Below are 57671 nucleotides of genomic sequence, written 5' to 3' on the forward strand. Positions count from 1 at the left end.
AGACGGTGCAGCGTGGGCGGTGGATGCGCTGCCCGATGTACTCGTAGGTGTAACCCTCTTCCCACAGAGTCTGGATCTGGACCCGCTCATCCCGACACAGTCGTCTACCTGGCACAACTACCCCCTGAATCAGGTTCGTTGCAACAGATGCTAGAAACCACCCGCCGAAGTTGCCCCTGGTAGCAAGATCACCGCGAAAGAGGGGACCCGAATCCGCCCGGGGCGAGCGGCTTCACCGCATGCCACTGCTGAACCCGTACGCCCACGTAACCGGATGTGTGCCGGAGAACCGGAGGAGGTCCGGCACGGGTGCGTGCTCAGGACCACAGGGGCCAGAAGCTACTCACGGATCGTGTGTGCTGTGCCGGGCCTTCGGGAGAACCGGGCCATGCGGTGCAGCTGGCGAAGATGACTCAGACACCCTGCCAAGGGCCGAGGTTAGACTGCGGCCATGCCTGCAGAGCCACTGTCCGCCCTGGCCCTCACCGCACTGTTCGTCGCTGTGTGGATGTACCTGAAATACCACGTCACGCGGAACGCTGTGCTGTCGGCTCTCCGAGAGCACTCCCGTGAGCAGGAGGGTTCGAGAACTCAGCAGGATGAGCAGCCGCCCCCTTCCCCCTGACCACGGGCGCTCGTCCGGCCGGTTCGTCTGCCCGGACGCCGGACGCACCCGCTGAACGCAACCACCGCCACTGTCCGTGACCTGACCATCCTCCTGCCAGCCCGGGACTCAACCGCTCCCCGCGCCGGGCGGCGTGGGCATCACCTCGCACAGCGCCTGCGCGTAGGCCGGATCACTCGTGTAGTACGAGTGCCCCAGGACCTCCGGACGCCGCGCCTCCCCAGGCGGCGCGTCGTAACAGCGCGGGTCGGGCAGCGGCTCCGCCTGCTCCACCACCGCCTCACCACGGCCCTCCGGACCCATACGTCGCACCGGGCCCGCGATCGCGTCCGTCACCCGCCACAGGTTCCGCCAGGCCGACACCCTCCCCGTCAGGTCACTGAACGACGCCGGGCCGAAGTACGCCGGGAAGTACCTCGCGTACAACCGGTCCAACGGCGACCCGTGGGTCACCAGCGAGATCCGGCCCCGGCAGTCCCTCGGCAACTGCCACACCGTCGCCGCAGCCAGCACCGAACCCTGGGAGTGGCCGGACAACACCACGGCGGTCCCCTTCCGGGCCATCCACGCCACCCGGGCCGCCAACTGGGGCACCGCCCGCTCCGCGTAGGACGGCGGCGCCAGGGGGTGCGCCACCCGGGGCCAGAAGGTCCCCACGTCCCAGACCGCACCCACGGCCTGCCTGGTCGGCCGGTCCCGGTAGGCACTCCGCCCGATCCAGACCAGCGCCACCAGACACGCCCCGCCCAGGATCGAACCCACACCCACCAGCAGGTCCAGCGCGCTCTGGGCGACCCCCCGGAACTCCCCGGCCACCACCGTCGGAGCGTCCACCGGAGCGGCGACCAGGTTCCCGGTGAGCGTCGAGTACAGCGCCAACCCCATCAGCGGCACCACCGGCAACAGCAACGCCCCCAGCACCTTGGGCAGCACCTCGGTCATCTGCCCGGCCGCTCTGGCCCGGGCGATCTCCCAGGTCCGCCGGTCCCGCACGCTCCGCGAGTACAACGAGGTCACCTCGGGCAGCTCCGCCCGCACCGCACCGCGCAGCCGCAGCGCCAGCACCGCCACCACGACCAGCACGATCACCGCCTCGAAGGCGAACGCCAACTGCAGCCACGAGTACGCCGTCGGCGGCGACAGCGCCAGACAGTCCGTCTCCGGTGCGCTCACCGAACCGCAGCCGCTCAGCCACAACGCCCCCTGGTACACCAGGGCCGCCGAGAACCCGCCGCCCAGCAGCGCCCCCAGCGCCGCCGTCGACGGTCCCGCCAGTCCCCGCATCGCGGTTCGCGCGTGCGGCCGGTCCACCGAGAACAGCACCAGCGCCGCCACCAGCAGCACCAGCACCAGCGCGCCCTGCGCCGCGAAGAGCGAGTTCAGCACGGTGCCGCTGCCCGGCAGCCGCCCCGACGCCTCCCAACCCGGCCGCGGCCACACCGTGTACACCGCCACCACCGCCACCAGGACGAGCATGGCGTCCCGCAGGATCCGGCAGAACCGGTCCGCCCGGGCGTTCCACCGCGGATCGGCGCCGGGCACCAGCACACTCGCGGTGCTCGTCGCCGCCACCGCCCCCAACAGGACCGCCAGCACCAACCCGAACCACCACGCCCCGGGGTCGGTCAGCGCGTCCCCGCCCCGCGCGGACAGGTCGTACCGCAGCGGCGGGACCAGCAGCAGCACCGCGACCGTGCCGACCGCGACCGCGATGTGCGCCGACCGCAGCCGGGCCATGATCTCGCTGTTGCGCCAGAAGTCCGGATGGCTGAGCGGGGCGTCCTCGGTGTGCTCGGGCGGCACCGGACCGGTCACCACCTCGTAGTCGGCGGCGGTCCGTCTGGACAGCCGCCACAGCACCGCGACCACCGCCGCGGGCAGCACCGCCCCGACCACCAGCCCCCAGCCGGGCACGGACAGCGGGGAGGAGGCCGACGCCAGGAACGCCAACCAGGGGCGCGCCTGGACGCACTCCTGCCCCTGCCCGGCGCACTGCCAGCCCACCAGGTCCATCCCGACACCGGCCGCGGCCAGGGTGATGAGCGCGGTCAGGGACAGCGCCAGCAGGCGGACCCCGGCCCCGTAGACGGTGCTGGCGGCCCTGCGGACCCCGGTCTGGTCCCGGTCCATCCGGCCGGGCCGCATCCAGTACGCCACGTTGACCATCATGAACGGCAGCAGCAGGAGCCAGAACGCCCGCGAGGAGCTGCCGGAGGTCAGGTTGCCCCAGGCGAAGATCTCCCGCCGCACCCCGGGGACGGTCTCGGTGTCCCGCTCGCGGCGCCAGCGGAAGAAGCCCGCGAGCCGGTCGCCGCCCACGCGCATGGCGGGCTCCACGTCCAGCAGTTCCTCGGCCTGGCCGCCGCTGACCCCGTGCACGCGCAGTTCCACCCGGTCGGGGCCGGGTGCGGCTGGGGGCGCCGCGGCGGGTTCGGCGCAGGGGGTCCGGGGGGCGGGGGTTCGGCTGACCGGCTCGTGCGAGCCGGGGGGTTCGGGGGAATCCGGCATGTCAGCATCCTGCCACGCAAAGTGGTGACGGGGCACTGGTCATCGTGAGGTTGTGGACGAACCCGGGGCGGGGCCCGCCCCGGGGAGGGCGCGCTAGCCGACCAGGTCCTCGTCGTCCACGTCCCAGGTGTTGCAGGCCCCCGGGGACTGCTCGTCCCAGCCGGTCCGCGTCCACCGCACACTGTTGTCCGAGGAGCCGTGCGTGCGCTCCTCCTCCGGCCCGTCCTCGCGGTCCGCGGTGGCCGAGGCGTCGTCCAGCAGCGCGGACAGGTCCTGCTCACCCAACGGGTAGCTCACCCGCACCGACCCCAGGAACGCACCCGCCAGGCAGTTCGCCTGGAGTTCGCTGCGGCGCGTCCACGAGTTGCGGCCCGCGTCGTCCTCCTCCAGCTGGCGCTGCTCGTGGTAGTACTCCAGCAGCCCCGACTCGCCCTGCACGTGGTGGGCGTACTCGTGGGCCAGCAGCGACGCGTAGACCACGCTCTCCTCCGAGCCGTTCCACTTCTCCACCACGTCCGAGGTGCCGATGTAGACGGCGCCGCTCGCACTGCAGTAGAACGCCCCCGCGGCCGAGGGGTAGGCGCGGCACGGGCTCACCCCCGGCTCGTCCCAGAACACCCGCTCCGGCGGGGTGAACGGGATGCCGGCCCGCTCGAACTGGGTCCGCCACACGTCGTCCAGGCAGTCGGCGACCCGGTGCAGGAACCCGTCCATGGACTCGGCGCTCTCCACATCCAGCTCGGGGACCGGGCACGGCAGCGGGCTCAGCCTCCCGGTGTCGTACAGCGGGTTCGAGACCAGGGCGGTGCGCCCGACGGGCCGGTCGGGCACGGTGGTGCCGGGCAGCCCCCGCTGGCCGCTGGGCGTGTCCTCGACGAGGCCGCCCTGGCCGGGTTTGTCGTCCCCCTCGTCGCCCGCCTGCCCGGCCACCGTGCCCGTGTCGGGACCGCTGTCGCCGACGGTGGTCCAGGAGAGCAACGACAGCGCCAGCAGGGCCACCAGGAGGCCGCACACCGCACCGAACACCCGCCGGTTGGTCCGGTGGGCCCTGCGGGAGTGGGCGAGGCGGGCGGGGACGTCCGAACCCCCGGGGCCGACCCCGTCGAATCCGGTCCCGTCGAACCCGGAACCCCCGGAACCGGGGCCGCCGGGGCCGCCGCGGCCCAGGTCACCGCTCACCGCACCAGCTCCTCGTGGGCTTCCCAGGTGTTGCAGGACGCCGGGTCCACACGGTCCAGACCGTGCGCGGTCCACAGCCGCCCGTTCTCCACCGACCCGTGCGTGCTCGTGCCCGACCGGTCGGAGCGCCGCCCGACGTCGTCGAGGATGTTCGCCCGCTCGGACGCTCCGTAACCCAGCGACTCCTCGGAGGCGCCGACGAACACCCCGCCCAGACAGTTGGCCTGGAGCTCCTTGCGCCGGGTCAGCTCCTGGGCGGTCTCATCGCCGGAGTCGGCCCGCAGGGTGCGGAACTCGGCCAGTATCCGCGACTGCCCCTGCACGTGGTGGCCGTACTCGTGGCTGAGCAGGAACGTGTACGCCTCGGGGGCGTCGTTGCCGGCCGACGCCGCCACGATGTCCTCCACCCCCAGGTAGAGGCCCTGGTTGGCCTGGCAGTAGAAGGCCGCGGTGCCCTCGCTGGGGAAGGGCCCGCACGGGCTGTGCCCCTCCGCGTGCCAGTACACGCGGTTGGGGGAGGAGAACGGGACGCCGGCCTCCTCGAAGTACTCCCCCCACGCCTGGTCCAGGCAGTCGGCGATGGCGTGCACGAACGCCTCCATCGACTCCGGGTCCTCGGTGTCCATGGCCGGCGGGGTACAGGTCACCTCGCCCAGCTCGCCGGGTACGTACAGCGGGTTCCGTCCGAGCGGGTCATCGACCGACACCCGCTCCGCCTCGGAGGGGGCGTCGCCGTCGTCCCCGGCCAGCAGCTGGCCGGGGGCCGGGCCGAGCGGGTTCCCCCAGGCGGGCTGGGCCGACGGCAGCAGCGCCGAGAACGCCAGGAACCCGGTGAACCCGACCGCGGCCAGGCCCGTGCCCAGGGACAGGGAGGCGCCCACCCCCATCCGCTGGAGGAAGCCGGGGCGCTCCGCCCACGGGTCCGCGTCAGGGCCGGGCCGCCGGGCCCTCACCACGGAACCGGACCCGCGCGCAGGGGGAGGCGCGGTGCGCCCGGGGAGCTGTCTGGTACGCCCGGGGGACAGGCGGGCGCATTCGTGGAACACCGGCACGCGACGCCACTGTGGGCGCCCTGTGGGCACGGTCCGTGTGCGGACCGGATAGGCTCTCGCGACATGTGGTGGGTCGGCTCCTGGCGCCAGGCCGTCGTGTTGGCGACGGCCCTACTCGTGTTCTCCTCGCTGGTCCCGGTGGTCGCCGTGGCGTGGCCGGGAGGAGAGGCGCACGCGGCGACGGCGGCCGCACCGGAGACCACAGTACCGGGGCGCGAACCGGCGGTCACAGCCCACCGTTCCACCACAGACCAGATCATCACCAACGACATCCGCCTCGAACTGGACCAGTCGGGCGTGCTGCGCGGTGAGGAGTCCATCCGTTTCGACGGTCCGGCCCCCGAGGAGTTCACCCGGGCCCTCACAGCCACCATGCTCTATGACACCGACCACGACCGCAGGTTCGAGATCGGCGGGATCTCGGCGGTCGACTCCGACGGCGCCGCCCTCCAGATCGAGACCGAGGAGACCGACGGCGCCCTGCTCGTGCACATCCCCACCGGGGGTACCCGCGGGGTGGAGCTCGGCTACCGGGTCGAGGGCACCGTCAGCGAGGTCGCCCAGGGCGTCCAACTGGAGTGGCGGGCCGTGGGCGCCTACAGCCACACCGTTCGGTCCACGGACGTCACCGTCACCGCGCCCATGCCGCCCGAGGCCCTGTCCTGCCTCGCCGGGGAGCCCCGCAGCGCCATGTACTGCACCGCCTCCGACATGGGCGGGGACGCGGTCGTCGCGCACTTCCTCCAGGCCGACATGACCCCCAGCGACCGGCTGGACATCGTCGTCAACTACCCGCCCGGGACCGCCGAGGGCGAACCCATCCTCACCCGCCGCTGGTCGCTGGCCTCGGCCTTCCAGGTCACCCCGGCCACCGGGAGCGCGTTCGGGCTCCTGCTGCTGGTCCTGGTGGGCGGCCTGGTGGCGCTCATCCGCGTCCGCGGCCGCGACGAACGCGCGCTGCGCAGGGAGGCCGCGGGGGGCGACCACGCCCCGGTGGCCTCCGGTGAGCACGGGCGCGTGCGCTTCGCCCCGCCCGACGGCGTCCACCCCGGCCAGATCGGGACCCTCGTGAACGAGACGGTCGACATCACCGACCTGACCGGCGCGGTCCTGGACCTGGCCGTGCGCGGGTACATCCGGCTGGAGGAACTCCCGCAGGAACACTTCACCTCGGTGGACTGGCGGATGGTCCGCCTCGACGGGCCGCCCGGCCGGAGCCTGCTCTCGCACGAGTGGCTGCTGCTGGACGCCCTCTTCGGCGACCAGCGCACGGTACGCCTGTCCGAGGTGGGCTCACCCGGCCGGTCCGTGGACTTCCCGGAACGGATCGACCGGGCCCGCGAGGAGCTGTACCGGGACATGGTGCGGCTCAAGTGGTTCTCCCGCCCGCCCGACCGGGTCCGGGGCGTGTGGACGCTCACCGGGATGCTGCTCACCACCGCGGGGGTGGTGCTGACCGGGTTCCTCGCCATGTTCACCAGCGCGGCCTTCTCCGGGCTGGCCGTGATCATCGCGGGCGCCGCGGTCACCGCGGGCGCCCAGTACATGCCCGCCAAGACCAGGCTCGGCAGCTCCGTCTACGCGCACACCGTGGGCTTCCGCGAGTACCTGCTCAGCCCCCGGTCCCAGAACGCCCCGCCCGGGCAGCGCGTGGAACTGTACTCGCGCTACCTCCCCTACGCGGTGATCTTCGACGACGTCGACCGCTGGGCCAACATCCTCGCCGCCGCCGCGATCGCCGACCTCAGCCCCGAGGAGCTCACCGGGGACGGCCTGGCCTGGTACACGGGCCCGAGCGAGTGGCGGATCGAGGACTTCGCGGACTCCATCCACACCTTCGTGGTGACCCTGACCGGCGTCATCGCCGGCACGCGCCGCGCACGGCTGCTCAACCAGCTCCAACGGACGAAGTAGACGGCGCACGGGGCCGGCACGGCCGGTGGCGGGCACAGGAACGAACAACAGAGGGGGAACCCATGCGCGCGGTCGTGCAGCGGGTGTCGCACGCTTCGGTGACGGTGGACGGCGAGGTGGTCGGAGAGATCACCCGGCCCGGCCTGATGGCCCTGGTGGGCGTCACCCACACCGACACCGGGGAGGAGGCCCGCAAGGTCGCCCGGAAGCTGTGGACGCTGCGGATCCTGGCGGACGAGAAGTCCTGCTCCGACGTCAACGCCCCGCTCCTGGTGGTCAGCCAGTTCACCCTCTACGGCGACGCGCGAAAGGGCCGCCGCCCCACCTGGCAGGCGGCCGCCCCCGGCCCGGTCGCCGAACCCCTGGTGGACGCGGTCGTCAGGGAGCTGCGCGACCAGGGCGCGGAGGTGGCCACGGGGGTGTTCGGCGCGCAGATGTCCGTGGGCCTGACCAACGAGGGGCCGTTCACGGTCATCGTCGAGGCCTGAGGCGGCCGGGGGCGGTCCTCGCTCAGCGGCCGGTGACCCGGGCCAGGACGTGCTCGGGGGCGGGCAGGTCGTGCGCCAGGCCGGGATCGGTGACCGGCGGGTCGAACACCGTCCGGACCGGCTGCACACCCGCCCAGATCGGGGTGGCGTGGTCCTGGGGGTCGTCGTTCGGCGGCCCCGTGCGCACCTTCACCGAGGCCTCCTCCAGGGACAGCGCGAGCACCCGGGTGGCCGCCATCTCCTTGGCGTCGGGCCGTCGGACCACGTCCCACTGGCCCGGTGCGAGCTGCTCGGTGATCGCCCGCAGCCCGGCGGTGCGCTCCTCCTCGTCGGTGACCAGGCGCGGGGTCCCGAAGACCATGGCGCAGCGGTGGTTCACCGAGTGGTGCATGCCGGACCGGGCCAGCACGATCCCGTCCACCAGGGACACCGTCACGCACACCTCGCCCTCCGGCCGCAGGGACCGGGCGCCGGTCGAACCGTGCAGGTACAGGGTGTCGCCGATCCGCCCGTAGCCGGTGGGCAGCACCCGGGGGGAGCCGTCCACGACCACGCCCAGGTGGCAGACCAGCCCCTCGTCGAGGAGGTCGTACAGTTCACCGCGGTCGGTCCGGGCCTTGTGCTTGGCGCGCTTGAGTCGTGTGCGTTCGGTGGTGGAGAGCATGCGACTACCGTAGACAGAAGTGGATATCCGAACCATGGCCACTTCTTGCAGGAAGCGAAAGACCACTTTGCCCCGACACGTCACCGAGCCCCCGGTCCGCCTCGACCGTTCCGCAACCGTCCCGCTCACCGCCCAGCTCTCCGGCGAACTCCGCGAGGCCATGTCCTCCGGAGCGCTCCGCGCCGGTGAACGGCTGCCCTCCAGCCGGGCCCTCGCCACCCAGCTCGGGGTGAGCCGCACCGTCGTCACCGACGCCTACCAGCAGCTCTACGCGGAGGGCTGGCTCGACGGCCGCCACGGCTCGGGCACCTTCGTCGCCGAACACGAGCCCCTCCCGGACCGGCGCGAAGGGCTCCCCGCCGCACCGGAACGGCGGGCGGGGCCCCAACGGGAGGCGGAGACCGTGCGCGGCCACCCCTCCCGCGAGCAGCTGCGCCGGGACGCCGTGGTCAACCTCCTGCCGGGCGCACCCTGGGTCCACGGCCACGACCGGGCGGCCCTGCGCAGGGCCTGGCGGCACGCGGCCGAACAACCCCCCTCGGACGCCCCCGACCCCCGGGGCCGACCCGAGCTGCGCGCACTCCTGGCCGAACACCTGCGCCGTACCCGCGGCGTCCGGGTGGGCCCGGAGAACATCCTGGTCACCCGGGGCACCGGCAACGGCCTCGACCTGGTCGGCGCCGTGCTCGGACCGGGGATCCGCGCCGGCGTGGAGGACCCCGGCTACGGCAGGGCCCGCAGCATCCTGGCCGCCCGGGGCGCGGAGATCGTGCCCTGCCCCGTCGACCACGACGGCATCCGGACCGAGGACCTGCCGGACGACCTCTCCGTCGTCTACACCACGCCCGCCCACCAGTACCCGCTGGGCGGACGCCTTCCCCTGCCCCGTCGCGAACGGCTCCTGGCCTGGGCCCGCCGGACCGGAGCCCTGGTGGTGGAGGACGACTACGACGCCGAGTTCCGCTACGACGTGGCGCCCCTGCCAGCCCTGTACGGCCTCGACCCCGAGCGGGTCGTCCTGCTCGGCACCCTCTCCAAGACCCTCGACCCCGACCTCGGCATCGGCTGGATCGTCGCCGAACCAGCCCTGCTCCAGCGCCTCGTCCGGGCCCGGACCGAGCTGTCCGACCGCACCAGCGGCCCGCCCCAGGCGGCCACGGCCCTCCTGCTCGAACGCGGGGACCTGGACCGGCACCTGCGCCGGATGCGCCTGGAGTACGCCCGACGGCGCTCCCTGCTCGTCGAACACCTCGGCCCCCGGCTGACCGGGGACACGGCCGGGCTGCACGTACTGCTGCGCCTGCCCGAGGCGGCGGTGGCCCCCGTGATCAGGGCGGCAGCGGAGGAGGGGGTCCTGGTGGAGGACACCAGCCGGACCAGCCACGGAGCACCGACCGTGCACGGGCTGGTCATCGGCTACGGGTCCGCGGACCGCGGGGAACTACGGCGCGCCTGCCGGGTGCTGGCCCGCGCAGTGGAGAGGTACGCCCGGGCCTGACGGGGCCCGGGCATGGCGGGTCCCGTTGACCCGCAGGCCCGTCAACGGGCCCGGGGAGCCGGAGCGCGGTGTCCGAGCGGCCAACTCTGACGAAGCCGCCAGGCCGACAGGTCGGCCACGGGGCGAACTCCGACGCCCCGGGGTCCACCTCCAGGCGTGGAATGAGCCGCGGTGCTCCGCCGGGTTGCCTGCCACAGCGGTGGCCGGGACGCAAGGGGCTGGGGTCCTCGGTGCGTGATCACTGCTCGTTATATCGCCATGGGTAGTAATCTCATTGCTGATTGTGTCCGAAGGCGGCCCCGTTCGATTGTCTCGTCGCCGCGTCGGCAAGGGGATCGGAGTGATCGACTTGCCGAACAAGCTCACCACCCCCACCCGCGACATCAACTGCGAGCACTGAGGGAACCTGAAGGAGGCACCGGGTATGGGTGAGGACACGATGCTGGCGGCACTCCACGGAGAACTCGCGGTGCATCCCTGGCACGACCCAGAGACCGACGCCTCCGATGCCTACAGCCTGTTCTTCGCCCGGTCCTCGGCGATGGCCTGGCTCACCGATGCCGCGCCCGACGCCCACGGCGGCCTGTGGGGCATGAACGACGCCGGCCAGGACGACGAGGCGGACTCCCCAGGTCCTATGACACGCAAGCTCTGGTTCCAGGTGTCGCTGACCGGGTCGGCGGCGGCCGAGCGGCCGCTGCCGACCCAGCCGTTCCTGTCCTGCGCCGGCGACGTCGCGGCACGGATCGGCGTCTTGAACCTGCGGGCGCTGCAGATCCTCGTGCCCGTGCCGATCCGTGCCGAGGCGGGGGGCACAGTTACACCGACCGTGCTGAGTCTGCTCCAGGAAGCCGGTTGGCTCGCCGACACCGACTCGCGCCTGGCCCGGCGGGTCCAGGTCATCCTGGACGGCGGGCAGGTGCCCTCCATCGTCGATGCGGCCCCCGGGATGCTGGCGTGGATGCGCACCTTCGAACAGGGCGTCTTCTCGTGCGACCCCACACCTGCGAGAGGGGACGCCGACGAGGCCGCGGGACTGGTCCCCGGCATCGCCGACCACTTGTGGAACGGCCCCGGCCACCACTGCGTGACCGTTCACGGAACCCTTGCCGAGTGGTCCCTGGACGCTCTGGGATGGCTGATCGCGTTTCTGGCTGAGGCCGGCGCGCAGCACGGTGTCCGAGATCCACTGGTGCTCACGGTCCGTACCCTGTGACGCAGCCGCGGCAGGACCGGGCCTTCAGATGGAGCAGGCACTACAGCCGGTCCGAGAAGGGGGCGGGCAGGACGGCCCAGTTCTCCCGAAGCTACGGCGAGGGGCGAATTAACCGGTGAGTAGCTGCAGCGGGCACGCTGGGCCGCCGGAGCAGCGACGGGACCCGGCCCTTCTCCGGGCATGGCGGAGAACGGGCCGTGCCGACGGCCCGCGGGGTCCGGAGAAGTCGGGGAACAGGGGTCCCGGGGGTGGAGCGGCCACCGCCCGGGACACGGGAGTCGGAACTCGAAGGAGGACCGGAACGGGGAATCCGGAGGGGGATCTCCCGTGCCCGGGCTATTCGACCTCGACGGTGACCGGCTCGAACTTGTAGCCCAGGCCGCGCACCGTGACGATGTACCTCGGGTTGCCCGGGTCCTCCTCGATCTTCGCGCGCAGCCGCTTGACGTGCACGTCGAGGGTCTTGGTGTCACCGACGTAGTCGGCGCCCCACACCCGGTCGATGAGCTGCATCCGGGTGAGCACCCGCCCGGCGTTGCGCAGGAGCACCTCCAGCAGCTCGAACTCCTTCAGCGGAAGCTGCACGCTGTCGCCGCGCACCGTCACCACGTGCCGCTCCACGTCCATCCGGACGGGACCGGCCTCCAGCGCGGCGGGCAGCACGACCTCGTCCTCGCCCCGGCGGCGCAGCACCGCGCGGATCCGCGCCACGAGCTCGCGTGAGGAGAACGGCTTGGTCACGTAGTCGTCGGCGCCCAGCTCCAGACCGACGACCTTGTCGATCTCGGAGTCCTTGGCGGTCAGCATGATGACGGGGACGTTGGACTTCTGCCGCAGGGTCCGGCACACCTCGGTGCCCGACAGCCCCGGCAGCATCAGGTCCAGCAGCACCAGGTCGGCGCCGGTCCGGTCGAAGGTCTCCAGAGCGACGGTGCCGGTGGGGGCCACCGCGACCTCGAAGCCCTCCTTGCGCAGCATGTAAGACAGGGCGTCGCTGTAGGACTCTTCGTCCTCTACTACGAGTACGCGCGTCACTGTGCCGTCTCCTGGTGGTTGTCGTTCCGGGACGCGTCGAGCTCCCGGCTCTCGGGTCTGGGCAGACGCAGTGTGAACGTCGACCCCGACCCCTCCTTGCTCCACACGGTCACTTCTCCACGGTGGTGGGTCATGATGTGCTTGACGATGGCCAGGCCGAGACCGGTACCACCGGTGGCCCGGCTCCGAGCGGCGTCCACACGGTAGAACCGCTCGAAGATCCTCTCCAGGTCCTGCTGCGGAATGCCGATTCCCTGGTCCGCGACACTGATGTCCACGGTGGACCGGGAGACCTCCACGGACACCGCGACCCGCGTTTTCTTCGGACTGTAGGCCACGGCGTTGGCGATGAGGTTGCGCAGGGCGGTGCCGAGCATCGCCTCGTCGCCCAGTACCGTCACCCCCTCGGCGCCGCTGCCGACCAGCTCGATCCCCTTCGCGTCGGCGGGCATGCGCACCGTGTCGATCGCCTCCTCGACGACCGAGCCGAGTTCCACGGGAGCGGGTTCGGCGATGGGTTCGGCGCCCTGGATGCGGGAGAGCGTGATGAGGTCCTGGATGACGGCGGTGAGCCGGGAGGCCTCGGTCTGCATGCGCTCGGTGAACCGGCGCACGGCTTCGGGGTCGTCACTGGCGTCCTGTACGGTCTCCGCCAACAGGGACAGCGCCCCCACCGGGGTCTTGAGTTCGTGGGAGATGTTGGCCACGAAGTCCCGGCGGACCGCTTCCACCCGGCGGTGTTCGGTCTGGTCCTCGGCCAGCACCAGCACCAGGCCGGTGCCGCCCAGCGGGGCGACCCGCACGGCGAAGGAGGTGGCGTCGGGCCCGAACTTGCGTACGGCCACCTCGATGTCGGTCTCCCGGATCACCCCGTCCCGCCGGACCTTGCGGGCCAGGGTGAGGAGTTCGCCGATGACGAGTTCCTCGCCCCGTACGATGCCGAAGGCCCGGGCGGCCGAGGAGGCGCGCAGCACCCTGTCACCGGAGTCCAGGACCACGGCGGAGGAGGGAAGCGCGGACAGGACCTCGGCGATCCCGGGCGGGAGCGTGCTGCCGTCGTGTCGCTGTGACGGCGGCTCCTCACGCGCGGTCCGGGTACGGAAGAGAGGGCTGGCGGCGACGACGCCGATGGCGACGCCCGCGACGAGCCCGATGATGCCGACGACAGCGGCGAGAAGTTCCCCTTGCACGATTCGATCGTAAACGTGCGGACTGGGGCTTTACCCGGTCAGGGCATGCGACACAACCGAGGTTCTTCCATCGTTCACCGAACCTTGGCCGATTCTTCAAACACAGACTGGGAGCATTGACGACATGCGCGATACCTACCATGAGGACCTTGACAGCCTGAGCGAACGCCTCGTCGAGATGACCAGGCTCGCCAGGCACGCCGTCGCGCGTGCCACCACGGCCCTGCTGGACAGCGACCTGAACGCGGCACAGGAGGTGATCTCGGGCGACGAGGCGATCAACCAGCTCGACCAGGAGATCGAGGACACCGCCTTCAGCCTGATGGCTCGGCAGCAGCCCGTCGCCTCCGACCTGCGGACCATCATCACCTCGCTGTACATGCGCGGCGACCTGGAGAGGATGGGCGACCACGCCGTCCACCTGGCCAAGATCGCCAGGCGCCGCCACCCGGACTCGGCGATCCCCAAGCCGGTCCGCTCGATCGTCCTGGAGATGGGCCACCAGGCGGAGCTGCTGGTCACCAAGGCGGGTGAGGTCATCACCGAGCGGGACGCCGACACCGCCCTGGAACTGGACAAGGACGACGACAGGATGGACCGGCTGCGGCGCAAGCTGCTCCAGCGCATCCTCGCCCCGGGGTGGGAGTACGGGGTGGAGGCCACCATGGACGTCACCCTGGTCGGCCGGTTCTACGAGCGTTTCGGCGACCACGCGGTGCACGTCGCGGACAACCTGGTCTACATGGTCACCGGGGAGAAGAGCGAGGACTACGAGCCCGAGGCCTGACCGGAAACGGCGGCCCGGGCGGCCTCGGGGTGCGGGCGGGTCACGGCCGGGTCAACCCGATCCGAAATTGTGACCTATATCGCTCCGAGCCCTCGCGGAGGGTGTTCGGGCGGGTGCGAACCCTACCCCCGAAACGCCCTCCGGGGGAACGCGCTTCGGCTGGCCAGCGGGGGTGGAGGCCTCCTCCGGCCCACTCCGGCCAGTTGTCCGAGACTCCTCGGGTACACTTTGTCAAGCCCTAAAAAGTGTGGTCTGACCTGCGTGTTCGCAAACCTAATAGGTACGTTAAGTCATGGATTCATGGTATCCTTGTGGTAGCGGAAGGGGTACCTGTCACATGGCTTTCAAGGTCGGCGACACTGTTGTCTACCCCCATCATGGGGCTGCTCGTATTGAAGCGATCGAGACTCGCACCATTAAGGGCGAGGACAGAACCTACCTCGTTCTGAGGGTTGACAAGGGCGATCTGACGGTACGCGTGCCGGCTGCGAACGCCGAGGATGTCGGCGTTCGTGACGTGGTGGGGCAGGAAGGCCTGGACAAGGTCTTCGAGGTGCTGCGCGCACCTCACACCGAAGAGCCCACCAACTGGTCCAGGCGCTACAAGGCGAACCTGGAGAAGTTGGCCTCCGGCGACGTGAACAAGGTCGCCGAGGTGGTCCGGGACCTGTGGCGTCGGGACAAGGAACGCGGCCTGTCCGCGGGCGAGAAGAGGATGCTGGCCAAGGCCCGGCAGATTCTCGTCAGCGAACTCGCACTCGCGGAAAAGACCAACGAGGACAAGGCGGAAGCCCTCCTCGACGAGGTTCTGACGAACTGATAGTCGCGGAATCACGTAATTCATGACGAAAATGCCTCGGGTGGGCGTCGGAACCGACGTCCACCCGTTTTCTCCTGGACGAACACTTTTTCTCGCCGGTTTGGAATGGCCGGGAGAAGATGGTGTGAGCGGCCATTCCGACGGTGACGTCGCCGCCCACGCGGCGTGCGACGCTTTGCTGTCCGCCTGCGGGCTCGGCGACCTCGGATCCAACTTCGGCACCTCCGACCCGCGGTGGAAGGGCGCCTCGGGCGCCGCACTCCTCGCCGAGACCGTCGCGCGGGTGCGCGGGGCCGGTTTCGAGATCGGCAACGTGGCCGTCCAGATCATCAGCAACCGGCCCAAGTTCGCACCCAGGCGCGACGAGGCGGAGAAGACCCTCTCCGCGGTCGTGGGTGCGCCGGTGAGCATCTCGGCGACCACCACCGACGGTCTGGGCCTCACCGGCCGCGGTGAGGGCATCGCGGCCGTGGCCACGGCCCTGTGCGCGCCACGGGGCTGACACGCGTACACCCGGGCGGCCGGGCACCGGAGGATCGGTGCCCGGCCGCCCGCGTGCGTCCTGGGGCGTGTACCCGCCCCGCCCACGGGACGTCCGCGGGCTCAGGGGCGGGCCCGGTGGCCCCGGGCCGCGCGCACGGCGTCGGTTCCGGCGACTCCGTCGGGCCGGTGCCCGACCGGGATCAGCGCTCGTCCGGCGGCAGGGGCTCGCTGCGCACCCGGCGGGAGGGCGGGCCGGAGGCGAAGTCCGACAGGGGCGGGCGCTTCGGTTTGAGGACCATCGGGCGCTTCTCCACCGGCTGCCTCGGCTCGGGCCGGGCCCGTGCGGTCGGCTCCGCCACCGGTTCGTGCTCCGGCTCCGGGAACGCCTCACGCCCCGCCGCCCGCTCCGGTTCCGGGACGGGTTCGGGTTCGAGGTCCTGGGCGGGCAGTTGTTCGGGTTCGGGCAGCGGCTCCGGCTCGGGGGCCGCAGCACCGGGCGGCACCGCGTCGAAGCGGAAGGCGGCGCGCACGTCGGGCCCGGTGTCGTGGTCCAGGGCCGGGGTTCCCTCCGCTGAGGTCTCGGACACCCTCTCGGCCGGGGAAGCGGGCTCGACGGGGCCGTCGTCCTCGGGCGGGGTCCACACCGGTGGCACGTAGTCGGCCAGGGCTGAGGGAACGCCGTCGTCGGACGGGGGTTCCCACAGAGGTTCGGCCTCCGGTTCGTCCGGCGTGACCCGGTTCCCGGACCCCGGGTCGGCTCCCGGTGCAGGATCCGCCTCGGGTTCGTCCTCGGCGCTGGTTTCGGGCCAGGTCCGCCACGAGACAGCCTCCTCCGAAACAGTTTCCCCGGGATCTGTCGGCTCCGCCCCGGCGACGGGTGCGGGCGCCGGTTCGGGGACGCCGGGGGGTTCTGCGGCAGGAGGTGCGGGCACCGGCGCCTCGGCCTCGTCCGTGCTGGGGTCGGCGACCGGTGAATCGTGCTCGAAGCCCTCGTCGGCCAGGTGCTCGGGGACCACGGCGAACCGTTCGGTCCGCGGGTCCGGAGCGGAACCGGTCCCGATCCCGGGTTCGGGGGTGAAGGCCTCTTCCGGGGCGGGGGCCGCCGCGCCGGGTACCACCGGAGGCTCCTCGGCCGCGCGCTTGATCGGGTTGCCGCCGTCACGGGACCGGCGGGGGAGCGGGAGGGCGGGCACCGAGGGTTCGTCCGGGCCCTCCGGGTCCCCGGTCCGCTCGACGCGGTCCACGGACCCGGCCTCGGCGGAGGTCCGTTCACGCTCGGCCCGCTCTGCCTGCTCTGCCCGTTCGCGCTCCTCCGCGGCCTCGCGCTCCTCGCGCTCCCGCTCGGCCTGTTCGAGGTCCTCGCGTTCGCGGCGTTCCCCCTCCTCCTGCTCGGCGCGGTCCCGGCGCAGCGTGGAGGTACGGGCGGGCAGCGGCGGGGCCGTCTGTCCTTCGGCGCGCTCCTCGTTCTCCTCCGACTCCTCCGGCCGACCGGGGCCGGTCCGGTCGTCGTCATCGGAGCCCAACCGCAGCAGGCGGGACTTGAGCGTTTCCGGGTCGCGGTCGTCCCGGGCCGCCTCCTCCGGGTCCGGCCCCTCCGTTCGGGCGCCGGTGCGGTCGCGCAGCACGGTGGTGCGGTCGTCGGAGGGCTGCGGGCGGGGGCGCGCGGTGGTGTTGCGCCTGCGGATGTGCGCCCGTACGGCCATCCACAGCAGGAAGGCCACCAACAGCGCGGCCAGCGGAGCGACCGCCACCACGACCTCGACGATCCCCCGGTGGTCGGCCGCGATGCCGTCCACCAGGCCCCTGCTGTACAGCACCATCGGTACGGCCGCGGCGAGGACGAGCAGGGGGATGAGGACGAGGTCCACCCAGAGGCGGTCGCCGGGTGGGGCCGACCGCAGTACGTAGCTCACCCAGAAGGCCATCAGGACCAGCAGGGTGAAGGTCACCGGGAAGACGTGCGCGAGGAGGGAGTCCCCGCCGTGCACGACCCGGGCGAACTGGTAGATGCCGTGGTAGGCGAGGACGAGAGCGCACAGGGCGATGACACTGACGAACACGGCGCCACCGACGAGAGCACCGGCTCCCGCGCCGCGACCCGCGGTCCGACCGTTACGCGTCCCTGTCTCGGGGGCTTTGTTGAAAGGGGCCATCGTCATCGCAGCGTAGTCGAGGCGGTGCCGCTAACACGAGATTCCGGCCGATTCCGGCTGCTTCCCGACGCCGACAGATCAGGGCGTTATGTAGTGACCTGTCGGAATTGACAGAGGGTGTCGGCTGGTCCCCCGCCGAAGCCGCCCCGTAATTCCGGGTCATCTCACTTGCGTGAGCACCCAATACGGCTCACCCCATATGAGTTCTCTGTACTGTCCTCAGAGCCCCCGGACACGGCGGGGGCGCGGCGGGGGATAACGGTGTTGACGGTGCCTGCTGGTTTGTGATGTTCCGGTGAGGGGAAAGCGGATAGTCTTGACAACGTGAGTCTGCGCTTCTATGACACCAGTGCCCGACAGGTCCGCGACTTCACCCCGCTGCGTGAGGGGTGCGCGTCCCTGTACCTGTGTGGTGCCACCGTGCAGGCACCACCCCACATCGGCCACATCAGGTCCGGGGTCAACTTCGACATCCTGCGCCGCTGGCTGACCCACCTCGGCTACGAGGTCACCTTCTGCCGCAACGTCACCGACATCGACGACAAGATCATCAGGGTCGCCGCCGACGAGGACGTCCCGTGGTGGCAGGTGAGCGAGCGCAACCAGCGCGCCTTCAGCTGGGCCTACGACGTCCTGGGCTGCCTGCCGCCCACCGTCGAGCCGCGCGCCACCGGCCACGTGCCGGAGATGGTCGAACTGATGCGGCGACTGATCGACGCCGGACACGCCTACGCGGCCGACGACGGCTCCGGTGACGTCTACTTCGACGTGCGCTCGCACCCCGCCTACGGCGAACTCTCCAACCAGCGCCTGGACCAGGTCGTGGAGTCCGCCGACTCCGACCCGGACCGGGACAAGCGCGACCCCCGGGACTTCGCCCTGTGGAAGGGAGCCAAACCGGGTGAGCCCAGCTGGGACACCCCCTGGGGCCGCGGCCGCCCCGGCTGGCACCTGGAGTGCTCCGCCATGGCCACCAAGTACCTGGGCCCGAGCTTCGACATCCACGGCGGCGGGCTCGACCTGGTCTTCCCGCACCACGAGAACGAGCAGGCGCAGTCGCGCGCCGCGGGCGACGGCTTCGCCCAGTACTGGCTGCACAACGGCATGCTGAAGGTCGGCGGCGAGAAGATGGCCAAGTCGCTCGGCAACTCGATGCGGATCCCGGAGATGGTCCGGAAGGTCCGCCCGGTGGAACTGCGCTACTACCTCGGCCAGGCCCACTACCGCTCCACCATCGACTACTCCGAGGCCGCCCTCCAGGAGGCCGCGACCGCCTACCAGCGCATCGAGGGCTTCCTCACCCGGGCCGTCGAGGTGCTGGGCGCCGTCACCCCGGCCGCCGACGTCCCCGCCGAGTTCACCGAGGCGCTCAACGACGACCTCGGGGTCTCCCAGGGGCTCGCCGTGGTCCACGGCCACGTCCGGGAGGGCAACACCGCCCTGGGGGCCGGGGAGAAGGAGCGGACCCAGGAACTCGCGTCGGAACTGCGCACCATGCTCGGAGTGCTCGGCCTCGACCCGCTCAGCGAGCAGTGGGCCTCCGGCGGCGACCAGGGCCTCACCGAGGTCGTGGACGCCCTCGTGGCGGTCGCCCTCGAACAGCGCCAGGCCGCGCGCGGCCGCAAGGACTACGCCGCCGCCGACGCCATCCGCGACCAGCTCGCCGAGGCCGGGGTGGTGGTGGAGGACACGCCGCAGGGTCCGCGCTGGGACCTGCGCCGCAGCTGAGAGCCCGGGGACGGCCCCGGAGCGGGACCGTCCCCGGGGGCCGTAGGCCCGCCCGGCCGGGCCCCGCCGCCGCGGACGACGCGTGTGGTAGCGCGTCGGCACTAGGCTGGGAGTTTGCCGCCGCCCATCGGCGTCGCGGCTACCCCATCGGCCGGAAGAGCGCTTCCGGCATGCTCGCAACACGTATCGGGAGGCGGCGACCATGCCGGCGAAGAAGAGCAAGAAGGGCCCGACCAAGGGCAGCGGCGGTAAGAACCGTCGTTCCCTGGAGCCCAAGAGCGGCACCCTGCCCGCGGAACAGCGGCACTGGTACGACGGCAAGCAGCGGTCCAAGACCGCCAAGCAGCAGCGCGCCAGGACCGGAGGTCCGGACGCGGCTTCGGACAGCCCCCGCAAGGAGCGCTCACCCAACCGCCCCGACAACTCCGACCTGCTGATCGGGCGCAACCCGGTCGTCGAGGCGCTGCGCGCGGGCATGCCCGCGATCCGCCTGTTCCTGGCCAACAGCCTCGACCCCGACGACCGCGTCAACGAGGCCGCCAAGCTGGCCGGCTCCCAGGGCGTCGACGTCGTCGAGGTGAACCGCACCGACCTGGACCGCCGCTGTGAGAGCAACGGCCTGCCCGGCGCCACCCACCAGGGCATCGTGCTCCAGGTCCGCCCCTACCAGTACTGGGCGGCCGAGGGCCTTCTCGACAAGGCGCTGGCCTCGGACACCCCGCCGCTGATCGTCGCCCTGGACGGGGTCACCGACCCGCACAACCTGGGCGCCATCGCGCGTTCGGCCGCCGCCTTCGGCGCGCACGGCCTGCTCATCCCGGAGCGGCGCGCCGCCAGCGTGACCATGTCCTCGTGGAAGACCTCCGCCGGAACCCTGGCCAAACTGCCCGTCGCCCAGGCCACCAACCTGACCCGCACCCTGGAGTCCTACAAGAAGGCCGGGCTGTTCGTCGCCGGGCTGGACGCCGACGGCGACACCCGGCTGCCCGACCTCGAACTGGCCACCGGTCCGCTGGTGGTGGTCGTGGGCTCCGAGGGCAAGGGGCTCTCCCGCCTGGTCCGTGAGTCCTGCGACGTGGTCGCGAGCATTCCGATCAGCGGCGCCGAGTCCCTGAACGCCTCCGTCGCCGCGGGGGTCTCCCTCTACGAGGTCGCCCGCCGCCGCGGGGCCCGGGTCGAGTAGCCCTCCCCGGGACCCCGGCGGGACCGTTCCGGTCGGTCCTCCGGGGCGACCGGAGCTGACGCGGTACCGAGGGCGTTTGTGAGGCCGGTGCCGGTCTGGCAGGTTCGGGTTATGCGCGTAGAGATGCTGGGGTCCTTCGGGGTTCGGGACGGTCACGGGCGGCCGATGACCGTGCCCGGGGGGCGTGTGGTGTCCCTGCTGGCCCGACTGGCGCTGTCCCCGGGACAGGTGGTGCCCACCGGGGCGCTGCTGGAGGACCTGTGGGACGGGGCCCCGCCGGACGGCGGTCGCAGCACCGTCCAGCGGCTGGCCTCCAGGGCCCGGTCCCACCTGCGTGACCGGGGCGTCACCGACCTCGGACCGGTGGCGGTGCCGGGCGGGTACGTGCTCGACGTCCCGTCCGAAGAGGTCGACTCGCACGTCTTCGAACAGTTGGCCGTCCGGGGCGGGGCCCTGCTGCGCGGCCACGACCCCCACGGGGCGGCCGAGACACTGCGCCGTGCCCTGGATCTGTGGCGCGACGAACCCCTGGTGGACGTGCGCGGGCGCTTCGCCGAGACCGAGCGCCAACGGCTGGCCGAACTGCGCCTGAGCGCCACCGAGGACCTGATCGAGAGCGGGATCCGCGCCGGAGACAAGGGTGATCCGGTGCCGGAGCTGCGGGCCGTGTGCGACGCCCACCCGCTACGGGAACGCTGTCACGGCCTGCTGGTGCTGGCCCTGCAGCGGAGCGGTCGCGACGGCGAGGCCCTGGCCGCCTACGAGCGCCTGCGCACCACGCTTGCCGAGGAACTGGGGACGGAGCCCGCGCCATGGCTCCGTGAACTCCACACGAACATCCTGCGCGCGGTGGCGCCGCCCCGGCACGGCTGGTCCAACCCCTACCTCACCCGGTTCTTCGGGCGTGAGCGGGAGCTCGAATCGATCGGTTCCCTGCTCGGGCGCACCCGGCTGGTGACCCTCCTCGGCCCCGGCGGCGTGGGCAAGACCCGTACCGCGGCCGAGTTCGCCTCCCGCGACGAGGGCGGCGACCGCCCGGTCCACTTCGTGGAGCTGGCGGTGGTCCGCGACAGGAACGGCGTCGTCGACGCGCTGGCCGACGCCGTCGGTGTCGGCGGCGGTTCGCTCGCGGTCGGCCAGGACCCGGGACCCAGCCGCCTGTCCCAGGTGCTCTCCGCGTTCTCCGGCAGCCGGGCCCTGTTGGTCCTGGACAACTGCGAGCACCTGGTGGACGACGTCGCCGCGGTGCTCGTGGGCCTGCTCGCGCACTGCCCGCAGCTGCGGGTGCTCGCCACCAGTCGCGAACCCCTCGCGGTCAACGGGGAGGCGCTGATCTCCCTGGACCCGCTCGGGCTCCCCGAAGGGGACCCCCGGCAGTCCACCGCCGTGGCCATGTTCGTCGAACTGGCCTCCCTGACCAGCCCGGGCCTGGTGTTCGACGACGAGGCGACGGGGACGGTGGCGCAGATCTGCCGACGCATCGACGGGCTGCCGCTGGCCATCGAACTGGCCGCGGCGCGGACCCGGGCGATGTCCCTCCGGGAGATCTCCCGTCACCTGGAGGAGCGCTTCACGCTGCTGTCCACCACCCGCAGGCCGGTCGCGAACCGGCACCGCACCCTGCGCGCCGTCCTGGAGTGGAGCTGGAACCTGCTGACCGACGAGGAGCGCACCGTCGCGTGCCGGATGTCGGTGCTCCCCGGCGGTGTGACGGAGTCCGCGGCCGCTGCGGTCTGCGCGGGCAGCGGCGTCACCCCGGAGGACGTGCCGTTCCTGCTGGCGGGCCTGAGCGACAGGTCGCTGCTGCGCACCGCCGGATCCCCGCAGGGCCGGACCCGCTACCGCTTCCTCGAAACGACCCAGGCGTACGCGCGCGAACGGCTGCTGGAGTCCGGTGAGTCGGAGAACGCGTGGGCCGGTGCCGTCGCCCACCACACGGAGCTGGTCGAGGACGCCGCCGGGGAACTGCTCGGGCGCGGACAGGCCGAGGCGCTGCGCTCCCTGGACGAGGAGTACGACAACGTCATGGCGGTGCTCCGGTACGTGTCGGAACGGGGGGACACGGCGGTGGCCGCCCGCCTGACCCGTGCCCTGAGCTGGTACTGGGTGCTCCGCGGCAGGTACGAGGACGCCTCCCGGTGGGCGGGGGAGGTCGCCAGCCGGGAGGAGGAGCTCCCCGGGGACACCCGGGACGTGCTCCGGGCGCTGCGGGCCATGCTCCCGGTCCAGGAGGACGCGGGCCGGGACGACACGGCACAGACCGACGCCGTGCGGCTCGCGACCGACGCCGAGGCGCTCTCCGCCTACCCGCCGTTGGCCGTGATCGGTCTCAGGTGCGCGCTGGCCGCCGGGGACTGGGAGCTGGTCGGCTCGGTCATCGACGCCACCCGGGAACACCCCCACCCCTGGGTGCGCGCGGCCGGGCTCTCCTACCGGGCGCTGTGGGCGGAGGCCCGGGGGGACTCGGAGAGGGCCGAGGCCGCCACGGAGGAGGCCGCCGGGGCCTTCCGCGCGGTGGGGGACCGGTGGATGACCGCCCAACTCCTCAGGGCCCTGGCCGAGTACCAGTCGCTCCGGGGCGAGGGGGACCACGCGGTCCGCGGGCTGCGGGAAGCCCTGGAACTGACCGGCTCGGTGGGGGAGAGCGCGAGCCTGGCCGTGACCGTACTGATCAGCCTCGGCACGGAACAGATGCGCGCCGGCCTCCTCGATGACGCCGACACCACCTTCGCCCGGGTGCTCAGCGCCGAGCCGGCCCCCATCGTCGAACACCGGATCCAGTGCCTGGCGCGGATGAGCGACCTGGCCCTCGCCCGGGAGCTGACGGATCAGGCGCGGAGACTGACCTCCGAGGCGCGCGCCCTGCTGGACGACGCCCGCCAGGACACCGCCTACCTGCGGGCCGAGGTGCTGCAGCGCGAGGCCGCGGTCGCTCTGGCCGAGGACGACCCGGAACGGGCCCGGGCGGCGGCCTCGGCCGCGCTGGAACTGGCGGTGGAGCTGGGGATGAACTCCTACTCGGCCTCCGTTCTCGAACTCGTGGCCGGACTGGAGTCGGCCGGGGGCGACGCGCGCGCCGCGGCCCGTGCGCTGGGGGCGGCCGCGTACACCCGCGGGCGCAGGGACCAGGGGAGCCCCCGGGTCCGGGGTCTGCTGTCGCACCTGGAGAAGGAGCTGGGACGCGAGGAACTCGGGGCGCTCATGGCGGAGGCGGAGCAGGGGCCGCACGGTTTCCGGTGACCGTGCGGGCTACTTCCTGAGGTAGGCCGGGCACCGCCCGGACACTCCGGTGGCCGTGGCCCGGGTCCCCCTCTCCGTGTTCAGCGTCGCCTTCCTCGGCAACACCGGCCCCGCCGGGGCTGGACGGTCCGTACGCGGTGGTGGCGGGAGCGACCGCGCTCGTCGGAGCTGTGGCGGTCCTCGTCCCCACCGGTCACACTGCGCGCCCACCCCGCCCAAGCGGTGGGTGTCCGCGACTGACGGCGCGTCTTCGCAGTTCACAGTGTTTCCCGTCGGTACGCGGACACCGCGGCGGTCACTGTCCGGACCAACCGGTCACGGGTGTCCGCGAACTGACCGGGCACTGACCGCACGCCCTGTGAGAGTTCCCCCGTACAGAAGGAGGAACACCCATGAACACCTGTATCCGGGCAGAGGGCCTGGTGAAGCGGTACGGGGCGAACACGGCCCTGGACGGGGTCTCGCTCGGTATCCCCCGAGGAAGCATCCAGGGCGTGCTGGGACCGAACGGTGCGGGCAAGACGACCACGGTACGCATCCTCGCGACGCTGCTGCGGCCGGACGAGGGGACCGTCCTCGTCGACGGCCACGACGCGTTGCGCGACCCCGTCTCCGTGCGCGGGATCATCGGGCTGACCGGCCAGTACGCCTCCGTCGACGAGGAACTCACCGGGATGGAGAACCTCGAACTGGTCGGGCGCCTGCTGGACCTCTCCGGACGTCAGGCCCGGGTCCGCGCCCGCGAGCTCGTGGAGCGCTTCGAGCTGGGCGACGCCGGTGACCGCCCCGTCAAGACCTACTCCGGCGGTATGCGGCGCCGTATCGACCTCGCCGCGAGCCTGGTCGGCCGCCCCCGCGTGCTCTACCTGGACGAGCCGACCACCGGGCTGGACCCGCACAGCCGCAACCGCCTGTGGAGCATCGTCCACGGCCTCTCCGACGAGGGCACCACGATCCTGCTCACCACCCAGTACCTGGAGGAGGCGGACCAGCTCGCCGACCGGGTGACGGTCATCGACCAGGGGCGCGTGGTCGCGGAGGGCGCGCCCAAGGAACTCAAGCAGCGCGTGGGCTCCCAGACCCTGCACGTACGCCCGGTGGACCCCGCCGACGTGCGGCGCACCGAGGAGATCCTCACGGAACTGCTGGGCGGGGTGCGCCCCGGCGTCGACAGCGAGCGCGGCCTCCTCAGCGCCCCCGTGCAGGACCCGGTCCTGCTGTCCGCACTGGTGCGGAGGCTGCACGACGCCGCGATCAGCACCGACGAGCTCGGCCTGGGCCTGCCCAGCCTCGACGACGTCTTCCTCACCCTCACCGGCCAGAAGGCCGGCAAGACAGAGCCGACCGCCGCAGAGAAGGGAAGCAGCACATGAGCGCCACGGTCGCTGTTGATTCGCACGCATCCGTGGAGCCGAGCCCCCGGATCCGGATCGGCCCCGCCACTGCGGCCAGGCACGGCATGATCCTCGCCAGCCGCAATATCCGCTACCTGGTCCGCACACCGTCGTCCCTCATCGACACCGTCATCCAGCCCGTCCTCTTCCTGCTGGTCTTCGTCTTCCTGTTCGGCGGGGCCATCGCGGGGGACTGGCAGTCCTACCTCCAGACCCTCGTCCCCGGCCTGATGGTGCAGATCACCATGTACGCCAGCATCGGGACGGGCATGGCCCTGAACACCGACATCTCCAAAGGCGTCTTCGACCGCTTCCGGAGCCTGCCGATCGCCCGCTCCGCGCCGCTGGTCGGTGCGGTGCTCGGAGACGTGCTCCGCTACGTGGTCGCGCTGACCGTCCTGTTGCTCCTGGCCTTCGCACTCGGCTTCCGGATCCAGACCGACCCGCTGTCGGCACTGCTCGCCTGCGCACTGGTCGTGGTCTTCGGCCTGACCCTGTGCTGGATGTCGGTGATCATCGGCATGGTCGCCACCGGGCCCCAGGCGGTGCCCGGCATCGCGATGGCGGTCATCCTGCCGCTGACCTTCGGCAGCAACATCTTCGCCGCACCCGAGACCATGCCCGGCTGGCTGGAGGCCTGGGTCGGGATCAACCCGGTCACCTACTTCGTCGACGCCGTCCGCGGGCTGATGCTCGGCGGTCCCACGCTCGTGCCGGTCCTCATCAGCCTGGGTGCCGTGGCGGGCATCCAGATCGTCCTCATGCCGCTGGCACTGCGGGCCTACCTGCGCCGCGTGCGCTGAGCCGGCCGCAGAGTCGGCCGGTCGAAGAGAAGGGGGGCGGAGCGCGGTCGGGGATTCACCTCTCCCCGGCCGAACCCCCGGACAGGCCCCGGACCGGGTCGCCTCCGGGCCCCCACCGCCGCGCGGCGGCCGTCGAGGAGGTGCCCGTGGAACAGCTCTGACCTCACAGAACCGGTGTGACCGGCGTCAGGTGCAGCCGAGTAGGCCACTCGGCGCCTGAACCGGTAGCATTCGTGTGGACGCTTCGGGGCCCGCCCCGGACGGTCGGCCGACGTAGCTCAATTGGCAGAGCAATCGCCTTGTAAGCGATAGGTTAGGGGTTCAAGTCCCCTCGTCGGCTCTCTCTTTGCCTGACCTGGGACAACACTCCAGGCGAGATCGCTACCACGTAGCTTCGACGCCTGGAGAGCTATCGCCTGTGGGTGCCCGGCGTGTGAGCTGGACCGCCCCTGCCTCTGGTGGTCTCCGGAACCGCCACCCATGACAGGCAGGTCCTCCGGCCCCTGGTGCAGAGTGTCCAGTCGATCCGGTCCAACTGTTGGCCGAAGCGGCGCGAACCGGCCGAGCCGCACGGCGACCAGGGACACGACTGACCACCTGTGTCGCTGGCTCTGCGAACGGAAGCGCACACGCCGCCTGGCTCGCAAGGGAGTGGAGTTCTTCCAGCGGTTGGGGCGGCACTATGAAACACGGATCCTTGAATTACCGTGTTGTGCTGCTGGGGCGTCTGCTCGAATCCTGAAAACCCCTGATTCTATTATCTCATCCGAGTGCGCTCAGCTGCTGATCGGGCCACCGCTCCGCTCAAGAACCGGGACATCCTGCACCGTCTATGCTGCTCCCCCAACCGGGCTGGAGAGGTCACCCGCGCTGCTCCGGTTCCTCAGCCCCGAGCAGCAGGACGAAAAGGATTGGTGAAAGGGTGCTATGAATCGGAAGCAACTGGAGTGGGCATGGGGAGCGATGAGGTCCTTGCCGTTTCCTGAATGGACGGGCAGGGGCGAGTTCCACGCTTGGATTGTAGGCAATCTTCTTTATTGGGACTCTGTCGTGGCTGGCTGCCTGGAATCCTTTCTCGAGACCGGAGAGATTCCCGAAGGGCTCCCTCCAGAAGTTTTCTCTCGGATGCTCCATGAGCTGGAAGAGTGGGATTTCGGATTCGATGACATCGATTACTACTCTCTGAGTCTCGCCAAGTGTCACGTTTATTTGTACAGGCTGGTGGCCTTGGAAATATCTGGCCACGGGTCAGGGCGGGGGTGAGATGATTCCTGTGGCTCCCGGGGAACTGATATCTGTCGGGTGAAGGCACCTTGTATCCTCTGACTCGTTCGTGCCACGACCGGCCTTGGGGTCTGTGAGAAAATTCAGGGAAACGCCTGGCGCTCCGTTCTCCCGATGTGGTCGGGCACCTTTGACCCCCTTCCTGGCTGGAGTGTGTAGAGATTGTTATGGAAATTGCTGTGGGTGAGGTTTTCGGGGGTGGGTATTTCTCTGTTTTCCCGATTCTGTGGTTCCAGCCTTCGCCGACACGGATCTCGCGAAGGACGGCTGGCAGCCAGCCGAGGCGGTCGGTGTGGCCGAGCCGACGGGGGATTCGCGCTTCGTGGGCTGCTTTCGAGCCAGCTCAGCGTCGGCCGGGACGGCCCGCGACCGTGTACCCGCTTCCGGGAGCGGGCACACGGTCGCCTCGGTCGGGGCCGGTGCGGACGGTCAGCCGCAGACCGCGCCGTTGAGGGTGAACCGTTCCGGGGACGGGACGTGCTCCGACGGGCTGTGGCCCACGAAACCGAAGGTCACCTCACCCCCGGCCGGGATCACGGAGTTCCAGTCCAGGCCGCTGGCGGTCACCACGCGCCCGTCCTGCGCGAGTTCCGAGCTCCACGAGCGGTCCACCGTCTGCCCGCCGGGGAAGGACCAGTCCAGTTCCCAGCCGCTGACGGGCTCGGTCCCGTTGTTGCGGACGGTCACCTGGGTGTTGAACCCGCCTGACCAGGTGTCGTGCGTCGAGTACTCCACCTCGCAGTCGGAGGAGGCGGGCACGCTCGCTGTGCCCTGGTCGGAGACGAAGCCGGACACCCAGGCCAGGGTCGAGTTCCAGTTGATCGTCAGCTCGTTGGTCGCCCACGCGTCGATGTGGTCGATGTAGCAGAACTGCGGCGCGCAGCCCTCCAGGTTGGCCCGGCTCACCGGGTCCCAGGTGCCGGTGTCGGAGTTGGGCCCGCCGGAGAGTGTCCCCTTCGGCGGGTTGGGCAGGGCGGGGTCGAGCTGGTGGGCGTACCAGCGGCTGTGCTGGTTGACCGCGTCGTTGGTGCCGTAACCGGTGACGTATGACTGGTTGAGCGCGTTGCGCCCCAGGACGTAGTCCATCCCCTCCAGTATGGCGTCGCGGTAGCGCTCGTCGGCGCTGATGTCGTACGCGGTGGCGAGCACGGCCATGTTGTTCAGGACCAGGTTGTTGGAGCCCCAGGCGAAGACCCCGCTCCCGGGGGAGTAGGCCAGGCCGTACGGGTGCTCGCGCACGTTCTCCAGGTACTGCTCGGCACCGTCGAGTACGGAGTCGCGCACCTCGTCGCGGTCGGCCAGAGCGCTGGGCACGGTGGCCAGCTGCAGGCGCCCCAGCGGCGCGGTCCAGCGCCAGTCGAAGCCGTCGGCGGTGAACACCTCACCGGTGTGCAGCGCGGAGGAGGTGAACGCCTCCTCGTACTCCGTCCCGCCGGTGGCCAGGTAGAGCTCTGCGGCCGCCCAGTAGAACTCGTCGTCCACGTTGTCGTCGTCGTAGGGGCCGCCGCCCGCGCCAGTGGGGTCGGCGTAGCGCTCGGGCTCGGCCACGGCTGCCTCCCAGGCGGTCTCCGCCGCGTTCAGGCAGGTGTCGGCGAACCCGGGATCGTAGGGGGCGAACACCCGGGAGCACTGGGCTCCCGTGGCGGCCAGGTTGAGGGTGGCCGCGGTGGACGGCGGGTGCAGGTACCGGGGCTGCGGGTCGTCCGCGGGCATCATCGGCAGCCCCGTCCACTCCAGGTCGTGGACCTTGTGGTGGGCCATGCCCGCCAGGTCCTCGCCCTCGGGCACCTGCATGCTGAGCAGGAACTCCATCTGCCAGCGGGCCTCGTCCAGGACGTCCGGTGCCCCGTTTCCGCTCTCGGGCACCGCCAGGGTGCCGTCCCCGACCCGTTCGGGGTCTCCGGTCGGTGCTGTGTGGGTCCTCTCGTAGACGCTCATGAGCTGGTGGACGGAAATGCCCCCGTTCACCACGTACTTGCCGTGGTCGCCCGCGTCGTACCAGCCGCCGGAGACGTCCAGTGAGTAGTCGCAGGGGTTGTCCGGGTGGCAGGTCACCTCGGTGTCGCCCTGGTTGGGTCCGACACCGGCGTGACCGGCCGCGCGCCCGTAGCCGGGGGCGATCCCGTCGAGGATCTCGATGCCGCTGCGCTGCGTGTAGTAGAAGTTCAGCGAGTCCGTGGCCAGTGCGGCGTAGGGCTCGGCCGTTATGCCGAAGGGGTGGCTGGTCTGGCCGTCGGAGGTCAGCGTGTAGCCCTCCCCCTCCGTGGTGAGCTGCCCGAAGTCGATGGTGTGCACGTTCTGCCCGGAGGTGATGTCCCTGCCGCGGGGTGTGGACGTGCCCTCGGCGACGACGGTTCCGTCGGCGTCGGCGACCTCCCAGGGGAGGCCTTCGGTGGCCTCGGTGACGACCGTCGCCGCCTTGGGTCCCTCGGGCAGGTAGGCGACCTGGTTGACGCGCACGCGTGGCCCGGTGTCCGGCTCGTACACGGGGGGTTCGGCTCCGCCGACGAGGGAGACCTCGTGCAGGCAGAACGTCCATTCCTGCTCGCTGCCACCGATCTGGAAGGCCACCTGGGCGTCGTCGCGGTCGGCCGACGCGGTGAACACGTACTCGTGGGTGGTCGGCTCGGCGCTGAGGACCGGGCGCTCGTCGAGCTCGGTGCTCCAGGGGTCCACGGGTTCCTGTACGAGGGAGCGGATGGGGCGTCCCTCCAGGCCGGAGGCGGTGAAGGAGAAGGTGTAGGACTCACCGGCCGTCAGTGGGACGTCGTCCTGGCCGACGATCACCTCCCACGGGTCGCCGGTGCCTCCGGGGACGTCGACGCACAGGACCCCCTCGGCGGCGTCCATCTCCGCTCCGGGGCTGGCCCACCAGTCGGCGGTTCCCTGGCTGAAGTCGCCGTTGGAGATCTGCTGCGGCGGTTCGTCGGCGTGGGCGGGGGCCGGGCCGAGCAGGCCTGCGGCGAGCGTTGCTGCCGCACTCAGGGCGACGGCTTTTCGAAGAGGCACGTGGTTCCTTCCGCTGGGGGGGTGGCGGCATGGAGTGGGAGCGCTCCCAATAGTGCGATCATTGTTGTGTCGCAGCTCACGTTTGTCAACGGGGGTAACGGCGGTTGCCTCCTCCGGGCCGGGCCCTGTCGCTATGCCTCGCGACGGCACCCGGCGAGGAGGGTCGCGACCATGTGCTCGGCGTCGTCCCTGTCGTAGTCGGGGCCGGTGATGCAGAGGTTTCCGATGGCGCGCATGAGCGTGTAGGCGGTGATGCCGGGGCTGAGTTCGTCGGCGTCGGCGCAGGCGTCGAGCAGCGTCGCGCAGGCCGGGACCAGGGTGTCGAGCATGAGGGCGTGGAGCTTCTCCAGCCCTGGATCCCCGGACCCCAGGGCGGCGCTGAGGCCGTGCTTGGTCACCAGGAACTCCACGAACGCGTCCGCCCAGCGGGTCAGGGCGGTGAACGGGGAGGCCGATTCCTCCAGGAGTCGGGGCGCGAGTGCGGTGCAGGTGTCGATCTGGTGCCGGTAGACGGCGGTGACGAGGTCCGCCCGGGTCGGGAAGTTCCGGTAGATCGTGCCCACTCCGACGCCGGCGCGTTCGGCGATGTCGCGGATGGGGGCTTGGACGCCCTGGTCCACGAAGACCGCCGACGCGGCCGACAGCACGCCGCTGCGGGTGCGCTGTGCCTGTGCCTGACGTACTCCGACCGGTTCCGGCACGGATCCTCCCTTGTTCGCGGAACAATGTTCCGCTAAGTTGGCGGAACGTCGCTCCGCCAAAGTATGGCAGAGCGGTCCATAGAGAAAGTGCAGGGCTCCCCATGCCTTCCAGCCACCTCGACCAGCGGATCACCGCGGTCAAGCCCATCACCGTTCCCGCGCCCGGCCGCAGCCTCGACCTGCAGGTGAAGGTCACCGCCCCGCTGTCGGGACAGAACCTCCCCGTCATCGTGTTCTCCCACGGCAACGCATGGTCCCTGGACGGATACGAACCCCTCGTCGACCGGTGGGCAGCCGCCGGATTCATCGTCGTGCAGCCCACCCACCTGGACTCCCGCCGCAACGGCATCGCGTGGGACGACCCGCGCTTCGCCACCATCTGGCGCGTCCGGATCGCCGACCTCCACGCGGTCATCGACGGCCTCGACGACATCCTTCTCCAGGCCGGCGGCCTGGAGGCCCGCGCCGACCATGAGCGCATCGCGGTCGTCGGCCACTCCTGGGGAGCCCAGACCGCCGGCGTGATCCTCGGCGCGCGCGTGCTCGACGCCGACGGCTCTCCCGGAGAGGACTTCTCCCACTCCGCGGTCTCGGTCGGCGCGCTGATCGCCGCGACCGGAACCGGCGACAGCCTCACCCCGTTCGCCGCCGAACACCTTCCGTTCATGAGGCCGGACTACTCCACCATGACCACCCCGGCCCTGATCGTCGCGGGCGGCAAGGACCAGTCGCAGCTCTCCACCCGGGGGCCGGAGTGGTTCACCGACGCCTACCACCTCAGTCCGTCCCCGAAAGGTCTGCTCGCCATCGCCGAGGGCGAGCACACCCTGGGCGGCCTCGCCGGCGAGATGGCTGCCGAGACCACCGACGAGGACCCCGCCCGCGTAGCCCTCGTCGCCGACGCGGTCTCCGCCTACCTCCTCGACGCCTTCAAGTCCGACGACGATGCGTGGACCGCCCTCAACAACGCCGCTGCGACCGGCGACGGTACGTGGAGCATCACCAGCAAGTGAGCCCGGCCAGAGCGAGCTGCCGACCGGGCCGGGGGCGGGCTCAGGAGGCGATTGGCTCCACCCCGGCCACGCGGCGGAGCCCCGGCGCGTGGCCGGGGCTCCGTTCGTTCTTCGGCCCACCTGTGCTCGGTCCTGCGTCTTCTCAGTCCTGCGGTTCCCGGGGGTTCACCACGGTCTCGGGCCCCGGGTAGATGACCCGCTCCTCGCCGTCGGCGAAGCGGACCAGGTAGGGCGGGCCGTTGTCGGCCCCTCGGACCTCGATGATCTCGGCGTTGTGCTCGCCCTTGGAACTGGTGACCCCGTGCGTGTGCAGGCGGTCTCCGGCGGTCGCTCGCATCTGCCCTCCTGCTGTTCGACGGCCGGCCTCCCCCTGAGCCGGCCACAGTCGGGTGGTACCCGCGCCGCGGTCCGGATGAACCCTGTGGAACTGGTGAAACAGCGATCAACCGGACGTCCTACGATGTGCGGGTGAACAAGCTCTCCCCAGTCGTCGCGTTCCTCGTCTTCATGGGCGTGTTCGTGCTCTCGCGCACCGCCACCCGGGACTTCCTGGCCTCCTGGGTCGCCCTGGAGGGGGTGGTCCTCGGGCTGGCCTCCCTGGTGGCGTCCGTGCTCCTGTCCGCCCTCGCCGCGGGGGCGGTGCTCTACGTCTCCCGGCTCGTCTCGGGGGAGTAGGTCGGCCTGACCGGGGCCTTCCCGCCCGTTGCTCCGAGCCCGACGGCAGGGCCGCCGCCGGGCCCGTGCTCTCCCCGGGGCCGCCTCCGGCCCCGCAGCGTCGCGGTCACCGACCCGACGGGGTGCCGCCATTGATTTCTATCGCCAATAGAATACTCTCTACCTGTCATAGAAAACGAGGACGGGGGCGGTATGCCGAGGGGCGACGAGAGGTCCGGCGACTCCGAGCGGTCGCGCGGGAGCAGGGGGCCGAAGGGCGCCCCGGGGCCGAAGAACTCCGCACGCGGGACCGTGTCACCGCTGCTCCTGGGCGGCGCGGTCCTGCTCGCCCTGGTGGTCGCGGTGGCCGTGGGCCTGAACCTGGAGGGTGACGGGGACGCCGGGGAACCGGACACGTCCGAAGCCGCCTCCGTGGTCGACCACGTCGACGAGGAGCAGCGCGAGTGGGGCCAGGAACTGGCCCGCCGCACCGCCGACGACCCGATGGCCCTGGGCCGCGAGGACGCACCCGTGGTCCTGGTCGCCTACTCCGACTTCGCCTGCCCCTACTGCGCCACCTGGTCCCAGGAGACCCAGCCCGAACTGGTCGAGCGCTACGTGGACTCCGGTGACCTGCGGATCGAGTGGCGGGAGTTCCCCTACCTCGGAGAACTGTCGCAGAACCTGTCGGCCGGAGCGGTCGCCGCGGGCGAGCAGGGCTCGTTCTGGGAGTACCAGGAGGCCGTGTTCGAACGCCAGGAGGACCTCAAGTCCGCCACCGACCCGGACGGGGTCCTGGAGGAGATCGTCGAGGAACTGGGTCTGGACGGCGACCGGTTCCAGGAGGACCTCGCCTCGGACCGGAGCGGGATCGCCGTCAGCCACGACTTCGTCGAGGGACAGCAGATCGGGGTGAGCGCCACCCCCGCCTTCGTCATCAACGGTGACCCGGTCATGGGCGCGCAGCCCCTCGACGTGTTCCTCCGAAGCATCGACGCGGCCCTCGTCGCGGCAGGGGAGTGAACACCGTGGACATCGGGTTCGTCGCCGCGGTACTCGGCGGGCTGCTGGCCCTGCTCAGCCCGTGCAGCGCCCTGCTGCTGCCGTCCTTCTTCGCCTACGCCTTCCGCGACCCGGGGCGGCTCCTGCTGCGCACCGGCGTCTTCTACGCGGGCCTGTGCCTGACCCTGGTCCCGCTCGGAGCGGGTTCGGCCATGGTGAGCGTCCTCTTCCACGGCCACCGCGACCTGCTCATCAACACCGCGGGCGGCCTGCTCATCGCCTTCGGCACCGCCCAGATCCTGGGGCTCGGCTTCACCTGGGGCGTCCTGGCGCGGGCACAGAGCCGGTTCGCGGGCGGCCGGGGCAACCTGTCCGTCCTGGGCCTGGGCGCGGTCTACGGCCTGGCCGGGTTCTGCTCCGGACCGATCCTCGGGGCGGTGCTCACCGTGGCGGCGACCGGGACGCCGGGCCGCGGCATGCTCCTCATGGCCGCCTACGGGCTGGGCATGGTGCTGCCGATGTTCTTCCTGGCACTGCTGTGGGACCACTACGACCTGGGGCGCCGCCGCTGGCTGCGCGGCCGGACCGTGGAGATCGGACCGCTGCGCACGCACACGAGCGCGCTGCTGTCCGGCGGACTCTTCGTGGGGATCGGGGTGCTGTTCACGGCCTTCGACGGCACCGCCTCGATGGTCGGCCTCCCCGGCACCGGTTGGACGGCCGGGATCGCCGAACGGGCCCAGGTGCCGCTCGCACGGCTGGGCGGCCCGACCGACCTGGTGGCCCTGGCGGCCCTGGCCGCGGCGGTCGCCCTGGTGGTGGGCGGTTCCCTCCTCGCCCGGCGCCGGAACCGGGCCGGGGCGGAGGCCTGACGGCACGGGAGCCGACGGCACGGAGGCTGTGCGCCGGGCGGGAGTGCCTATTCTTGGACGGACAAGCGCACGACGAACGGTGGGCCATGAGTAACACGGCTTCCGGGCTCGGATCACTGGAGTCCGCGGTCATGGCGGTCCTGTGGGCCGCCGGGCGCCCGGTGAGCGTGCGCGAGGTGGTCGAGGGGCTGGCCGACCGCGAACCGGCCTACACCACCATCTCCACGGTTCTGGAGAACCTGCGCCGCAAGGGCTGGGTCGACCGGGAGCGCACCGGTCGGCTGTGGTTCTACCGCGCCCTGCGGGACCGGGCCTCGCACGCCGCCGACCGCATGCACGGCGCCCTGGACGACAGCGGGGACCCCCGGGTGGCCCTGCTGCGCTTCGTCGACCGGATGGACCCGGACGACCTCGACGTCCTCCGCGGGCTGCTCGCCGACATCCCCCGGTCCGAGGACCCGTGACCTGGTCGGTGGCGGCGCTCGCCGCCCTGGTGCTGTGGAGCGTCACGGGACCCCGGGCGCTGCGCGCCCTCCACCGGGGCCTGGGCGCCACCGCCCGGACGATGCTCACCCTGTGGACGCTCGCCACCGCCACGTGGCTGCTGGCCTGCGCCGCCCTGCTCGCCACCCTGGCCACCGGGGTGATGGGTCCCGGGGTGAAGGCGCTGGTCGCCGCCTGCGCCGACCTGTTCCAGGCGGTGCAGCAGAACGGTGCGCAGCACGGGCTCGCGGTCGCGGGACTCCTCGGCGCCGCGGGGCTGGCCCGGCTCACGTGGACGGCCGTCGGACGCCGCAGGGACCGGGCCGCACGACGCGGGGAGTACGCCCGGGCCCTGGCCGCCGGAGGACGGCGCCGCGCCCTGTACCTGGACCGGGTCTGGCTGCTGGAGAGCCCCGAACCCGCCGCCTACTGCGTACCCGGCCGCGGGTTCGGCATCGTGGTGACCAGGGGAGCCGTCGACCGGTTGACCGGGCCCGAGCTGCGCGCGGTCCTCGCGCACGAGCGGGCCCACCTGAACGGCCGCCACCACCTCCTGGTCACCTGGACGCGGCTGCTCGACTCGGCCTTCCCCGGGGTGCCGCTGCTCCGCGCGGCTGCGGGGGAGGTCCCCGAGCTCGTGGAGTGGGCGGCCGACGACCGGGCGGCTGAGGAGGTCGGACCGCACGCACTGGCCCATGCCCTGGGGATCATGGCGGCCTCGGGCGCGGACGGACCCGAACCCGCCCTGTCGGCATCGGGCGCCTGCCCGGTGCGGCGGGTGCGCCGCCAGGTCCGGCCGGCGGAACCCGCCGCCGGCTGGGCCGCCCACGTCGGCGCGACGCTGTTCGTGCTGCTGCCGCTCGCCCTGGCGGTGCTGGCCACGGTGCTCAACGTCGCCGTGCCGCCCTGTGAATGCGCGGGCTGAGGACGCGGTCCGGGGTCCGGTGCCCCGGAAGGCGCCCTCGGCGCATCGCCCGGCCGCGGCGTCCGCCTGGTCACAAAGTGGGGGTCGGGGGTGCCGGCGACCGGTGTCCGGATGAAAAACTCCACCCATGCTCGGTATCACTGACCTGCCCACCTACCTGGCAGGACTCGTCCTGATCGTGCTCCTGCCGGGGCCCAACTCGCTGTACGTGCTGTCCGTCGCGGCACGCGGCGGAACCCGCACCGGGTACAGGGCTGCCGCGGGTGTGTTCACCGGCGACGCCGTGCTGATGCTGCTCGCCGCGGTCGGCGCGGCCTCGCTCCTCCAAACCACCCCGCTGCTCTTCACCGTGGTGAAGTACGCCGGGGCCGCCTACCTGGCCTGGATGGCGATCGGGATGCTGCGCTCCGCCCATGCCCTGTGGACCTCCCGGCACCGGTGGGCCGAGGAGCAGCGGGCCGCCGACGCCGCCGTCGTCTCCGCGGGAGCCGCCGGCCCGGGCATCGGCGGAGCGGAGCGCCCCTTCCGCCGGGCGCTCGTGGTCTCCCTGTTCAACCCGAAGGTGATCCTCTTCCTGATCTCCTTCTTCGTGCAGTTCGTCGACCCCGCCTACGCCTACCCGGCACTGTCCTTCCTGGTGCTGGGGCTCCTGCTGCAGTTCGTCAGCCTGCTCTACCTGTCGGTGCTGATCTTCAGCGGGACCCGGCTGGCAGCGGCCTTCGGGCGGCGCAGGCGGCTCTCTGCGGGCGCCACCTCCGCGGTCGGGGCCCTGTTCCTGGGGTTCGCGGTGAAGCTGTCCGTCAGCAGCGCCTGACCGCGCCCCCGCTCGGCGGTCGTCGGCGGCGTCCGAGCCGTCCGCCCGCCGGTACCGGACCTGCGGCCCGGCGGGCCGCGCCCTAATCCTCCGGTGCCCGGAGCGCCCGGGGGAAGACGGGGGCGAGGGCGGCCTCGAAACGGTCCAGCCAGTCGTCGAGGCCGCCCTCCACCCACGGGCAGTCACGGACGAAGTGCGCCCACTCCTGCGGGTCGCAGCACCCCTGCCGACGCAGGTAGCCCTCGTCCACCAGGTCGGCCTCCGCGCCCATCTCCGGGCGGAGCACCCGCACGAGCAGCTCGTGCGGGAGCGGGTGGGCCTCGGCGAGCAGGACGGCGTCGTAGAGGTCCTTGCCCTGGGGGTACATGTCGGTGCACAGCCACAGCACCTTCCACGCCAACGACAGTTCGGGGCCCGCGGTCAGCACGGGGACGTCCCCGAGCACGGTGGTCCGAGGGGGTTCGGGCAGGGGCTCCTGGAAGACCACGTCGATCTGGACCGCGCCCGGCGGCAGGGCCGACTGCGGGCCGGTCCCGTGCACCCAGGGGATCCCGTGCACCCAGGGGATGACGAGCCGTCGTCCCGAGGCGCGCTCGTAGGTCCAGATGCTCTCCCGGCGGGTGTGCGCCACGTCGAACACCAGCCCCGAGGGGGGTTCGGCCTCCCCGACCGCCGTCACCAGGTCGTCGAGCATCCGTACCGAGTCGTGGTGTTCGGCCGACCTCGTCTCCGGCAGGGTGACGAAGTCCAGGTCGCGGGCCCGGCGGGCCCGGTCCCCGACCCACAGTGGCATGGCCGCGCTGCCGCGCAGCACCAGGCCGTCCGCCCATTCGGTGCCGGAGACCGCGCGCAGGACGTGCTCCATGGCCAGCCGGTTGGCCTCCCACCAGCGTTCGGCGAGCGCCGCGTCGGCGAAGGTCGGTTCGCTGGGCCGGAAGGCGTGGCTGAAGTGTTTCAGGGCCGGGTCGAACACCTGCTCCTGGGTGGCGTGCGGTCCGGTGGTGACCGGCAGGTAGGTGGACGGGTAACCCGGCTCGTACCAGGGGTGGCGGGGGCGGGGCGGGAACTCCACCGGGGCCTCGTCCAGCCACCCCGCGTCCAGTTCGAGGGCGCTGTCGTACACGACGAACTCCAGTTCGGTGTCGATCACCCCGTTCTCCCCGCCGAAGCTGTTCCCCAGGCCGTGCGCCCGGAGCTCCTTCATCAGGGCGGAGTAGCGCTCGTAGGCGGTGTGTTTGTCCACGCCGGAACAGCGCTGGGTGACGAACCGCTCCTGGCGCCCGTCCTGGCGGGTGCGGCGGGCGTTGCGGGACAGCCGGGCCCGGTGCGGCGCGACCAGCCGGGAGAGTTCGCCGAGGTCGGCGTCGGCGGGCAGCAGGAGTTTGAGGTGGGTCTCGAAGTAACGGCCCGGTCCGAGGGCGAGCGCCTCCCGGCGGTCGTTCGGTACGTCCGCGTTGTGCGGGGAGACCTCGAACTTGACCCTCGTGACCTCGAACCCGCCCTCGGCCAGCCGCTCGCCCCAGCTCCTGGCGAGCGCGTGCTGTCCGCCGAGGGTGCCGTGGCCGTGGTAGGTGACCATCGGCTGCGAGGGGCTGTCCCCCCGGTCGAGTTCGATGTGCGTGAACTTCAGCCCCTGCCCGGCCGCCCAGTCGGCGGCGGACGCGATCTCGGCCTCACTCCGTGCGCGCAGGGTCAGGTGGGTCTCGAAGTCACCGGCGAATTCCATGGATTCTTCTTCTCTTGGAGGGATCTGGGAGTTTACGGCCTCCGGTGTGGACGGCGCACCCCGGTTTCGGGGCGTGCCGGGATCGCAGGGGTGCGGGGAGGGGGCTTCAGGCGGCGCGCGGGCTGAGGCCGGTCATCAGGAGGCGGACGACCTCCCGCAGGCTCTCGTCGACGTGCTCGACGGTGTTGTTGGCGCTGAACGAGGCGAAGCCGTGCAGGGTCGACGCCACGGTGAAGGCGATGGCGCCGGGGTCGCCCGCGGTGATCTCCCCGGTGCGCTGGCCCTCGGCGATGGCGGACAGGACGACGTCGAGCATGTCGCCGACGGCCTCGGCGAGCTGGTCGGAGATGTCGCTGTCGTGCTTGCGCGCGTACATCAGGTCCAGCAGGGCGGCGTTGGACAGTGCGAAGTCCGTGTAGGCGCGGGCCAGGGCCAACAGGTAAGCCGCGGTGTCCGGCGCGCCCTGACCGGCCGCGTCCAGCACTGCCCGCAAACGCTGGAAACCGCTCAGTGCCAGGGCGTCGAGCAGGGCCTGCTTGTCCTTGAAGTGGCGGCCCGGGGCCGCGTGGCTGACGCCCGCCTCACGGGCGAGCTCGCGGAGGGACAGCGCGGAGGGGCCGCGTTCGGAGAGAGTGCGCTCGGCGCTGTCCAGCAGGGCGGCGCGGAGGTCTCCGTGGTGGTAGCGACGGTCAGCCATACCGGCCAGCATAGACCGATGTTTACGTCGACATCATTGTTGTCATTGACAACTTTGGGCGGATGCCCCTACTTTGGCCCCATGAGTGAAAACAACGTCAGCCTGCCCGACCTGACCGGCAGAACCGCCGTCGTCACCGGAGCCAACAGCGGTCTGGGACTGGAGACCGCCAAGGTCCTGGCCGGACGCGGCGCCCGCGTGGTCCTGGCCGTCCGTGACACCGGCAAGGGCGAGGAGGCGGCCCGGCAGATCCGGGGGGAGACCGAGGTCCGCCGCCTGGACCTGGCCGACCTGGCCTCCGTCCGTGAGTTCGCCGACGGGTGGAAGGGCGACCTCCACCTGCTGATCAACAACGCCGGTCTCATGGCGATCCCGGAGTCCCGGACCAGGGACGGCTTCGAGACCCAGTTCGGCGTCAACCACCTGGGCCACTTCGCCCTCACCAACCTCCTCCTCGAACACGTCACCGGGCGGGTCGTCACCCTCTCCTCCGGGCTGCACAGGGCGGTCCGCGGCATTCACTTCGCGGACGTCAACCTGGAGGGCCGTTACACCCCCTACCGGGCCTACGGGCAGTCCAAACTGGCCAACCTGCTGTTCACCCTGGAGCTCCAGCGCAGGCTGGACGAGGTCGGCTCGCAGGTGCTGGCCACCGCCGCGCACCCCGGCTACGCCGCCACCAACCTGCAGAGCCGCAGCGGCAAGCCGTTCCTGGACCGGCTGATGCGGATCAGCAACCGGGTCCTCGCGCAGAGCGCTGCCGCCGGGGCCCTGCCCACGGTCTACGCCGCCACCCAGGACGTCCCCGGGGCCGCCTTCGCCGGTCCCACCGGGCTGTTCGTGAACGGCGCCCCCGGCCCGTCCAGCAGGAGCGCCGCCGCACAGGACCCCGCGGCGGCCCGACGGCTGTGGGACCTGTCCGAGGAGATGACGGGCACCTCGTTCCCGCTGTGAGCGGCACGGGCCCGGAAACGGAGGAACGGCCCCGGGGGCGGCGGGGCCGCCTCCGGGGCCGTTCGTCGGGCCGGGGTGGTGGTCAGGGGACGAGGGTGAGCTCGTCCGTGCCGGCCTTCCGGACCGCCTCCTCGGTCACCGCCCAGGGCAGGGTCTCGCCCCGCGCCCACAGCTCCAACTGGTCGTCGTAGTTGGGGTGGAAGGCGTGGCCGGAGTTGCCGGTCAGGTGGATCCACCTGGAGGAGTCCCGGTCGGCCAGGTCCACGATCATGCGCATGGACGGCACCGCGGTGATCCCGTACCCCTCGGCCGCGTTCCAACCCGTGGCGTTCACGATGCTCGAACCACCGGAGCTCTCGACCGGGCCGCGGTTGAACAGCCACTCCACCGGGCCGATCCCCGAGGTCCCGAACGATTCGTGGGTCGCGGTGAGGGTGTGCAGGTCGCCCCATCGCCAGCCGGCCGGGTCGTCGCCGAGCAGTTCCGTGAGCTCGGCCGTCGCCGCCTCCATGGCCGCGGCGAGTACCTCGTCCCGGCCGTCGGCCCCGCTCCCCTCCCACCAGGCGGAGTCGGGGTCCTCCAACAGCCGGGTCACCACGTACATGCCGCGCGAACTGCTGCTCATGTCGATTTCGCCGAGCTCGTCGAAGAGCAGCGGCAGCAGGTGGCGCCAGGTGGCGTTGTAGAAGGCGGCCCCGGCGGAGTCGGGTTCGTTGAAGCGGTCCCAGTCCGCCAGCAGGGCCTGGGCCTCGGCGGCGGTGCCGTCGACCTCCACGTCCAGCAGGTGGGGGGTGATCTCCTCAGCCGCACCGTGGTGGGAGTCCATGAGGACGCGTTCCATGTCCTCCACGTCCACCGGTCCGTCCGCGATCGCCTCGTCGAGCAGGTCGTTGATGCGCTGGCTCCGGTACCCGTAGTCCCAGTCCGCGGTCAGGAAGTGCTCGTAGTCCTCGTCCACGGCCGACTGGTTGGCGGTGACGATCACCCCGGACTCGGGGTTGAGCACGCTGGGGAGCTCGTCGAAGGGGATGTACTCCTCCTCCCAGTCGTAGTCCGAGACCCATCCGGGGGCGGGCCAGCGGCCGTCGCCCTCGCCGCGGACCGGGACCAGACCGGGTGCCTGGTAGCCGATGTTGCCCTCGTTGTCCGCGTAGACGAGGTTCTGCGCCGGGACGTCGAACTTGCTCGCCGCCTCGCGGAAGCCGTCCCAGTCCCGGGACCGGTTCATGGCGAAGAGGCCGTCGGCCACGGTGCCCGGCTGGAGCGCGGTCCACCGCAGGGACACCTCGTAGGGGGCGTCGTCGCCCCCGTCCGGGTTCTCGCCGATCTCGCGCAGGTCGGCGCCGGCTTCGGCGGTCGACAGGATCGGGCCGCGGTGTGTGGAGCGGACGGTCAGCTCGACGTCCTCGCCGCCGGAGACCGCGATGGTCTCCTCGACGATCTCCAACGGGCGCTCCTCGCCGTCCACCACGTAGTGGTCGCCCTCGACCTGTTCCAGGTAGAGGTCCATCACGTCGGGGTTGAGGTTGGTGAAGCCCCAGGCGATGGACTCGTTCTGGCCGATGACCACGCCGGGCAGGCCGGAGAAGCTGAACCCGCTCACGTCGAACGGGCACTCCTCGGTGAGCTCCGTGCAGTGCAGCCCCATCTGGTACCAGGTGGAGGGCATCGACGCGCCCAGGTGGGGGTCGTTGGTCAGCAGGGGGGCGCCGGTTCCGGTGTGCTCACCGGAGACGACCCAGGAGTTGGAGCCCAGGTCGGGGCTGGTGGACGGGCCGAGGAGGTCGGGGACGGCCGCGTGGATCCCGGAGAGCCCCTCGACCGCCGCGAGGGCCTCCTCGGGCAGCTCGGGGGCGCGGCCCAGGTCGGCCTCGGGGGCGGATCCCCGGTGCTCGTCGGTGTCGGTGATGGGGGCGTGCCGCCCGGTCGGATAGACCGGGTAGAGGTCCTCGACCATGTCCTCGTCGAGGCCCGCGGCGAGCAGCTGGGCGCGTTCGGTCTCCGCCTGGAGGTTGCCGCCCAGGTCCCAGGCCATGGCCTTGAGCCAGGCGAGACTGTCGGTGGGCGTCCAGGGCTCGACGGTGTAGTCGTCCGCGGTGACACCGAGGAGCCCGTACTCCAGGCCGGCCTCCAGGCCCTCGTTGTCGTCGATCCAGGCGTTCACCCCGGCCGCGTAGGCGTCCAGGTAGCGCCGGGTGTCCTCCTCCAGGAGGTCGTACTCCTGCTCGGCGACCCGGCGCCAGCCCATGGTGCGCAGGTAGACGTCGGTCTCCACCTGGTCCGGCCCGAAGAGCTCGGCCGTGCGGCCCGCCGTGACGTGGCGGCGGAAGTCCATCTCCCAGAAGCGGTCCTGCGCGTGGGTGAACCCCTGCGCCACGAAGAGGTCCTCGGCGTTGTCCGAGTACACGTGCGCCACGCCCCACTCGTCCCGGAGCACGGTCACCGGTGCGCCGAGCTCGGGCAGGGACAGCTCTCCGGAGGTCGTCGGGAACGACTGTCGAACCGCCCAGACGCCAAGCAAAGACGCAATCAGAGCAAGAGACGCAATAGTGGCGACAAACCCCAAAAGGACACGAAAAAGGACACGCTTCCGCAATACACCCATGGCGGAACCATAAGGTGTCCTGCCTCACGTGCTCTAGGTCTCAGGCCGGGCGTTCCGAATTGTTACCAACTGGTAGGTCCTTCTTCGTGGGCCGACGGGCCTGGTCGGGGGCTCGGCGGGGTCCGGGGACGAGGGCCCGGGCCCCGCCGGGGCCCTCCGCGAGGCGGGCCGTCAGGTGCGCAGAGACTCCCGGAACCGGGCGCCCGCCTCGGCGGCCTCGGCGTACAGCCGGGCGACCAGCTCGGCGGCGGGCAGCTCCCGGGCCTGCCGGAAGCCGGTGCCCGCCCACAGGGCCATGCCCTCGGGGTCGGAGCGCCGGGCCGCGGCGGCCCGCAGCGGCCTGGTCATGTGGTGCACCTCGGGGTAGGCAGCTGGGGCCCCGGGGTGTTCACGCATGAAGCGGTTGGTCAGACCGCGCGCCGGACGCCCGGTGAACGCCCGGGTCAGAGCGGTCCCGGTGAAGGCCGGGTCGGCCAGCGCGGCCTTGTGCGGGGGATGCGCACCGCTCTCCGGACAGCGCAGGAAGGCCGTGCCGAGCTGGACGGCGACGGCCCCGGCAGCCAGGGCGGCGGCCGCGTCCGCGCCGGTCATGATGCCGCCGGCCGCGATCACCGGCACCTCGACGGCGCGCACGACCTCGGGCAGCAGTTCCAGGAGGGGGCGGTCCTCACCCCGGGCGGGGTCGAAGGTGGCGCGGTGCCCTCCGGCCTCCACACCCTGGACGCACACCCCGTCGGCGCCCCGGGACACGGCGGTGCGGGCCTCGTCGACGGTGGTGGCGGTGACGACCGTGGCCGACCCCGCCTCCCGCAGGCGTTCCAGGACACCCGCAGAGGGGCAGCCGAAGGTGAAGCTCACGAGCGGAACGGCCGCGGAGGCCAACAGGTCGACCTTGGCGTCCCAGGAGTCGTCGTCATGCCTGGCCGGGCCGACCTCCGTCCCGTGGCGGCGGGCGTCCCCGGCCAGCTCGGACCGGTAGTCGGCGAGCGCCGGTTCGGGTGCGGGGGCACCGGAGGGAACGAACACGTTCACGCCGAACACGTCCGTCCCCAGGCCCCGGACCCCGTCGATCTGCTCGCCCAGCGCTTCGGCGGACAGGTACCCGGCGGCGAGCGCCCCCAGGCCGCCCGCCCCGCTCACCGCGTGCACCAGAGCGGGCGTGGAAGCACCCCCGGCCATCGGGGCCTGGAGGATCGGACGCGCCCTCAGGAGTTCGGGCAGGTTCATGGTCTCTCGCTTCCCCCACGTCAGCGGTTCCCGCCTCACTTGGGCCGCAGGCTAACAGCCGGGGCCGGGCCGCCCTCGGGCCGGGCCGGTTCAGGGGCCCTCCCCGGCGTCCTCCCGCACGTCGTTCTGCCGTACGGCCCAGGTGAAGTCCGCGGACTCCGGGAAGAGCCGGGTGAGGACCATGGCGGCCACCGCCAGCACGAGGGCCGCGACGGCCAGCGCGGACACGGCGAACGGGATCCCCCACAGCTCCCACAGCCAGCCGAAGGAACCGGTCGTGGCGACGCTCCCGACCAGTGTCGCCACCGTCATCGCCGAGAACATGGTGTTCCGGTTGGCGTCGGTGAACATCAGCTGGCTCCACACCCCGGACAGCACACCGCCCAGACCGATCAGGAACTCCGCGACCACCAGACCGGCGACCAGCGGGACCACCCCGTACGCGGCCAGGACCAGGGGCAGCCCGATCCCCGTCGAGACCAGCGGCCCCCACAGGTGCGGGCGGTCCCGGTCCACCCAGCGCGCACAGGCCGCCCCCGCGGTCAGGGACAGGCTCATCAGCAGGAGCACCAGGCCGTTCAGGCGTACGTCCTCGCCGCCGTACTCGGCCAGCAGCATCGGCTGCCAGGCCACCACGAGCAGCATCGTGGCCACCATCAGGGAGAGCGCCAGGACCACCTGGGGGACGAAGCGCCGGGACGCCACCAGGAGCACCGACTCGAGGACGATCGCGCTGATCCGCCGGTCCGGCTGGCCGGGGGTGGCGGGGAAGCACCAGGGGGCCAGTACCGCCAGCAGCAGTACCAGCACACCTCCCAGGGCGATCATCGTCTCGGCCGGCAGCCACGTCCCCGCCACCATCACCGAGGCCGCGCCCAGCACCGAGCCCGTCCTGGCGGACACCGCGCCGACCCGCACGATCCGCGCGATCCGCCGGCTCCGGTCGCGGTCGCCGACCCGGTTGACCAGGATCGCGATGAGGGTCCCGGACTTCAGGGACGCCCCGACGTTGCCCAGGCACACGCCCACCACGGTCAGCGCGAGCCCTTCGGCGGTACCGAGGACCACCAGACCCGTCCCCCACACCGCCAGACCGGCCGTCAGCAGGCGGCGGTGCCCGTACCGGTCGCCCATGGCTCCGCTGGGCGCCTCCATGAGCAGGCCGAGGAGGTGGCCCGCGGCGAGTGTCGCGCCCACGGCCCACGGCTCGGCGCCGCGCGCGATGATCACCGTGACGAAGACGGCGCCGAACGCGAAGTCGGCCAGGGTGTGGACCGTCGTGTAGAGGCTGAGCCGGGCGAGGAGCGGGAACCTGCCGCCCTCTCCGCTCGGCGTTCGCGGGGGTTCTCCTGGGGAGGGAGTGGTCGCCATGGGCGGTCCGCTTCCGTGTGGACCCGTGTGCGGGCCGGTGGGATTTTGCCGACGGTAACAGTGCCCGGCCCCGTCACTCCACGTGTTTTCCCGGTGGCTTCCCGGCTCCCGCTCCTCCGTTCAGCCGACGGTGGCGAGGTAGGTGCGGATCACCGCAGCGAGGTCGTTCAGATTGTCCGGGTCTTCTGACACGGGGCGTGGCGGATCCTGCGACGGGTTGGCCAGCAGGTCGCCTTCGGGTACCCGGGGGAGGGGAACCAGCGGTCGTGGTTCGGGCGGTGGGGGCATGTAGGGGCGGGCCAGCGGGCCCGCGTCCTCTTCCGGTCCGGTATCGCGGTAGCCGTTCGCCCAGCGTGCGGATGTCTCCGACAGTCGATGGCCGGGGAAGACGCCGGGTTCGCGCGCGAGGCGCGTCAGTGTCGGCGTCGGCTCGGGTGAGACAGGCGCGGCGGGCAGCCGGGGGCGGTTGGGCGCCGGGGGAAGCGCGGTCCGCTCCCACCTGGGTGTCTGGGGGACGAACACGAACGTCAGGGCCGCCGACAGCAGTGCGGCGGCGATGGCCCAGGCCTGTCCGACCAGGGTTCGACGTGGCCTGCGGTGTCGCCCGCTAGGCTGATGCATGATGGCCTCCTGCTTTCTCAGGTGGTTGTCGCGCCCCGGCCCGGTGCTCCTAACACCGGCTGGGGCATCTTCGTGTGTGCTGTTAGGGCGGGTGTCAATGGCCCCTCGGGCTGCGCTTCCCGCCGCGTTGGTGCTGTGCTCGCTCAGGCTTCGTCGAGGTCGCGCTGGGGATCGATGAACGCCCACACCGTCAGCGGGCCGTCGGGATGGTTGGTCCACCACCACTTCTTCGAGAGCGCAGTGACCAGGGTCAGGCCGTACCCTTCGGCGTTCAGCTCCTCGGAGCAGTCGGGCACGCCGGGGTAGGTGGACGGTCGGCCAGCGCGGGGCCCGTCGTCGGTCACCCTCATCAGGACGAAGTCGCCGGGCATGACCTCCAGGGTGATCCTGACCCGCCCGCATCGACCTCCGGAGGCCGTGTGCCTGACCGCGTTGGTGACCAGCTCGCTGGCGACGAGTACGACCGGAGCGGCCCGGTCCTCGTCGAACCCGGTGGCCCTCCGGCACCAGGCGCGGATGCGTGCGACCTGTTCAGGCCTCCCGTCGAAGTAGCCCGTGGCCTCCCCGCGCCAACGGTTCCTGGCTCGTGCCGCGCCCCCGCGCGGCACAAGCTGGTTATTGTCTGGCCCGCGCCTCGGTCGTGGGATCTCGTATCCGGTCATCCATGCCCTCCGAGTGGCGGTAGGAGTTCGCTCCATCAGACGAAAGCGTGCGAGTTGGGCCCTCGCCGCGCAGAGAGGTCTCCGGTGCGCCAGATCGGTCAGCCGCACCTGAAGCCGCCCTGGGCTGTAACCCTGGGTGTGGAAGAGAACACGCTTGCGATCAGAACCATGATGCAGCTTAAAAATATTCTCTGCAACCTTCTCTAGAAAATATTTTCAGGAAGATGCAAAGGTCATGCGAGACAATGAGCGACGATCTGAGCCAAGCCCGAGCCGATCAGGATGGGTGCACTGATGACCGAACGCCATGCCCCGGCGGCCAGCCGCCGCAAGCTGGGGATACTGCTTCGGCAACTCCGGGAGAGCAACGACTTCACCGGCGAGCAGGTCGCGAAGCAGCTTCGCGTGCGCTCACCGAAGATCTACCGGGTCGAGGGTGGCAAAGTCGTTCCCACTCACCCCGAGCTGACCATGCTCATGGACCTCTACCAGGCCACGGAGGAACACCGGGAAATTCTCCTCCAACTCGCGGAGGAGGCGCGGCGCAAGGGCTGGTACGAGTCCTATGAGAGCGTCCTGCCGCCCAAGTTCGAGACCTATGTGGGCTTGGAGTCGGACGCCACGTCCCTGCGGGCGTACGAGCCCAGCCTGGTACACGGCCTGCTCCAGACGAAGGACTACGCCCACGCCGTTCTCACAGCGGGCAACCCGGCCGAACACCCCGACGACATCGATCTCCTCACCGACCTGCGGCTGCGTCGGCAGGAGCTTCTCACCCGTGAGCACGACCCGCTTCAGTTCTGGGTCGTCCTGGAAGAGATCGTGCTGCATTGTCCTGTCGGAGGTGCTCAGGTCCTCGCCGAACAATTGCGCCACCTGCTCGCCGTCGCCACGGAACTGCCCCACGTGACCATCCAGATCATCCCTACGTCCGTGGGGGCCCACGCGGGGCTCGCGGGCTCCTTCAGCATCCTGGAGTTCGAACCGTCGTCCCCCGAAGTGATCTACGTGGACAGTCACGGAGGCAACCTGACACTGGAGAAAACCCGCGATCTACGCCGCTGTAAGCTCCTCTACAACCACCTTCTCGCCGATGCCCTCTCCACGAAGGAGTCGGTCCAGCTCATCAAGGCCGCTTTGGAGGACACCCGTGAACCGTGAACCCGAAGCCCTCACTATTCAGCACACCGAGCCGGTCACCGCACCCTGGGTCAAGGCGAGCGCGAGCACGAGTGCCCAGGGCTGCGTCCAGGTGCGGGTTCCACGTGCGGGCCTGATCGAGGTCGGAGACACCAAGAACCCCGACGGCCCCACCATCACTGTCTCCGGCGCTGACTGGGAACACTTCCTCACCCAGGTCATCCGAGGCGACACCACTGGTTCCGGAAGGCTGAGAGCTGAGTTCCTCCCTGAGGGCGGTTTCACCCTCACCGACACCGCCACTCCGAACTCGCCCGTGCTCGCCTACACCAAGGCCGAGTGGGACGCCTTCAAACTCGGCGTCGATGCCGGAGAACTCCGCAGTGGCGCCCCGGACGGAACCCTTGTCGGCGGGCGATAGCTACGAACTGGTGCGATAGGCACGCGGAGAACTCGATGCGCGGCCTTGAGTGGCACAAGGGCGAGAGGTTCAGAGGCGCCAGGGTTATCAGTCCCGGTCTCTTCCAGTCCCTGTCCACAAGCACGAGGGCGGGCCGCGGTGCGCCCACCGCGTAGGGGCGGGCGCACCGCGGGCGTCGCTCATTCCATATCGAAGCGCAGGTCGGTGATGGTGGAAAGGTCGATGCCGTAGCGGGCGTAGACCTTGGTGGTGTTCTCCCCCGTCAGCTCCGCCTCGTCGTAGCCGAGCAGGGCCGCGACACGTACCACTTCGGCGCGGCTGTGTGCTTCTATCTCCAGATAGGCCGGGATTCGCGGCCAGGTGTCGATCTCCAACTGTGCACCGTCGAGGCTGAAGCTGCGGCGACGGTTCTCCTGGTAGGCCTTGGGGACGTAGCCGAGCTTGCCCAGGAGGGCGTTGGTGGTCTCGAAGTCACCGACTTCTGTCTCGGTCTCGCGAGTGCCGCCGATGGCGTCGGAGTTGATCTCCTTGACCGTGAGCGTGACCTGGCTTCCGGTGTCGCGCAGGCGTACCCAGCGAGAGGCGTCCCCGGGTTCGATGTCGTAGACGTAGCGCCGTTGGAGTACTTCCCCGAGGTCGGAGCCGCCCTTGTCCAGGATGAGCCGGGCCACTTCCTCGGGCTCGATGTCCAGAGCCTTGGCCTCGTACTCGATCACGCTCATGTCGTCGGGTTCCCTTCCTCGCGGTGCGCGGTCACCGGAGCGGTGATGGGGGTGTTGTGGGCAACTTCCAGCCTGTCACGGTCTGCCTGGCGGAAGTGGAGGATCTCGGTACTCACGGGCCCGTCGAGGAAGTCCTCGATCGGCTCGCACAGGTCCATGCGTTGCAGGCACACGCCGACCAGATGGTTGCCTGAGCGGTCCCGGTACAGGCGGAGTCCGTAGAAGCCTTCCTGGCAGTCGGTGTCGTTGTTGAACCGGCACCCCTGGCACGTGGTGGGCAGACGCACGGGACGGATCCATTTGACGTGGATACGACGTCGTCCGCCGTCGATGCGGTAGGTGGTGCGCGCGCCGGAGGCTCCTGCCGTGAGGTGATGGGCCTCGGCTACCGCACCGCGTTGGTCCAGGACCTCGTTGATGGCGTCGATGGATGGCTGGCCGTGGTCGAGGGAGTTGAGCAGGCGCACGGACAGTTCCGGCGTGTAGGTGTCCAGGAGCCGGTGGACACGGCCGATGTGGGTGTGGTCGAGGATCACGATGTTGGCGCTGGCCCGGACTCCGCTGTCGACGCAGGCCTGGATGGAGGCGTTCAGGGCCTCGATCTTGGCTGCGGCCTTGGCTCGGTCACGGAAACGTGTGTGTTGGACCTGGGCGAGTTCTTCGGGGGTCGTGCCGAAGACGGAGAGGTTGACCCGGTCGAGCCCGGCGTCGGCGCAGGCGGGGATCTGCCGGGCCCCGTTCTCGCCGTTGGAGGTCATGCACACCCGGTATCCCTGGTCAGCGGCGAGGCGGACCAGGTCGGGCAGACGCGGGTGGAGAGTGGGCTCGCCGCCGGTGAGGTGGAGTTCGGTGAACCCCATGCTCTCGCGCAACCGGTGCAGGGCGTGGGCGAAGTCCTCGTCGGGTGGGATCGTGCTGGGCAGGAATCCAGTGCCGTTGGTGGCGGCGTAGATCGACGTCCTTCCGGAGCTTCCGGAGATCAGGAAGGGGCCGGGGCCGCGGTGACGGTTGTCGACCACGACGGGTGTGCCCTCGTTGTGGCAGAAGGTGCAGGTCATCCCACAGGCGTCGAGGATCTTGACGCGCAACGTGGTGTCGGTGTCGATATGCGTCGGAAGTGAGTCGGCAGCTGAGGAATCATCCATGAACGGGCTCCTGTGACGGCGCTCTCGGTGGAGCGGGAGGGTGCGTCACAGGCGACGATCCCGTTTCGGGTGCCGCCCTTCCCATTCCCAACGGATATCCCCCTCGGGATAATCGAGGCCGTGTCCGAGTTTGTCTCCGAAGGGATGGAAGGAAGCGATGCCTGGTCATTCCTGGGGGAGGATCGAAATTCCGGTCCGGGTATGGGAACGGCAGGACACGCAGCGGCTCCTGCGTGAGCGCGACATCGCCGGCCTGTTCCGGCTGGCGCAGGCGCACGGAGCGAGTCAGACCCGGATCGCCTCGGCGACCGGCATCGCTCAGGGACGTGTGAGCGAGATTCTGAGCCGGAGGAGGATGGTCAGCTCACTGGAGTTGATGGAGAGGATCGCCGATGGGCTCGCCATGCCTGACCCCTCCCGGGCACTGCTCGGACTGGCTCCCCGACAGGCACCCCTGGCAACAGAGCGCTCTGCCGTCGCTGGAGACACCAACCCTGCCCCTTGTCCAAAGACCTCGGGCGTCGATGAACAGGTGCGAGAGCGCCTGGAGATCGCGTCCATCGACAGTGCCCTCGTCCGTCTCCTCGAGGAGCAGACCCAGAACCTGCGGCTGATAGACCGCAAGCTGGGTGCCCACTACCTCCTCGCACAGAGCCAGGCCCATGTCCAGCAGATGCACGAACTGCTGCGTCAATCGATCCCCGGCACCGTGCGGCGCGGTCTGGCTCGTGCCCTGGCCGAGGCGGCGTCCCTGACCGGATGGCAGGCGCTCGACGCAGGTCGGCTGGCGACGTCCTGGGGCTACTACGAGATCGCCAAGTCCGCTGCTCAGGAGAGCGGGGGTTCGACGGTTCTGGCCCACGTGAGCGCCGAACAGGTCTACGTGCTCCTGGACAGCGGGCGAAACGGCGAGGCACTCGCGGTTCTCAGGGCGACGCATGACGGCGAGGGAAAGTCACTACCAGCATTGTTGCGCTCGTGGTTGTGGGCCGCTGAAGGGGAAGTACGCGCCTCCCTCGGCCAGGAACCGGAATGCCGGAAAGCCTTGGATCACGCCTTCTCGCTGCTTCCCCAACAGCCCGATGACCCATCGCTACCGTTTCTCATGTTGGACGACACCCATCTCATGCGCTGGCGGGGGCACTGCCTGGCGCGTCTTGGGCACAGCGAGGCGATCGAAGACCTCACCCGAGCTCTCGATGACATCGCCCCATTGGGGTTGGGCCGTGCCGAGGCCGGGCTGCGCACCGACCTCGCCGTGGCCTACTCCGCCAGCGGAGACGTCACCCAGGCCCAGCGGCAGGCACGGCGCGCTACAGAACTCTCCGAGCGGTCCGGTTCCGTCCGCCAACGTGCCCGCCTGACCCGGCTCCTGGGACCTCCGTCCCCGTCAGGAGGCCAGGAGGTGGAGCAGGGCGACGAGGGTTCCTGAGCTCTGCACCCGTCCCTCGGCGACCAGGCTACGGGCCTTGGTCAGGGGCACCCACTCGTAGACGCCCTCGTCGAACTCGGTCGGGTCCGCCACCAGTTCGGCGCCGCGCCCCACGAAGACGTGGTGAGGGCTGCGGACCGTGCCGATCATCGGCTCGAACGTGGCCACGTGCTCCACCGAGGCGACTCGGTGCCCGGTCTCCTCCAGCGCCTCACGGGCAGCCGTCCGCTCAGGGGTCTCCTCGGGATCCAGTAGACCTCCGGGCAGCTCCCATCCCCACACGTCGGGCACGAACCGGTGCCGGTAGCTCATCAGGACGTGCTCTTCGGCCCGGTCCAGGATCGCGATCACCGCAGCCGACGGCAGGGTTACCGTGTGGTGCTCGAACCTGCTCCCCGAAGGCGTGGTGATGTCGGCCTTGCCCAGCCGTACCCACGGGTTGTCGTACAGGGTGCGCTCACCGTGCACCAACCAGCGGCCCTGGTCGTCCTCGCTGCTCTCCATGCCCCGAAACTACCGTTCCAAGGTGTGCGTGGGAGGACCTGCTCTGGCTCAATGCCGCGTAGTTAAGCGGCTGGGCTGATCAGGGGCGTGGGCGGGCCCGTGTGCAGGACACTGACGTGATGGGCCCGCTTGATCGGGAATGAACTATGCCGGACCCGCTTGATGACCCGCGGACAACTACGATGCCGCCGCGCGGGAAGACACCTCTGAGCCACCTGCTCCAACACCACCCCATACACCCACGCCCGCTGCTCAGGGGGAAAAGCCGCTCCGCCCAAGGCGTGACGGCGCACCACACGCACCGCACCCAAGAACGACAACCGGTCCGCGGCGACCTCAGTCTCATCAGCCGCCGCACACATCAACGCACGCATCGCGTAGTGCGCCAGCAACAACCCGTAGATCTCCGCGACCGTCATCCGCGCGGACTTCGACCTCAGCACCACACCCCCGCCCCGCAGATGCGTCTTGATCTCCGCGAACGCCGTCTCATGCTCCCACCTGCGCTTATACGCCCACACGATCTCCACCGCGGGCACCAGGAGCGGATCCATCACCGTGGTGAGCACACAGATCAACTCGCCCTGAGCCTTACGGTCAGGCACGGTGTACTCCGCCACCCGCACCAACCGGGCCCGCTCCGCGTCCACACCCTCACCGGCCCGAGCCTGGGCGATCAACCGCTCACGCCACACCCGGCCAGTTCGGGAAACGAACACCAACGCCGTGTAGGAGCCGTCCGCCAGCGGTGCGATGACCGGCAGTTCCAGGCTGCCCCCCACCCGCCACGCCGCGTGCGCCCCGACCTGGGTGACCTCGCCGAGCAGATCCCAACTGTAAAAGCCCGCATCAGCGAGCAGGAGCATGTCGGGTTCCAACGCGCCCAGGGTGAGCCGGGTCAGATCCCGCTCCCCGTCATGGTGAGCACCCACCCCCACCCCCACGACCGCCCGGCTCGCGCACTCACTCAACGTGACCAGCCTGGCCTTGGGAAACGCCGACCGGGATCGGTCGTTGCCTCCGTAGCCGAAGAAGGCGGCGTTGTCGGATGTGTCGGCCACGTCCAGCTCCGTGCCGTCCCAGGACATTCAGGCGCAGACCCGCCACCAGGCCCTGGCGTGTGTCAGGCCCGGGCAGGGGCACGCACGTTCGAACAGCTCGATGAGTGGTTCGAGGCCCAGCCGTTGACGGGCTTGAACGATCGCGGAACTGGTGGGTACCCGCCACGCCGACTCCCAGGAGCCCAGGTATGTCAGCGACCCGGCCAGGCGGGTCATGACCTCGCTGGCCGAGTCAGCACAGTACAGGGCCTGGGCGATGGTGTGGCGCACCATCACGTGCGCGGGCAGCGCCCGGGAGCGTTGTTCCGAGCTGTGGGTGCTGATCAGGCATTCCTCGATGAGGTCGCGGGGGGGGTAGCGGGCGGCGAGGACACCCAGTTCGAGGTGATCGGTCAACAGGCCGATCGGGCTCTGCCGCGGGGCTGGGGTGCCAGAAGAGGACGCGGGCATGGCCCGTACCGTAGCGGCCCGCGAGCACGGACGTACGCCCACCGCGCTGACCAGCACACACCTTAACTACGCGGCATTGAGTCCTACCCACCTCGAACAGAACCATCAAAGCTCAATGAGTTGGTCGTCTTTGTTATTGCCTGTGGTTCCGACGCTATCGCGCCTTGTCAGGGCGGGCAGCAGTACTCGCGCGATTATGGATTGACTGGCCATCCTTCGAACTCCCCATTGTATTGATAAACAATATTGATGCCTACGGAATCCAAAAGATCTTGAAGATCTGGATGGGGTTTGCTTGGGAGGAGAACGGCAAGAGTGGGGTTCTTGGGTTCGACGTTTCTTCGGTAATCCATGAGTTGGCCGATTGCCATTCTGATGGATTCTCGAGAACTTGTACTCTTGGCTTCGTAGAGCACGTGCGCGTTGGCATCGTATAGGTCAGTCCAAAGGCTCGATGAGAGTCCTGCGGTTCTAATCTGAAACCTAAGGACCTCGCGCTGGTGGCTAAGGAGAAATTCTTCGAACTTGGCGGAGAGCGAAGACTCATGCCAAGTGATGGTTGTGCTGGGGGTGCCTGATTTTGAAGTCGTCTTATTCTTGATTTTTTCTGGCTTCGCCAGTGAGCTCTTAGTTATACTTGCTGGAACTGGGATGACTTCGGGCTTGGGGAGGTGAGGGATGGTGTCTTCCGATAGCGGCTCGACCTGACTTACTGGGCGAAGCCTGAAGACGATAACCTGTCTTACTTCCTTGTCCTCATTACGTGCTAGTCGGTCAACGTAAGGTTCTTCTTCATCGATCTCGAACATGCCTATGTAGCGCTGGCGCTTGGTGTTTGTTCCTGGCTCTGTGCCATCGGCTTTGAAGACGTGGAGCGTGTAGCCTGTTTTGCTGTGATCTCTAATTTTTCCGTTCCTATAGCCAGGGTTTCCGTCGAAGGTTTGGTTCCCTTTTCCGGTTCCTGTATATTCGAAAATGGGGCCATTGTCGTCAATTTCGGGTAGCCAGCCGTCGTAGTATCCGCGCTTCTTGCCAGATTTGTGGTCTGTATAAATCAGAACAGTTTTACTGTCGTCGCAGGGTTCAATTCCTTGATACAGACCACCCCCAAATTCTTTTTTCATTTTTTCGCGTGTGGTGAATTCGCCCGGTTTGACTGGTTCCTTTCCCATGTGTCCAATGTACCGGTTAGTGTGGTTTTGGTCTGTTGCTGGAGAGGTCTGTGGGGCCCGTGGGGCCCGTGGGGCCCGTGGGGCATGGGGGCATACATGGCTGTAACAGCAGAGTCAGAGCAACAAAGTGATGGCCCAAGTCAGATTGGTGTGATCACACCGATGAGGTCTCTGTTGATAGTGCCGTGGTCGCGTGCTGGAGAGCGTAAGGAGCAGTGACAGGTACACGAATCAATGAGGGTTGGGTTTGGAGCGCCCTGGCACCGTGTGGAAGAGCGGTACCAGGACCGTGTCCACGATCTCCACCACCAGGCTGTCCGGTACGGGCTCCACCCGGAACAGGAAGTGGTTGCGCAGCAGGGCCTGGCCCACGTCCAGCCGGACGTCCGCCACCGCCTCGGCGGGGATCTCGCCCCGTGCCACGGCCCTGCGGGCGACCTCCGCCATCATCCGCCGTCCCATCCCCTGGGACCGGGTGCGGATCTCCACGTCGTGCTCCGGGTGCGGAAGCGCCTCTCCGAGCAGGCCGCGCAGGGCCTCCCCGGCGGGGCCGGAGAGGGTCCGGGCGCTCTGGCGCAGCAGCACCAGCAGGTCGCCGCGGAGCTCCCCGGTGTCGGGGATGTCCGACGGGTCGGGCAGCAGGTGGTACACCGCGTCCATCACCAGCGTGGCGCGGGAGGTCCAGCGCCGGTACAGGGAGGCCTTGCTCGCCCTGGCCCGCTCGGCGACCCCCTCCATGGTCAACGCCGTGTAACCGTGCTCCGCCAGTTCCTCGATGGTGGCCTCGAGGATGGCGTTGACCAGGGCATCCCCCCGGCGTCGGGGGCGTTTTCGGTGATCGGTGCTCTCGGCGGACATGCTCGCATCCTACGAAGCCCTGCTGACGCGGCCGCTGCCGCCGTCCACGGTCACCGACTCCCCGTCGGTGAGGACGGTGGTCCCGGTACCGGTGCCCATCACCGCCGGGATGCCGTACTCGCGGGCCACGATCGCGGCGTGCGAGGCGATCGCCCCGGAGTCGACCACCACCGCTGCCGCCCGCTGGAACAGCGGGGTCCATGCCGGGTTGGTGTACGGGCAGACCAGGACGTCACCCTCGCGCAGACGGTGGAAGTCCTCTGCCCCGCGGATGACCCGGACCGGGCCGGTCACCGTGCCGGAGCTGGCGGGGGAGCCCGCGACCAGCGCGTCACCGGTGTCCTTGCGGGGGAAGACCCGGGCGTGGTCGATCAGCGCCACCCCGGACATCTCGGCGCGTTTGGCCGCCCGGCCCCGGGCCAGGGAACGCAGCCGCTCGGCCTGCGCCGCGGGGATCGCGGTGACGTCCCCGACCTCCACCACCTCCTCCAACCGCAGGTGGAAGACGTCGAAGGCCTCCTCCAGGACCCCCGCGCCCCGGAGCCGCTCCCCGATCTCCAACAGGGAGCGGCGCAGGGCCGGCAGGCTCGCGGTGAAGTAGAAGTGGCTGTCCTCGCGGAAGGCCACCCCGTCCCGCGCGGCCCGCAGCCACCGCTCGACGAGGGCCCGGGCACGGCGCCCGCGCAGCAGCGGGTGTTCGAGCAGCCGCTCCAGCGCCCGCGCGGACCGGGAGGTGGTGTCCTGAACCCCCTCGGGCCGGTCGAGCAGGGAGCGCACCAGGCCCAGCACGACCTCGGGGGACTCGACCAGCGTCGGCGGGCTGACCAGCAGCGGAGACGCGGTCTCCCGCCGCCCGTACTCGCGCAGGAAGGATTCGAGCCCGTCACGGAACTCCGCGAACCCGGTGCCGGTCCCCTCCCTGAGCGCGGCCAGGACCCCGGCCGGTTCCCGTTCGGTGAACAGCCGGCGCACTTCGGGTACGGCTCGCGCCCGGTCGGCCAGCGCCCGCAGCGCCTCGTTCGAGTCCTCGGTACGGGTGCGGGCCCCGCCCAGCAGGTCGGCGAGCAGCTCCCGGCGGCCCAGGAAACGGGTGGCCAGCGCCATCCGGGCGAGGGCCAGCCCGCTGCCGGGCAGGTAGTCGATCCGCAGGTCCCGGCAGGGGGCCATCAGCGCCAGAGCCCGCGCGGGCACCTGGACCAGCTCGGCCCACGGCAGGGCGGGCAGGTCCAGGGCGTCCAGGGCGTCGGCCTCGGCGAGGAACTCCGCCAGCCTCGGGTCCGCGGTCCAGTCGGCGGTCCGGAACCGTCGGGCCCTGCGGGCCAGCCTCCAGGGGGTGAGCAGCATGCGCGGCCCCGGGTGCGGGGAGGGCGGGACGAGCTGGACGACCACGCCGTCCTCCTCGCGCAGATAGTTCTCGAAGGTCCCCTTCAGGCCGTAGTACGACGTGACCTCCCGCATCATCCCGGTGGGGCCGTGCTCCAGCCAGGTGCTCATGTCCATGGGGTAGGGGCGGACCGGGAGGTACTCGGTGAGGATCGCCGCCTGGAACCGCTGGCGCCGGTTGAGCGCGACGGGGGGCGGCGGCAGCGCGGTCATCGGCCGCGCCTGCACGATCCGGAACCGCTGGCCGGACAGGGCCCACTCGATGTCCTGGGGGCGCCCGAAGTGTTCGGCGATGGTCCGCGCGTGCGCGGCCAGGACGGACAGCTGCCCCTCGGAGAGCAGGGCCTGCCGTGCGCCCGCTCCGCCCTCGGACGCGTCCGGCGCGCCGCCGTCGGGCGCCTCCGGCTCCCCGGAACGGACGGGTTCCCCCGCCGGCCTGTCCTCCTGGCGGACCCCGCCGCCCTCGACCGAGCGGATCACCACCTCACCGCGCCCGGGGGTCCACTCCACGACCCCGCCGCGCTCGTCCAGCAGGTAGTGGTCGGGGGTGACCAGCCCGGACACCACCGCCTCGCCCAGGCCGGCCCCCGCGTCCACGACGATCCGGTCGCGCGCCCCGCTCACCGGGTCGGCGGTGAACATCACCCCGGCCACCTCGGAGTCGACCATGGCCTGCACCACGACGGCGATCCGGACCTCCGTCTGGTCCACCGCCCGCTCCCGGCGGTAGGCCACCGCCCGGTCGGTCCACAGCGAGGCCCAGCAGCGGCGGACGGCGTCCACCACGGCGTCGGCGCCGACCA

50 protein-coding genes and 1 tRNA gene (1 of these 51 running past the window's edge) are annotated in these 57671 nt (G+C 70.7%); 24 read left to right on the forward strand and 27 right to left on the reverse strand.

All coding sequences use genetic code 11. The annotated features are described in order from the left end of the window. From IE195_RS26740 to IE195_RS25325, 4 genes are all read right to left on the reverse strand, one after another. Positions 1-115 (reverse strand): helix-turn-helix domain-containing protein (locus tag IE195_RS26740; RefSeq protein ID WP_191276143.1); only part of this gene is annotated, 115 nt, incomplete at its 3' end. A 618-nt stretch (positions 116-733) separates the two neighbouring features. Next, positions 734-3133 (reverse strand): hypothetical protein, encoded by a 2400-nt coding sequence (locus IE195_RS25315; RefSeq protein ID WP_225942304.1) that lies wholly within the window; start codon positions 3131-3133, stop codon positions 734-736. A gap of 93 nt (positions 3134-3226) precedes the next feature. After that, positions 3227-4159 (reverse strand): neutral zinc metallopeptidase, encoded by a 933-nt coding sequence (locus IE195_RS25320; RefSeq protein ID WP_229826468.1) that lies wholly within the window; start codon positions 4157-4159, stop codon positions 3227-3229. 149 nt (positions 4160-4308) lie between these two features. After that, positions 4309-5199, reverse strand: coding sequence for a neutral zinc metallopeptidase (locus IE195_RS25325; protein WP_225942679.1), 891 nt, complete (start codon positions 5197-5199; stop codon positions 4309-4311). 228 nt (positions 5200-5427) lie between these two features. Between IE195_RS25325 and IE195_RS25330 the strand changes: the two genes are divergently transcribed. Continuing rightward, positions 5428-7278: a DUF2207 domain-containing protein gene (locus tag IE195_RS25330; protein ID WP_191276147.1), complete on the forward strand. Its 1851-nt coding sequence runs from the start codon at positions 5428-5430 to the stop codon at positions 7276-7278. 62 nt (positions 7279-7340) lie between these two features. Then, complete coding sequence (gene dtd, locus IE195_RS25335) at positions 7341-7766, forward strand: D-aminoacyl-tRNA deacylase (protein ID WP_191276149.1); 426 nt, start codon at positions 7341-7343, stop codon at positions 7764-7766. A gap of 22 nt (positions 7767-7788) precedes the next feature. Here dtd and IE195_RS25340 read toward each other — a convergent pair whose 3' ends face one another. Further along, complete coding sequence (locus tag IE195_RS25340) at positions 7789-8430, reverse strand: pyridoxamine 5'-phosphate oxidase family protein (RefSeq protein WP_191276152.1); 642 nt, start codon at positions 8428-8430, stop codon at positions 7789-7791. Between the two features lie 67 nt (positions 8431-8497). On the opposite strand from IE195_RS25340, the gene pdxR reads away from it, so the two are divergent. Both pdxR and IE195_RS25350 read left to right on the forward strand, forming a co-directional pair. Then, positions 8498-9928 carry a MocR-like pyridoxine biosynthesis transcription factor PdxR gene (pdxR, locus tag IE195_RS25345; RefSeq protein WP_191276154.1) on the forward strand — a complete coding sequence of 477 codons (1431 nt, stop codon included), beginning with the start codon at positions 8498-8500 and terminating at the stop codon, positions 9926-9928. Positions 9929-10352: 424 nt separating this feature from the next. After that, positions 10353-11144: a hypothetical protein gene (locus tag IE195_RS25350; RefSeq protein ID WP_191276156.1), complete on the forward strand. Its 792-nt coding sequence runs from the start codon at positions 10353-10355 to the stop codon at positions 11142-11144. Positions 11145-11480: 336 nt separating this feature from the next. Here IE195_RS25350 and IE195_RS25355 read toward each other — a convergent pair whose 3' ends face one another. Together IE195_RS25355 and IE195_RS25360 are read right to left on the reverse strand one after the other, a co-directional pair. Next, the gene (locus IE195_RS25355; RefSeq protein WP_191276158.1) at positions 11481-12179 is read right to left on the reverse strand and encodes a response regulator; all 699 of its coding nucleotides are present in this window, start codon (positions 12177-12179) and stop codon (positions 11481-11483) included. Next, the gene (locus IE195_RS25360; RefSeq protein ID WP_191276160.1) at positions 12176-13369 is read right to left on the reverse strand and encodes a sensor histidine kinase; all 1194 of its coding nucleotides are present in this window, start codon (positions 13367-13369) and stop codon (positions 12176-12178) included. The genes IE195_RS25355 and IE195_RS25360 overlap by 4 nt, the downstream gene beginning before the upstream one ends. Before the next feature lie 124 nt (positions 13370-13493). Here IE195_RS25360 and phoU point away from each other — a divergent pair, with 124 nt between their 5' ends. From phoU to ispF, 3 genes are all read left to right on the forward strand, one after another. Continuing rightward, entirely contained in the window at positions 13494-14156 is a 663-nt protein-coding gene (gene phoU, locus IE195_RS25365; RefSeq protein ID WP_191276163.1) for a phosphate signaling complex protein PhoU, read from the forward strand. A 337-nt stretch (positions 14157-14493) separates the two neighbouring features. Continuing rightward, positions 14494-14976, forward strand: a complete 483-nt coding sequence (locus tag IE195_RS25370) for a CarD family transcriptional regulator (RefSeq protein ID WP_026129182.1) — start codon at positions 14494-14496, stop codon at positions 14974-14976. 31 nt (positions 14977-15007) lie between these two features. Further along, entirely contained in the window at positions 15008-15478 is a 471-nt protein-coding gene (gene ispF, locus IE195_RS25375) for a 2-C-methyl-D-erythritol 2,4-cyclodiphosphate synthase (protein WP_191276275.1), read from the forward strand. Positions 15479-15659: 181 nt separating this feature from the next. On the opposite strand, the gene IE195_RS25380 is transcribed toward ispF, so the two are convergent. Further along, positions 15660-17519, reverse strand: a complete 1860-nt coding sequence (locus tag IE195_RS25380; protein ID WP_229826459.1) for a DUF2637 domain-containing protein — start codon at positions 17517-17519, stop codon at positions 15660-15662. Between the two features lie 417 nt (positions 17520-17936). Between IE195_RS25380 and cysS the strand changes: the two genes are divergently transcribed. The 6 genes from cysS to IE195_RS25410 all read left to right on the forward strand — a co-directional run bounded on the left by cysS (position 17937) and on the right by IE195_RS25410 (position 26300). Continuing rightward, on the forward strand, positions 17937-19340 hold the full coding sequence (gene cysS / locus IE195_RS25385; protein WP_191276165.1) for a cysteine--tRNA ligase: 1404 nt from the start codon (positions 17937-17939) through the stop codon (positions 19338-19340). Positions 19341-19542: 202 nt separating this feature from the next. Further along, on the forward strand, positions 19543-20523 hold the full coding sequence (gene rlmB / locus IE195_RS25390; protein ID WP_191276167.1) for a 23S rRNA (guanosine(2251)-2'-O)-methyltransferase RlmB: 981 nt from the start codon (positions 19543-19545) through the stop codon (positions 20521-20523). 111 nt (positions 20524-20634) lie between these two features. Further along, entirely contained in the window at positions 20635-23763 is a 3129-nt protein-coding gene (locus IE195_RS25395; RefSeq protein WP_225942305.1) for an AfsR/SARP family transcriptional regulator, read from the forward strand. Positions 23764-24155: 392 nt separating this feature from the next. Further along, positions 24156-25136, forward strand: a complete 981-nt coding sequence (locus tag IE195_RS25400; protein WP_191276175.1) for an ATP-binding cassette domain-containing protein — start codon at positions 24156-24158, stop codon at positions 25134-25136. After that, the gene (locus IE195_RS25405; protein WP_191276178.1) at positions 25133-25960 is read left to right on the forward strand and encodes an ABC transporter permease; all 828 of its coding nucleotides are present in this window, start codon (positions 25133-25135) and stop codon (positions 25958-25960) included. The genes IE195_RS25400 and IE195_RS25405 overlap by 4 nt, the downstream gene beginning before the upstream one ends. Positions 25961-26227: 267 nt before the next feature. Beyond that, a tRNA-Thr gene (locus IE195_RS25410) sits at positions 26228-26300 on the forward strand. A 521-nt stretch (positions 26301-26821) separates the two neighbouring features. On the opposite strand, the gene IE195_RS25415 is transcribed toward IE195_RS25410, so the two are convergent. From IE195_RS25415 to IE195_RS25425, 3 genes are all read right to left on the reverse strand, one after another. Beyond that, on the reverse strand, positions 26822-27163 hold the full coding sequence (locus IE195_RS25415) for a hypothetical protein (protein WP_191276180.1): 342 nt from the start codon (positions 27161-27163) through the stop codon (positions 26822-26824). Positions 27164-27673: 510 nt separating this feature from the next. Continuing rightward, positions 27674-30253: a glycoside hydrolase family 9 protein gene (locus IE195_RS25420; protein WP_191276182.1), complete on the reverse strand. Its 2580-nt coding sequence runs from the start codon at positions 30251-30253 to the stop codon at positions 27674-27676. Between the two features lie 131 nt (positions 30254-30384). Further along, complete coding sequence (locus tag IE195_RS25425) at positions 30385-30954, reverse strand: TetR/AcrR family transcriptional regulator (RefSeq protein WP_191276184.1); 570 nt, start codon at positions 30952-30954, stop codon at positions 30385-30387. 101 nt (positions 30955-31055) lie between these two features. Here IE195_RS25425 and IE195_RS25430 point away from each other — a divergent pair, with 101 nt between their 5' ends. Further along, the gene (locus IE195_RS25430) at positions 31056-31967 is read left to right on the forward strand and encodes an alpha/beta hydrolase family protein (RefSeq protein WP_191276186.1); all 912 of its coding nucleotides are present in this window, start codon (positions 31056-31058) and stop codon (positions 31965-31967) included. Positions 31968-32109: 142 nt separating this feature from the next. On the opposite strand, the gene IE195_RS25435 is transcribed toward IE195_RS25430, so the two are convergent. Continuing rightward, positions 32110-32304: a DUF1918 domain-containing protein gene (locus IE195_RS25435; RefSeq protein WP_191276188.1), complete on the reverse strand. Its 195-nt coding sequence runs from the start codon at positions 32302-32304 to the stop codon at positions 32110-32112. A 131-nt stretch (positions 32305-32435) separates the two neighbouring features. Here IE195_RS25435 and IE195_RS25440 point away from each other — a divergent pair, with 131 nt between their 5' ends. From IE195_RS25440 to leuE, 6 genes are all read left to right on the forward strand, one after another. Then, positions 32436-32642 carry a hypothetical protein gene (locus IE195_RS25440; RefSeq protein WP_191276190.1) on the forward strand — a complete coding sequence of 69 codons (207 nt, stop codon included), beginning with the start codon at positions 32436-32438 and terminating at the stop codon, positions 32640-32642. A gap of 192 nt (positions 32643-32834) precedes the next feature. Then, positions 32835-33644, forward strand: a complete 810-nt coding sequence (locus IE195_RS25445) for a DsbA family protein (RefSeq protein ID WP_191276192.1) — start codon at positions 32835-32837, stop codon at positions 33642-33644. A gap of 5 nt (positions 33645-33649) precedes the next feature. Continuing rightward, positions 33650-34495 (forward strand): cytochrome c biogenesis CcdA family protein, encoded by an 846-nt coding sequence (locus IE195_RS25450; RefSeq protein WP_191276194.1) that lies wholly within the window; start codon positions 33650-33652, stop codon positions 34493-34495. 86 nt (positions 34496-34581) lie between these two features. Next, positions 34582-34959, forward strand: a complete 378-nt coding sequence (locus IE195_RS25455) for a BlaI/MecI/CopY family transcriptional regulator (protein ID WP_191276196.1) — start codon at positions 34582-34584, stop codon at positions 34957-34959. Beyond that, a complete protein-coding gene (locus IE195_RS25460) occupies positions 34956-35903 on the forward strand; it encodes a M56 family metallopeptidase (protein ID WP_191276198.1) in 948 nt (315 codons plus the stop codon). Before IE195_RS25455 ends, IE195_RS25460 begins: the two co-directional genes overlap by 4 nt. A gap of 127 nt (positions 35904-36030) precedes the next feature. Further along, a complete protein-coding gene (gene leuE / locus IE195_RS25465; protein WP_191276200.1) occupies positions 36031-36717 on the forward strand; it encodes a leucine efflux protein LeuE in 687 nt (228 codons plus the stop codon). A gap of 82 nt (positions 36718-36799) precedes the next feature. Here leuE and IE195_RS25470 read toward each other — a convergent pair whose 3' ends face one another. Both IE195_RS25470 and IE195_RS25475 read right to left on the reverse strand, forming a co-directional pair. Next, positions 36800-38443 carry a nucleotidyl transferase AbiEii/AbiGii toxin family protein gene (locus IE195_RS25470; protein ID WP_191276202.1) on the reverse strand — a complete coding sequence of 548 codons (1644 nt, stop codon included), beginning with the start codon at positions 38441-38443 and terminating at the stop codon, positions 36800-36802. Positions 38444-38549: 106 nt separating this feature from the next. After that, positions 38550-39140 (reverse strand): TetR/AcrR family transcriptional regulator, encoded by a 591-nt coding sequence (locus IE195_RS25475; RefSeq protein WP_191276204.1) that lies wholly within the window; start codon positions 39138-39140, stop codon positions 38550-38552. 81 nt (positions 39141-39221) lie between these two features. On the opposite strand from IE195_RS25475, the gene IE195_RS25480 reads away from it, so the two are divergent. Continuing rightward, on the forward strand, positions 39222-40094 hold the full coding sequence (locus IE195_RS25480; RefSeq protein ID WP_191276206.1) for an oxidoreductase: 873 nt from the start codon (positions 39222-39224) through the stop codon (positions 40092-40094). Positions 40095-40176: 82 nt separating this feature from the next. Here the strand turns inward: IE195_RS25480 and IE195_RS25485 are convergent, their stop codons facing one another. The 5 genes from IE195_RS25485 to IE195_RS25505 all read right to left on the reverse strand — a co-directional run bounded on the left by IE195_RS25485 (position 40177) and on the right by IE195_RS25505 (position 46526). Continuing rightward, a complete protein-coding gene (locus tag IE195_RS25485; RefSeq protein WP_191276208.1) occupies positions 40177-42699 on the reverse strand; it encodes a penicillin acylase family protein in 2523 nt (840 codons plus the stop codon). A 171-nt stretch (positions 42700-42870) separates the two neighbouring features. Beyond that, positions 42871-43926: a nitronate monooxygenase gene (locus IE195_RS25490; protein ID WP_191276217.1), complete on the reverse strand. Its 1056-nt coding sequence runs from the start codon at positions 43924-43926 to the stop codon at positions 42871-42873. 90 nt (positions 43927-44016) lie between these two features. Continuing rightward, positions 44017-45297 (reverse strand): MFS transporter, encoded by a 1281-nt coding sequence (locus tag IE195_RS25495; protein WP_191276219.1) that lies wholly within the window; start codon positions 45295-45297, stop codon positions 44017-44019. Between the two features lie 120 nt (positions 45298-45417). Then, a complete protein-coding gene (locus tag IE195_RS25500; protein ID WP_191276221.1) occupies positions 45418-45918 on the reverse strand; it encodes a hypothetical protein in 501 nt (166 codons plus the stop codon). 143 nt (positions 45919-46061) lie between these two features. Further along, positions 46062-46526, reverse strand: coding sequence for an ATP-binding protein (locus IE195_RS25505; protein ID WP_229826461.1), 465 nt, complete (start codon positions 46524-46526; stop codon positions 46062-46064). A 348-nt stretch (positions 46527-46874) separates the two neighbouring features. Here IE195_RS25505 and IE195_RS25510 point away from each other — a divergent pair, with 348 nt between their 5' ends. Both IE195_RS25510 and IE195_RS25515 read left to right on the forward strand, forming a co-directional pair. Beyond that, the gene (locus IE195_RS25510; protein WP_191276224.1) at positions 46875-47741 is read left to right on the forward strand and encodes a helix-turn-helix domain-containing protein; all 867 of its coding nucleotides are present in this window, start codon (positions 46875-46877) and stop codon (positions 47739-47741) included. Then, positions 47731-48141 (forward strand): DUF397 domain-containing protein, encoded by a 411-nt coding sequence (locus IE195_RS25515; RefSeq protein ID WP_229826463.1) that lies wholly within the window; start codon positions 47731-47733, stop codon positions 48139-48141. Before IE195_RS25510 ends, IE195_RS25515 begins: the two co-directional genes overlap by 11 nt. 179 nt (positions 48142-48320) lie before the next feature. Here IE195_RS25515 and IE195_RS25520 read toward each other — a convergent pair whose 3' ends face one another. Together IE195_RS25520 and IE195_RS25525 are read right to left on the reverse strand one after the other, a co-directional pair. Further along, positions 48321-48863, reverse strand: coding sequence for a class IV adenylate cyclase (locus IE195_RS25520; RefSeq protein ID WP_191276235.1), 543 nt, complete (start codon positions 48861-48863; stop codon positions 48321-48323). Then, positions 48860-50008 (reverse strand): radical SAM protein, encoded by a 1149-nt coding sequence (locus IE195_RS25525; RefSeq protein WP_191276237.1) that lies wholly within the window; start codon positions 50006-50008, stop codon positions 48860-48862. The genes IE195_RS25520 and IE195_RS25525 overlap by 4 nt, the downstream gene beginning before the upstream one ends. 157 nt (positions 50009-50165) lie before the next feature. Here IE195_RS25525 and IE195_RS25530 point away from each other — a divergent pair, with 157 nt between their 5' ends. Beyond that, entirely contained in the window at positions 50166-51440 is a 1275-nt protein-coding gene (locus IE195_RS25530) for an NsdA family TPR-like regulatory protein (RefSeq protein WP_191276239.1), read from the forward strand. On the opposite strand, the gene IE195_RS25535 is transcribed toward IE195_RS25530, so the two are convergent. The 6 genes from IE195_RS25535 to IE195_RS25555 form a co-directional block, all read right to left on the reverse strand. Beyond that, complete coding sequence (locus IE195_RS25535; protein WP_191276241.1) at positions 51399-51944, reverse strand: NUDIX hydrolase; 546 nt, start codon at positions 51942-51944, stop codon at positions 51399-51401. The two genes, IE195_RS25530 and IE195_RS25535, sit on opposite strands and share 42 nt — an antisense overlap. Positions 51945-52006: 62 nt before the next feature. Beyond that, positions 52007-53032 carry an IS4 family transposase gene (locus IE195_RS26410; protein ID WP_225942306.1) on the reverse strand — a complete coding sequence of 342 codons (1026 nt, stop codon included), beginning with the start codon at positions 53030-53032 and terminating at the stop codon, positions 52007-52009. Further along, on the reverse strand, positions 53033-53455 hold the full coding sequence (locus IE195_RS26415) for a transposase domain-containing protein (protein ID WP_225942307.1): 423 nt from the start codon (positions 53453-53455) through the stop codon (positions 53033-53035). A gap of 194 nt (positions 53456-53649) precedes the next feature. After that, positions 53650-54627 carry an SRA domain-containing endonuclease gene (locus IE195_RS25545; RefSeq protein ID WP_191276243.1) on the reverse strand — a complete coding sequence of 326 codons (978 nt, stop codon included), beginning with the start codon at positions 54625-54627 and terminating at the stop codon, positions 53650-53652. 231 nt (positions 54628-54858) lie between these two features. After that, a complete protein-coding gene (locus IE195_RS25550; protein WP_191276245.1) occupies positions 54859-55485 on the reverse strand; it encodes a TetR/AcrR family transcriptional regulator in 627 nt (208 codons plus the stop codon). 9 nt (positions 55486-55494) lie between these two features. Beyond that, a protein-coding gene (locus IE195_RS25555; protein ID WP_191276247.1) for a PEP/pyruvate-binding domain-containing protein crosses the window boundary here: on the reverse strand, positions 55495-57671 show its 3' portion. It continues 439 nt past the right edge of the window; only the last 2177 of its 2616 coding nucleotides appear in the window; its start codon lies off the right edge, out of view; it ends in the stop codon at positions 55495-55497.

The organism is Nocardiopsis terrae, assembly GCF_014651695.1.
In the GTDB taxonomy this organism is placed as follows: domain Bacteria; phylum Actinomycetota; class Actinomycetes; order Streptosporangiales; family Streptosporangiaceae; genus Nocardiopsis; species Nocardiopsis terrae.

Coding starts and splice junctions, on each gene's coding strand:
- IE195_RS26415 (WP_225942307.1), bottom strand. CDS start 53,455: ATGCCCGCGTCCTCTTCTGGCACCCCAGCCCCGCGGCAGAGCCCGATC.
- IE195_RS25530 (WP_191276239.1), top strand. CDS start 50,166: ATGCCTGGTCATTCCTGGGGGAGGATCGAAATTCCGGTCCGGGTATGG.
- IE195_RS25510 (WP_191276224.1), top strand. CDS start 46,875: ATGACCGAACGCCATGCCCCGGCGGCCAGCCGCCGCAAGCTGGGGATA.
- IE195_RS25330 (WP_191276147.1), top strand. CDS start 5,428: ATGTGGTGGGTCGGCTCCTGGCGCCAGGCCGTCGTGTTGGCGACGGCC.
- rlmB (WP_191276167.1), top strand. CDS start 19,543: ATGCCGGCGAAGAAGAGCAAGAAGGGCCCGACCAAGGGCAGCGGCGGT.
- IE195_RS25350 (WP_191276156.1), top strand. CDS start 10,353: ATGGGTGAGGACACGATGCTGGCGGCACTCCACGGAGAACTCGCGGTG.
- IE195_RS25545 (WP_191276243.1), bottom strand. CDS start 54,627: ATGGGAAAGGAACCAGTCAAACCGGGCGAATTCACCACACGCGAAAAA.
- IE195_RS25490 (WP_191276217.1), bottom strand. CDS start 43,926: ATGAACCTGCCCGAACTCCTGAGGGCGCGTCCGATCCTCCAGGCCCCG.
- IE195_RS25550 (WP_191276245.1), bottom strand. CDS start 55,485: ATGTCCGCCGAGAGCACCGATCACCGAAAACGCCCCCGACGCCGGGGG.
- IE195_RS25455 (WP_191276196.1), top strand. CDS start 34,582: ATGAGTAACACGGCTTCCGGGCTCGGATCACTGGAGTCCGCGGTCATG.
- IE195_RS25470 (WP_191276202.1), bottom strand. CDS start 38,443: ATGGAATTCGCCGGTGACTTCGAGACCCACCTGACCCTGCGCGCACGG.
- IE195_RS25495 (WP_191276219.1), bottom strand. CDS start 45,297: ATGGCGACCACTCCCTCCCCAGGAGAACCCCCGCGAACGCCGAGCGGA.
- phoU (WP_191276163.1), top strand. CDS start 13,494: ATGCGCGATACCTACCATGAGGACCTTGACAGCCTGAGCGAACGCCTC.
- IE195_RS25435 (WP_191276188.1), bottom strand. CDS start 32,304: ATGCGAGCGACCGCCGGAGACCGCCTGCACACGCACGGGGTCACCAGT.
- IE195_RS25485 (WP_191276208.1), bottom strand. CDS start 42,699: ATGGGTGTATTGCGGAAGCGTGTCCTTTTTCGTGTCCTTTTGGGGTTT.
- IE195_RS25430 (WP_191276186.1), top strand. CDS start 31,056: ATGCCTTCCAGCCACCTCGACCAGCGGATCACCGCGGTCAAGCCCATC.
- IE195_RS25370 (WP_026129182.1), top strand. CDS start 14,494: ATGGCTTTCAAGGTCGGCGACACTGTTGTCTACCCCCATCATGGGGCT.
- leuE (WP_191276200.1), top strand. CDS start 36,031: ATGCTCGGTATCACTGACCTGCCCACCTACCTGGCAGGACTCGTCCTG.
- IE195_RS25325 (WP_225942679.1), bottom strand. CDS start 5,199: ATGGGGGTGGGCGCCTCCCTGTCCCTGGGCACGGGCCTGGCCGCGGTC.
- IE195_RS25445 (WP_191276192.1), top strand. CDS start 32,835: ATGCCGAGGGGCGACGAGAGGTCCGGCGACTCCGAGCGGTCGCGCGGG.
- IE195_RS25535 (WP_191276241.1), bottom strand. CDS start 51,944: ATGGAGAGCAGCGAGGACGACCAGGGCCGCTGGTTGGTGCACGGTGAG.
- IE195_RS25395 (WP_225942305.1), top strand. CDS start 20,635: ATGCGCGTAGAGATGCTGGGGTCCTTCGGGGTTCGGGACGGTCACGGG.
- IE195_RS25475 (WP_191276204.1), bottom strand. CDS start 39,140: ATGGCTGACCGTCGCTACCACCACGGAGACCTCCGCGCCGCCCTGCTG.
- IE195_RS25480 (WP_191276206.1), top strand. CDS start 39,222: ATGAGTGAAAACAACGTCAGCCTGCCCGACCTGACCGGCAGAACCGCC.
- IE195_RS26410 (WP_225942306.1), bottom strand. CDS start 53,032: ATGTCCTGGGACGGCACGGAGCTGGACGTGGCCGACACATCCGACAAC.
- IE195_RS25525 (WP_191276237.1), bottom strand. CDS start 50,008: ATGGATGATTCCTCAGCTGCCGACTCACTTCCGACGCATATCGACACC.
- IE195_RS25520 (WP_191276235.1), bottom strand. CDS start 48,863: ATGAGCGTGATCGAGTACGAGGCCAAGGCTCTGGACATCGAGCCCGAG.
- IE195_RS25405 (WP_191276178.1), top strand. CDS start 25,133: ATGAGCGCCACGGTCGCTGTTGATTCGCACGCATCCGTGGAGCCGAGC.
- IE195_RS25315 (WP_225942304.1), bottom strand. CDS start 3,133: ATGCCGGATTCCCCCGAACCCCCCGGCTCGCACGAGCCGGTCAGCCGA.
- IE195_RS25400 (WP_191276175.1), top strand. CDS start 24,156: ATGAACACCTGTATCCGGGCAGAGGGCCTGGTGAAGCGGTACGGGGCG.
- IE195_RS25500 (WP_191276221.1), bottom strand. CDS start 45,918: ATGCATCAGCCTAGCGGGCGACACCGCAGGCCACGTCGAACCCTGGTC.
- IE195_RS25340 (WP_191276152.1), bottom strand. CDS start 8,430: ATGCTCTCCACCACCGAACGCACACGACTCAAGCGCGCCAAGCACAAG.
- ispF (WP_191276275.1), top strand. CDS start 15,008: ATGCCTCGGGTGGGCGTCGGAACCGACGTCCACCCGTTTTCTCCTGGA.
- dtd (WP_191276149.1), top strand. CDS start 7,341: ATGCGCGCGGTCGTGCAGCGGGTGTCGCACGCTTCGGTGACGGTGGAC.